This window comes from Bacillus sp. LNXM65, from assembly GCF_002998575.1.
Classification (GTDB): Bacteria; Bacillota; Bacilli; order Bacillales; family Bacillaceae; genus Bacillus.
The window spans coordinates 1-56,333 of record NZ_PVRB01000007.1 but is presented as its reverse complement, the minus strand read 5'-3'; the positions used below and the strand labels follow the sequence as shown (position 1 = coordinate 56,333).

Here is a 56,333-nt window from a genome sequence, read left to right as displayed (position 1 = left end):
TATTGAGGAAAGAATCTACAGCTTCTTACTTCAAACTGACGGAAAGCTGAACCCTCAGCTATCGCTGGCAGAGGATATTAAAGAATCTGATGACGGCAAGCAGTTTGATGTGACCATTAAAAAAGGCGTAAAGTTTCATGATGGTGAAGAACTGACGGCTGATGATGTTGTGTTTACATACAGCATTCCGATCAATAAGGACTACAATGGAGAGCGCGGATCAGGCTTTGAAGTATTAGATTCCGTTAAAAAGACAGGGGATTACTCAATCGAATTCAAGCTCAATAAAAAAGATCCCTATTTCTATAATGTCACATTAGGAAGCTATGGCATTTTGCCTAAGCATATTTTAGGTGATGTGCCTGTAAAGGATCTCGGTGAAAATGAATTTAACCGAAAAAATCCAATTGGTTCAGGTCCATTTAAATTTGCCGAGTGGAAAGAAGGAGACTACGTTAAACTAGAAGCCTTTGACGATTATTGGGATGGACGTCCATACCTTGATACCGTCACGATTAAAACCATTCCTGATCAGAATGCAGCGATTGCCCAGCTGTCAGCAGGCGATATTGATTTCTTTGCTGTACCGGGAGCAGAGCTGCAAACAGCTGAAAAAGTCAGCAACATTAAAATTGAATCTGATCTAGGGCTCAATTATTCATACATTGGCTGGAACCAGAAAAATGATCTCTTTAAAAGTAAAAAGGTCCGCCAAGCGCTGACACATGCCATTGATCGTCAAACGATTGTCGATCAAGTGTTAGATGGAGACGGCAAAGTAGCCAACATTCCAGAAAGTCCGCTGTCATGGAACTATCCGAAGAATGATCGTGTTCCAGTATTTGAGTTTGATCAAGAAAAAGCGAAAAAGATACTGAAAGAAGAGGGCTGGGAGGATACAGATGGAGATGGCTATCTTGATAAGAACGGCAAAAAATTCTCCTTTGTCATAAAGACCAACCAAGGAAACAAAGTCCGTGAAGACATCGCTGTCGTTGTCCAGCAGCAGCTCAAAGAAATTGGTGTTGAAGCGAAGCCGCAAATTGTGGAATTCAGTGCACTCATTGAGCAGACGACACCGCCTAAATGGGATTACGATGCGCTGCTGCTAGGCTGGAGCCTTGCCACATTCCCTGATCAATTCAGCATCTTCCACTCAAGCCAGTCAGAAAAAGGCTTGAATAACATCTGGTATAAAAATGAAGAGGTCGATAAGCTGTTAGTGGATGCTAAGAACTTAAGCGATCGAAAAGAATATTCAAAGGCATATGAAAAAATTTATGAACTGATCGCAGAAGATCAGCCATATACGTTCCTTTATTATGCCAACTCACATCGCGCGATGCCATCTAATCTCCAAGGCTACTCTTACCACCCGAAAGATGAGTATTACAAAATCGAGAAATGGTGGATTGAACAGTAGGCTGTTAGTGAAGAGGGGGGGGCTCCTCTTTCAGCGTGAAGACAAACCCTTCTATTCGGCGTCAGTCCGGCGAGCTGGTGCTCACGATGATTTCATTCACCAAGCACCAGTTAGATTTAAAGGGTTCTCATATCACGCTGCAAAGAAGACAGAGGGCTAAAATAAAGACTATTTTAGCCCTTTTTCATCACAGTATGGCGATCCGATGAAAAAGGAGTTGTGCATATGGTTACATATATCATTAGAAGGACACTGCTTTCCATTCCCATCTTATTTGGGATTACCATTTTGTCCTTCGCCATTATGAAAGCAGCACCAGGCGATCCAATGTCACTCATGATGGACCCGACCATTAGTGCCGCAGACCGGGAAGCCTTTATTGATAAGTACGGCTTGAACGATCCTGAATATGTGCAATATATGAAATGGCTTGGCAATATGCTTCAAGGTGACTTTGGGACCTCCATTGTTAAAAAGGGAACGCCCGTGGCTGATTTGATTTTTGCCCGGCTACCAAATACCCTCATCCTCATGATCTTTTCTACATTAGTCGCACTGATTATCGCCATCCCATTTGGTGTTCTTTCAGCAAAACGTCCATATACAAAGCTTGACTATGGCATTACGGTTACATCTTTTATCGGACTGGCTATTCCGAACTTTTGGTTTGGACTCATTCTGATTATGGTTTTATCTGTGAATCTAGGATGGTTCCCGACAGGCGGTGTTTCTACCTTAAATGCCGATTTTAATGTGTTTGACCGGCTCCATCACATCATTTTACCAGCCTTTGTTTTAGCAACTGCTGATATGGCAGGGCTCACCCGGTACACAAGGTCGAGTATGCTTGATGTCATGAGGCAGGATTATATTCGCACCGCAAGAGCGAAAGGCTTTCGAGAAAACAAAGTCATTTTCAAGCACGGGTTAAGAAACGGTCTTATGCCTGTCATTACGATTTTCGGATTGATGGTTCCATCCTTTATTGGCGGCGCAGTCGTGGTGGAACAAATTTTCACTTGGCCAGGGCTTGGAAAGCTGTTCATTGATTCTGCCTTTTCGAGAGATTATCCGGTCATTATGGCGATGACTGTTATTTCCGCAGTGCTCGTGGTGGTTGGAAATTTAATAGCGGATATTCTATATGCGATCGTTGATCCGCGTATTGAATATTAGAAGGGAGCTGAAGCACAATTGGCACAGCCTAATATGGGAACACCTCCTGTTGATCTCAAATTAAAAGAGGGTCTTCCGCCAAAGCCAGAGACGATGCTGCGTTTATTTTGTGAGAAATTTTTCAAAAATAAACTGGCGGTTGCCGGCTCCGTGATCTTATTGGTCATTATCTTTTCAGCCATTTTCGCTCCAGTGATTGCCCCTTATGCACCAGAGCAGCAAGATTTATTGAAGCGGCTCCAGCCGCCAAGTGCTGAGCATTTGATGGGAACTGACAAGTTTGGCCGAGATATTTTCTCAAGGGTGCTTTATGGAGCGAGGGTCTCTCTGCTAGTTGGCTTCGTCTCAGTGGTCGGGGCGATCACCATTGGCACCGTCGTTGGAGCGGTAGCAGGGTATTTCAAAGGATTTGTTGATTCTATCTTAATGAGATTTGTTGATGTGGTATTGTCGATTCCTGACATTTTTCTATTGATCACGCTTGTCACCATTTTCAAACCGGGCATTGATAAATTGATATTAATCTTTGCTTTGACCGGCTGGACCACAACCGCGAGACTGATCCGCAGTGAATTTTTATCACTACGAACAAGAGAATTCGTACTTGCGGCAAGAACCATTGGAACGAAAAACCATGTCATCATCTTTTCGCATATTTTACCGAACTGTATCGGTCCTATTATCGTGTCAGCTACACTTAAAGTAGGTTCCGTCATTTTAGCCGAATCAACGCTGAGCTATCTAGGGTTTGGCATACAGCCGCCAACAGCAAGCTGGGGCAACATGCTACAAGATGCACAAAACTTCTCGATTATGGTGCAAGCGTGGTGGTATCCGCTCTTCCCAGGTTTACTGATATTGCTGACCGTTTTATGCTTTAATTTCTTAGGAGATGGGCTGAGAGATGCGCTTGATCCTAAAAAGCTAAAGTAATGCCTCATTTTTTATGACAAGATGAAAGGGACTCTGCGACACGCACTTTGTTTTCTTTATAAAAATAAAAAAATGCACGCCATCATTCGCTCCGCTTGAAGTTTTGATAAAGTTGGAATAATTTCTCTATCCCTTGCCCATACTGTGGACAACAGTTTTTAAAAAGTGAGGGATTGGTTATGTTATTTCTTCATGACGTATGGGTGAATTGGTTTGAAGGGGAAGAAAATGGCTACAATGTGTGTCATTTTCATGAGTGGCGCAAGGAGGACAGCGTTGAGCTGTTAGATCAAGTGCCTTTACTCAAGGTGCAGAGTCCTTTGTTTGATTACATAGAGAATGATCTTTCAGAGCTGCCGAAGACGCTGCTAGAATCTGTATTTGAGAAATCATATATTCGAAAAAATCATGAACGGCGTAAATTAGAGTATTGCTTTGTGGTCACGGACGGCATTCGAATCATTGCTGTGGATACGATTGGGTATTCCATTCCTGTGAGGAAAAGCCGCTTAATCCCAAGGCAGGAGCAATTGGTGTATGAAATGGTGAAAGATGTGAAGGCTGAGGAATATGAATTCTCTAAGGGCAGCCTTGAGTCGGCGAAGGAGTATCATATTTTGTCATTGCCGCCGCAGCACATCAGTGGATTAACGAGAAAAGAAAGACAGCTGAAGCAGCTAATGTTTATGGCGCTCGATCAATTAAAAGGTCTTCAAAACAGGGCGGAGATTGCGTATTGGTATACGGAATGGAACCCGCGCATGTACAACCAAATCAAACGAATGTCATTCGAAGAGATTTGGAACATGCTTTACAATGAAACCATTGATGGGTGGTCAGAGAATCATTTAGCATTCTGTGAAAAAATGATTAAAGGACAGCCGTTTTTTGAAAAGCTTTGGGAAATGGAAAACGAATCAAAAGTGAATTAGAAAAAGCTTGCAGCGTGATGTGCTGCAAGCTTTTTTTATTTGCGTTTTCTGCCAAGACCCATCGCATTCTCCATTTTTTTCAGCATTTTGTTTGCTGCGCGGTTTGCTTTTTCAGCACCTTCGTCAAGAATGCGGTCAAGCTCGTCTGACTCAATGAGTTCATAGTACCGATCTTGTATTGGTTTTAAAGCATCAACGACTACGTTCGCAAGATCTCCTTTAAACTCACCATACCCTTTGCCTTCGTACTTTTGTTCCAGCTCTGAAATCGATACGTTACCTAATACAGAATAAATCGTCAGCAAGTTGGCAATACCAGGCTTGTTCTCTTTGTCATACTTGACGATGCCTTCAGAATCCGTCACAGCACTTTTAATTTTCTTTTCAAGCTGCTTTGGTTCATCTAATAAGGTAATGAAGGATTTTTGGTTCGGATCGGATTTGCTCATCTTTTTCGTTGGATCTGTTAAAGACATAATCCGAGCGCCTTCTTTTGGAATTTTCACTTCAGGTACAGTGAAGATGTCATTGTATTTTCGATTAAAACGTTCAGCAAGCGTTCTAGTCAATTCAAGATGCTGCTTTTGGTCTTCTCCGACAGGGACTAAATCAGTACCGTATAATAAGATATCGCCAGCCATTAATGGGGGATACGTTAATAGGCCTGAAACAACCGCTTCCTTACCAGCGGATTTGTCCTTAAATTGGGTCATTCTTTCTAATTCCCCAATATAAGCAACACATTGCAGCATCCATCCTGCCTGGGCGTGAGCAGGTACCTCTGATTGGATAAACAATGTTGCCTTCTCTGGATCAAGTCCAACTGCTAAATAAAGAGCTGCTAAGCTTCTAATATTTTGGCGAAGAGCTAGCCGGTCCTGACTCACCGTAATCGCATGTTGATCGACTACACAAAAATAGCCATGATAATCATGCTGCAAATCGACAAATTGCTTCATTGCTCCAATATAGTTCCCTAAAGTCACAGAACCGCTCGGCTGAATGCCAGAAAAAATTGTCTTCTTTGTCATACTAAAACCTCTTTTCTTCAATATAAAAAGGCCCACCCGTCACTTTTCAACAGAAAAGGGACGAATGAACCGTGGTACCACCCTTGTTATTTCACAAAGAAATCACTCAAGACGTTGATATCGGAGACTGCTCCGTCTAAGCCTACTAACTTTCAAAAGTGTTCGGTTAGCTGCTCCAAAGCCCATTCCATACATGCCATTATCTGCTCGCACCAGCCGCAGACTCTCTGTAAATGGTGAATATATGTACTCTTCTTTTTCATCGCAACAGTATGTCTATCTATTATAAAGGATGACCATAAAAAAGTCACGAAGCCCTCATGTGACCTTCTCATCATGCCGTTTGACACTTAAAATTTTAGATAAAAAATCAACTATCTGTCAGAATTTTTTAAAAAAGGATGATTAATTATATGTATAAAACATTATTCCTGCTGAATTTGTTAAATTATTTTAATCAATTTATGCTTTAATTTGTTGAAGTGATTGAGACTTTAGTTTATAAAAATCCCTCTTTATCCCCATTTACGTTTTTTTAAAATATATGAAATTGATATTGCAATAAATTATTCTATTCATTATAATTAATTTGTTCACACGTTTGTGCTAGGCTCTTTACATAGTGAAAATTCAGAAAAAACAAAAGAAATAGAAAGTAAGCTATTTAGGGACTTTTTTACGCTATTTCTTAAATCTGAATCTCATCTTCTATCGAGACCTTTGAACTAAAACATATTATAAGGGGGAATACAGTTGAAAAAGCGTTGGTCTGTTGTTACTTTAATGCTTATTTTCACACTTGTATTAAGCGCTTGTGGTTTCAGCGGAAACAAATCAGGCGACAGCACGAGCAGTTCTGGAGAGGCTAAAACAACATTAAATGTGAATATCTCCACTGAGCCTTTTTCTCTACATCCGGGATTGGCAAATGATTCAACTTCAGGAAGTGTCATCCGTCAGACTTTTGAGGGATTAACAAGAATTAACGCTGAAGGTAAGCCAGAAAATGCAATGGCTTCTGATATCAAAACAAGTGCTGATGGTAAAACATACACATTCACACTTCGTGATGCAAAATGGTCTAATGGTGACCCTGTCACAGCTAAAGATTTCGAATATGCTTGGAAATGGGCATTAGATCCTAAAAATGAATCTCAATATGCTTACCAGCTTTATTATATTAAAGGTGCTGAAGCAGCGAACAAAGGGAAAGCGAAAGTTGCTGATGTTGGCATTAAAGCTAAAGACGACAAAACGCTTGTAGTTGAGCTGGAGAACCCAACACCGTTCTTTACTGAACTAACTGCATTCTATACGTATATGCCAGTCAACAAAAAAGTGGCTGAAAAGAATAAAAACTGGTTCACAAATGCTGGTGAAAACTACGTATCTAACGGACCATTCGTTCTTTCTAAATGGAAACATGGCGGTTCTATCACGCTTGAAAAGAACAATGAATACTGGGATAAAGATACTGTGAAATTGAAAAAGATCAACATGTCTATGATCAAAGATACAAACACTGAGCTTAGCATGTTCAAAAAAGGCGAGCTTGACTGGGCTGGTTCACCAACTGGAAGCCTTCCAACTGAGTCTTTAAAAACATTGAAAAAAGAAGGCGGTCTTAAAATCCAAACGATCGCAGGTATCTATAACTACAAATTCAACACAGAAGTAAAACCTTTAAACAATGCAAACATCCGTAAGGCCCTTGCATACTCAATCAACCGTCAAGCGATCGTTGACAAAATTACGCAAGGTGAGCAAGTGCCAGCTATGGCAATCGTTCCTCCAACAATGGAAGGATTCACTGATAACAAAACTGGCTACTTCAAAGATCACGATGTAGCAACTGCGAAAGAATTTCTTGAAAAAGGTGTGAAAGAATTAGGTTATAAGTCAGTTTCTGATCTTCCAGCATTGAAACTTTCTTACAACACAGATGAAGGCCACCAAAAGATTGCACAAGCAATTCAAGAAATGTGGAAGAAAGACTTAGGCGTGAAAGTTGAACTTGATAACTCTGAGTGGAACGTATACATCGACAAGATCCACAGCGGAGATTACCAAATCGGACGTATGGGCTGGTTAGGTGACTTCAACGATCCAGTGAACTTCCTTGAGCTTTACAAAGATAAAGACGGTGGAAACAACGACACTGGATGGGAAAGCAAAGAGTACAAACAATTGTTGAATGATTCTGCGAAAGAAACAGATAAAACGAAACGTGAAGAAATGCTGAAAAAAGCAGAAGAAATCATCATCAACGATATGCCTATAGCACCAATTTACTTCTACACTCAGCTTTGGGTACAAGATCCAAAACTAAAAGGTGTGGTTGTATCTGGACTAGGTGATGTTCAATACAAATGGGCACATTTCGAAAAGTAAGAATTATAGTGTAAGAGATCTACGGCAAGGATCTTAAGGTATATGGAGGATGTCTCTCCATATACCTTTCTTGCTGATTAGAGAAAATGTTGTAAAATCATGGAGGTGCAATTCCGTTGCTTAAATATATCGGTAAGCGATTAATATATATTTTAATCACACTGTTTGTTATTGTAACTGCAACTTTCTTTCTCATGCAGGCAGCACCGGGTGGTCCATTCTCTGGTGAGAAGAAACTTCCTGCTGAAATTGAAGCAAACCTAAACGAGCACTACGGGTTGGACAAGCCCTTATTTGTTCAATATGTAAACTACTTAGGTTCAGTTGCAAAATTAGATTTTGGTCCCTCATTTAAATATAAAGGACAAACTGTAAATGACTTAATCAGTTCTGGATTCCCCGTTTCCTTTACCCTCGGAATTGAGGCAATTCTCCTCGCATTAGCATTTGGTGTATTGTTTGGGGTCCTTGCAGCGCTCTATCATAACAAGTGGCAGGACTATACGATTGCCATTTTAACGATCTTTGGAATTTCAGTTCCAAGTTTCATTTTAGCTGCGCTGCTACAATATGTATTTGCATCTGAGGCAAGCGTTTTAGCGATTTTCCCAGTTGCAGGATGGGAGTCTTGGGCCAGCACCGTACTACCTTCTATTGCACTTTCCTTCATGCCTATGGCATTTATCGCTAGACTTGCACGGTCAAGTATGCTTGAAGTTCTAAACAGTGATTACATTAGAACGGCTAGAGCGAAAGGATTAACGAAATCAGCTGTGACGATTAAACACGCAATTCGAAACGCATTGTTACCTGTCATTACATATATGGGACCAATGGCTGCTTCAGTGTTAACAGGTAGTTTTGTCGTGGAGAAGATTTTCGGTATTCCTGGATTAGGCTCTCACTTTGTCACAAGTATTACAAACCGTGATTACACCGTCATCATGGGTGTCACAGTCTTCTACAGTATTATTCTATTAATCAGTATTCTAGTCGTTGACGTCCTCTACGGTATTATCGATCCTAGAATTAAACTGACGAAGGCGAAGAAAGGGGTCTAACACATGGAAGAGATGAGAAAAGATTTATTTGTTCCTGCGACAGCTGACGCAGCAGAATCTGAAAAAATTTCTAAACCTAGTCTATCTTTATGGAAGGATGCTATGCTTCGCTTCCGTGCAAATAAACTTGCAATGGTTGGTCTTTCAATCATTTTTATTATTGTGATGCTGGCCATCTTTGTTCCGATTTTTTCTAAATATGATTACTCGACGACCGATTTACTGAATGCAGACCAGCCACCTTCAAAAGAGCACTGGTTCGGTACAGATGATTTAGGACGTGACATGTTTGTCCGTACATGGGTCGGGGCAAGAATTTCGATCTTCATCGGTCTTGCTGCAGCGGTCCTTGACGTGATCATCGGTATTATCTGGGGAAGTATTGCTGCGTTCAAAGGCGGCCGTACAGATGAAGTCATGATGCGTATCGCAGACGTTTTATGGGCAATTCCAACACTATTAATGGTTATCTTAATGATGGTTGTTCTGCCAAAAGGATTATTAACAATTATCCTCGCCATGACAGTCGTAGGCTGGATAAACATGGCACGTATCGTTCGGGGACAGGTTCTACAATTAAAGAGTCAAGAGTACGTTCTTGCTGCACAAACATTAGGTGCGAAAACATCTAGACTTTTATTTAAACACTTAATTCCAAACTCAATGGGACCAATTCTTGTCACAATGACACTCACCATTCCTTCAGCTATTTTCACGGAGGCATTCTTAAGCTATCTAGGACTTGGTGTACCGGCTCCATTAGCGAGCTGGGGAACAATGGCGTCTGACGGAATTCCGGCCATGACGTACTATCCTTGGAGATTATGGTTCCCAGCCGCATTTATCTGTATAACAATGTTTGGTTTTAACGTGGTTGGAGACGGACTAAGAGACGCTTTAGATCCGAAGTTGCGTAAATAAGGAGTGATTAGGATGGAACGTGAACGTATTCTAGAGGTGAAAGACCTTGCAATCTCATTTAAAACATATGGTGGAGAGGTTCAAGCCATTCGTGGTGTGAACTTCCACTTAAATAAAGGCGAGACACTTGCTATTGTAGGTGAATCTGGCTCTGGTAAAAGTGTGACATCACAGGCCATCATGAGATTAATACCGATGCCGCCGGGTTATTTCAAGCGCGGACAGATCCTGTTTGATGGGCAAGATATCGTCAAGAAAACAGAAAAACAAATGCAAACCATTCGAGGAAAAGACATCTCAATGATCTTCCAGGATCCGATGACTTCTTTGAATCCAACGATGAAAGTCGGGAAGCAAATTACAGAAGTACTGTTCAAGCACGAACAAATTTCAAAAGAAGCGGCTGAAAAAAGAGCCATTGAATTACTGGAGCTTGTTGGAATTGCAATGCCTGAAAAAAGAATCAAGCAATACCCGCACGAATTTAGTGGCGGGATGAGACAAAGGGTTGTCATCGCGATGGCGCTCGCAGCAGATCCAAAGCTATTGATTGCCGATGAGCCGACGACAGCACTAGATGTAACGATTCAGGCGCAAATTTTAGAATTAATGAAAGAAATTCAGCAAAAGGTTGAAACATCTATTATCTTTATTACGCATGATCTAGGTGTTGTCGCCAACGTCGCTGATCGTGTAGCCGTTATGTATGCAGGACAGATTGTGGAGACAGGGACTGTTGATGAAATTTTCTACAATCCAAAACATCCATATACGTGGGGACTTTTAGCATCAATGCCGAGCCTTGACACAGATGGCGGAGATGAAGGAAAGCTGACTGCAATCCCAGGAACACCGCCAGATCTGACAAACCCGCCGAAAGGAGATGCATTTGCACTCCGAAGCGATTATGCAATGAAAATTGACTTTGAACAAGAACCGCCAATGTTCAAAGTATCAGATACGCATTATGTGAAATCATGGCTACTTCATCCAAATGCACCTAAAGTTGAACCGCCTGCTTCTGTAAAGGCGAGAATGCGTGAACTAGAAGGTAGCTACGAAAAACCTGTATTAGTAAAAGAGGGTGAATAGCATGGCAGAAAAACTGTTAGAAATCAAAAATTTGAAGCAACATTTCCATACAGCAAGAGGGACTGTGAAAGCAGTTGACGGAGTTTCATTTGATATTTATAAAGGTGAAACACTTGGCCTTGTAGGGGAGTCTGGTTGTGGTAAATCCACTACGGGCCGCTCCATCATTAGACTTTATGATGCGACAGATGGTGAGGTTCTTTATAAAGGGGAAAGTGTACACGGGAAGAAATCAAGACAAAAAATGCTTGAGTTCAACCGTCAAATGCAGATGATCTTCCAAGATCCATATGCCTCACTCAACCCTAGAATGACAGTGCTTGATATCATTGCAGAAGGCATCGACATTCATGGCCTTGCGAAAACAAAGCAAGCACGTAAAGAGCGTGTATACCAATTGCTTGAAACCGTTGGATTGAACAAAGAGCATGCAAACAGATACCCGCATGAATTCTCAGGTGGTCAAAGGCAGCGTATCGGAATTGCCCGTGCATTAGCAGTTGAACCAGATTTCATCATCGCCGATGAACCAATCTCTGCATTAGATGTGTCGATCCAAGCACAGGTCGTCAACTTAATGAAAGAACTTCAAGAAGAAAAAGGCTTAACGTACTTATTCATTGCCCATGACCTGTCTATGGTAAAATACATCAGCGATCGTATTGGTGTGATGTATTTCGGAAAATTGGTTGAGCTGGCACCAGCGAATGAATTATACGAAAATCCGCTTCATCCATATACAAAATCATTACTATCTGCGATTCCGCTCCCAGATCCAGATTATGAGCGTAACCGCAAACGAATCAAGTATGATCCATCTGTTCACAAAGGAACGAACACCGAGTTCCGTGAAGTGAAGCCAGGTCACTTTGTGAGCTGCACAGAGGAAGAATTCAAAGAGCTTCAAGCTAAACAATCATAAGAAGAAAGAAGCGCTGCTATGTCAGTGCTTCTTTTTTTATTTTACAAAAAAATAAGATGATGGTAATTTCTAGATAACAACAAGCAGGTTCTAGGAGGAAATCAGATGTCCATATGGAAGACGTTTCGCTACTCATTATTTCACTTTCTAATTGTATTCATGCTTTTTTCAACGTCTTTTTTGAGGAAACCAAATGGGGGACAGTGGATGCTCGTGTTTATGGTGCTCACTGGCATTGTGTCTTTTTCGGTGGAATATATGCTTAACCGAAAGACAAGCAATCAGAAGCAAGAAGCACGGCGCATGAAGTATCTTTATTTCATTATGTTTCAAATAGCGATGACACTTATCCTCTTTGTTTGTTTTCAACTACTCATGGACCGTTCGATATAAAACTTTTTTCTGTTGTTTGAAAAAAAGTGAAACTAGTGAAGACTTTGCTGCGTCTTACTAGTACAGGCGTTTAAATAATAGGAAATCGGGAATATCTAAGGAAGTGGTTCTTAACGATATCATAAGGAGCGGATCCATGAATTGGTATGAAAAGCTCAGTGAATACTTCCCGATAGAAGAAATGAAGTCAAAAGAGCATATGGAAGCTTTATTAAAGGAAAGAAGTGATGTTTATCATAAGGAGGAAGGACCTCATCATGTGATGATGTACGCCGAATTTGATTCTTTCATCTTTATTGATTATTTATTTGTTTCCAGAGATGCAAGAGGTGAAGGCCTCGGATCAAAGCTCATTCATAAGCTGAAGGAAAAAAAGAAACCGATCTTGCTTGAGGTCGAGCCTGTAGATGAAGATGATGCAGATACTGCAAAACGCCTAAAGTTTTACCAAAGAGAGCACTTCAAGCACGCAGAATCAATCGGTTATAAACGCAGGTCACTTGCAACAAATGAAGTGAACCGCATGGAAATCCTTTATTGGTCGCCTCTTACAGATAATGAGGAAGAAATGATGGAGGCTATGAGGAAGACCTATGAACGAATCCATACGTATAAAGATGAAGAATGGTATGGGCAGTCGTATGAGGATGTTGATGATGTATTGAAGGTCATTGAAAATAGAAAACAAAAAAATATTTTCGATCATCTCGACTAAATGAGAATGTTCAGACATCAAACGGCACCACAAAATGAATGAAATTGTCTAGTTTTTGTCACAAAAATTGCAAGAAAATCTGTTCACACTTACTTTTTTATAGTATAATCACTATAAAGATTACTTATTTAGAACAATTTTAATTTAAGAATACAGATCAATATTCATTCTACAAATTGAGGAGTGAAGATTTATGGTAACATTATACACATCACCAAGCTGTACATCATGTAGAAAAGCAAGAGCGTGGTTAGAAGAGCACAATATCCCGTATCAAGAGAGAAACATTTTTTCTGAGCCTCTTTCAATCGATGAAATCAAAGAAATTCTTCGAATGACTGAAGACGGTACAGATGAAATTATCTCAACACGTTCAAAAGTATTCCAAAAGCTAAATGTGAATGTTGAGACAATGCCGCTTCAACAATTGTATAAACTGATCAATGAGCATCCAGGTCTTTTAAGACGTCCAATCATCTTGGATGAAAAAAGACTACAAGTTGGCTACAATGAAGATGAAATTAGACGTTTCCTTCCAAGAACGGTTCGTACATTCCAACTAAGAGAAGCTCAGCGACTTGCTAACTAATAGAAAATTGAAAAGCTGCCGATCATTTGGCAGCTTTTTTTATTTGTTTTCAGCTGTTTGTTCGTAAAATAGGCTGGCTAAAATGACCATTACGACCGTTAAAAACGGAAGCATAAATTCGAGAGTCGCATGCTGAGCCATAAATTCATTCAATTTCACATCACGAACAATCATTTCACCGCCAGTAAAAGCCAAAAGAGCACTTCCTCCGTATAAAAGAAACGGGAATTTGGTTAAAGCGGCATGAATCAGTTTACTTCCCCAAATAATAATCGGTACTGAAATCATAAGGCCGAAAGCGGTCAGCAGCATGTTGCCTTTTGCCGCACCTGCAACTGCAATCACATTATCAAGTGACATAAAGAGATCTGCAATCACAATGGTCTGAACCGCACGCCAAAGGGAGCCGCTGCTTTTAATGCGAATCGATTCTTTCTTTTGTTCAATTAACAAATTGTATCCTATATAAAGGAGAAAAAGCCCGCCGATAAATTGCAAATAAGGGATGGTCAATAAATAAACTGCGGCACCCGTCATCATAATTCTCATCAGCACTGCCAAAAGTGTGCCGATCCATATGGCTTTATTGCGTTTGTCATTTGACAAGCTGCGGCTAGCCATCGCAATGATCAACGCGTTATCCCCGCCTAAAATCAGATCTATGCCAATAATCATTAGTAAGGATACGATCCACTCTGTTTCCATCCATTTCACCTCATGTCTAATAGAGCTCGTACAACCAATATATGAAGACAATTCAAATATATGTTTCTGCAAGTTTTCTCTGCAAAAAATGCGTTTTTATTTCTTTTATTCATGTTTTATCATAAAATAGATAGTACGAAGTAATACCTCAATTCTTTAAACGGTTAACATGTAGACGGAACGGGTAAAGTGTAGTAAAGTACTATTAATTGGGAGCTTGTATGTCCCTTCAACATCTTATATAGAAGGGAAGGTTGGCAAAATGGAAATTGAAAGAATTAATGAACATACAGTGAAATTTTATATTTCCTACGGTGATATTGAAGATCGCGGATTTGACCGTGAAGAGATTTGGTATAATCGTGAACGCAGTGAAGAGCTGTTTTGGGAAGTAATGGACGAAGTGCACGAAGAAGAAGAATTTGCAGTAGAGGGACCGCTTTGGATTCAAGTGCAGGCACTTGACAAAGGTCTTGAAATTGTCGTGACGAAAGCCCAACTTTCTAAAGATGGACAAAAGCTCGAATTGCCGATTCCAGAAGATAAAAAAGATCAAACAGATGAAGAAAGTCTAGACGCACTGCTCGATGATTTTCAAAAAGAAGAGCAGGATCAAGAAGACCATAATGAGAAAGACAAAAAACTTCAACTTCAATTTGTGTTGAAAATGGATGACTTTGAAGATTTGATTGCACTTTCTCAATTAAATATGCAGGATTTTACCACAAGTTTATATTCGTTTGAAAACCGTTATTATCTATATGTTGACTTCCACGAGGATTTGTCAGATGAGCAAGTGGAGAATAAGCTCAGCATTTTGCTTGAATATGCTCATGAATCAGTGGTCAGCATTTACAGACTGAAAGAATACGGTCAGCTGATTATCGAAGGAAACGCCCTTGAAACGATTCAACAGCACTTCTCGTAACCAACAAAAGTCGATTTCTATAGAGGAATCGGCTTTTTTATCTGAATGAATAGGTAAATAAAGAGATCGGCAAGGAGAAAATGAAATGAGAAATTTAGTCAAAGTTCTATTTTTTCTTATCATTACGATAGGTGCTTATTTAGTCATTCAAATAATTGCCGGTGATTTAGCGGTAAGTGTATTAAGCTCTGTCAGTGTTCTATTCACTTTATCGATTATCTTCATCGGGTTTGTCATATTCTTGGAGAACCGGAATCCATCTCAAACGATTACGTGGCTTGTCCTGCTTGGCAGCTTTCCGTTATTCGGCTTTTTGTTCTACATTTTCTTTGGACGCAATATCAAAAAGCGCCGGCTGTTTGAAAAGAAAGCCATCCTGGACGAACAGTTAATCCAGGAAGATGAACATATTCATAGAGAAGCGATTGAGAAAATGACGCATATGGGTGATCATCAGCAGCTCTTATTTAAGCTGGCCCACAGACTTGGACATACCCCTATTACGTATCGCACGTCCTCTAAAGTCCTGACCAATGGAGAAGAAACATTTTCTCATATTTTTGAAGAAATCAAAAAAGCGACACATCACATTCATCTAGAATATTATATTCTCCGCCACGATGACCTTGGGCAAGAATTAAAGGATATTCTAATTGATAAAGCGAAAAATGGCGTGATTGTCCGCTTTTTATATGACGATGTAGGAAGCTTAAAGCTCTCTCGTCAATATATTGCTGACCTCGAAAAGGCTGGCGTTCAGATCGTTCCGTTTTTACCAGTCAGGCTCCCCCTGTTAAATAATAAAATCAATTTCCGAAATCACCGAAAAATTGTCGTGATTGATGGAGAATCCGGATTTGTTGGCGGGCTGAACATTGGAGACGAATATATGGGCAGAAGCAGACAATATGGATTTTGGCGTGACACGCATTTGATGATTAAGGGGGAAGCTGTTCGTGACCTGCAGCAGATTTTCATGCAGGATTGGTACTATATGACGAATGAGAGATGCGCAGGTGTGGACTACTTCAAAGATTTCAGCCACCTTGAGAGCACAACAGAAGGCGTACAAATGATTGCTGGCGGTCCTGATAAACAGTGGGAGGTCATTAAAAATCTCTTTTTCTCCATGATTATCTCTGCCAAAAAGTCTATTTGGATCGCTTCACCGTATTTTGTGCCGGATGATGATATTTTGTCTGCATTGAAAATTGCTGCATTAAGCGGAGTAGACGTACGGATTATTGCTCCGAAGAATCCAGATAAACGGATCGTCTTCCATGCGTCCCGTTCATACTTCCCAGAGCTTTTAGAAGCAGGAGCAAAGGTGTATGAGTATGATCAAGGCTTTATGCATAGTAAATTTATCATTGTGGACAGCGAGCTGGCTTCGATAGGAACGGCCAACATGGATATGAGAAGCTTTCATTTGAATTTTGAAGTGAATGCCTTCCTATATAAAACGAAAAGCACAGAGAAGCTCGTGAACGACTTCTTAGGTGATTTAGAGCAGTCGCATGAAATTGTCCCAGAAGAATTTGCAAAGAGACCGTTAAGGGTAAGACTGTTTGAATCCACAGCAAGATTATTATCACCATTACTATAAAGATTGTATTTTCCCCCTTTTTATCAGGGGGTTTTTTTATTTTCCTCAGGAAAACATCAGTAAAATCATGTTTTGACATGATAAAAGTTCATTTTGCCTATTCGCTTCTTAATAGACGAACAAGCTATAATACGGTCATCAAAGAGTAAGGGGCGAGCTGAATGAATACAGCGATCATGGATAATGGAAAGCTTATTCGAATTACACATCATTTATCGAAAAACCGGCTGGAGCATGTAAGAACGACGTGCAAATTTTATTGTCCTGATTGCAGGGAGGAGGTGCAATTAAAGCTTGGTGAACAACGTGTGTATCATTTTGCACATAAACAGCTGACAGCATGTCCACTAGCCTCAGGCGAAACGGCTTATCATCAGGCGGGGAAAGAAGCCATCATGAATTGGCTTCAGCAGCTGGGACATAAACCGGTGCTTGAAAAGTATGTGTCAAAAGTTCATCAGCGTCCTGACGTGGCCGTCTCTATTGGAGGAACAAGCTATGCAATTGAATATCAATGTTCAAATATTTCCCGGCAAGAGCTGCGTAAAAGAACGGCAGGACTCCGTGAAGCGGGGCTCATCCCTATATGGGTAATAGGGGCAAATCGTTTTTAGCGAATATCTGCCCAGCTCTTTTCCTTCTCCTCCATTCATTGGGGAATGTTAAGGGAATCACAGAAAGGGAGTCTGATTTTTTACTGTCCGCTCCAGAATAGATTCATCCATCTTGCTCAACTTCTCGTATTTCAACCAACGAAAATATGTGCCGCCATGACTGTCAGACCGCCAACAGCATACCGCGAACTTTCGGCGCTCCTATCTCAGCCCTCAAGCAAGCGTCCAGTCTACAAGCAATGGCTTAGATGTATACAGCAATTTAGGCAGCGGCCTCCCCGCATTTTATCAAATGAAAGCAAACGGTTGAGAGACATTTTCTATGAGCATCATCAAATGGCTTTCCCTTTTCTGCCAACTGAATTATTTATCCCGCTGAAAGAAACGTATATTTTTACAAGTCCTGTTTATGTCTGGCAGGGGTGTCTGTATGATTGGATGATGAGGAAAAAAGGAAGCAGTCCAATAACGGTTCAACTGCTGATGAAAGAAATCAAGCGGTGTGTCCAGATGAAAGAAGTAAAGCTCCGATACAGTGATGTTTCAATAGAAGAAATACAAGAGGTCATCACTGCATATGTTAAGGCGCTTGTCAGACAAGGGTTTTTACACATGACGAAAGAGGGTAATTATGAAGTAGCGTCGAATCAAATGCCGATACGAACAGTAGATGAAGCGTTCAAACGAGATGCTTTCTTATTTCATTAGCATGTTTCATGCCCACTTTGATCATGATAAGAAAAAGGTGGTGCTGCGATTGAATAGAAAGAAACGCTTTTTTCTCATTTTTTTAGTCTGTTTGGTATTTATTTCTGCATATGATTTGACAAATATAGTTCAAAACAAAGAAGATAAATACAACACCAATTTCTTTCACTTTCCGAAAGGTTGGTTCAACACAACTTATGCAAGGGGGATTCATATGACTTCACAAAGCAAAAATAACCATTTACCAGACAGAAGCGAAGTAAAAGAAGAAAACAAATGGCGTCTTGAAGATATTTTCGAAAGCGTTGATGCATGGAACAAGGAATTCGAAGCTGTCAAAAAAGAAATTCCTAAGCTAGCCCAATTTAAAGGCAAGCTGGCCCATTCTGCTGATGTACTGTATGAAGCCCTAACCTTTCAGGATCAGCTTTCTGAAAAGCTTGGCAAGCTTTATACATATGCGCACATGAAATACGATGAGGATACAACTAACTCATCATTTCAAGCGCTGAATGATAAAGCATCGAATTTATTTACACAGCTCTCTAGTACTTCTGCTTATATTGTTCCAGAGATTTTATCGATTCAAGAAGATAAATTGCAGCAGTTTATTCTGGAAAAAGAAGAATTAAAACTGTATTCCCATGCTCTCGAAGAAATTAATAAAGAGCGTCCACATATTTTAAGTGAGGAGCAAGAAGCTTTATTAGCTGAGGCCTCTGAACCACTCTCAACTTCATCTACTACTTTTAGTATGTTTAACAATGCTGATATTTCGTTCCCTTCTGTAAAGGATGAAAATGGGGAAGAAAAGAAGATTACCCACGGCAACTTTATCACATTTTTAAACAGTGATGACCGTGAAGTGAGAAAGAATGCCTTTAAAGCTGTGTATAAAACGTATGATCAGTATAAAAACACGCTTGCTTCGACACTGAGCGGTTCGATTAAAAAGGATAATTTTTATGCAAAAGTACGAAATTATAAATCAGCAAGAGAAGCGGCACTATCTCGGAACAGTATTCCAGAAGAAGTATATGACAATCTGATTGATACAGTTCATCAATATTTACCGTTATTACACCGTTATATTGAATTGCGTAAAAAGGTATTAAAGCTTGATGAAGTGCACAATTATGACTTGTATACACCACTTGTAAAAGATGCTGGTATGAAGCTAACCTACGATGAAGCAAAAGATTATATGCTAAAAGGGTTAGCGCCATTAGGAGAAGAATATGTGTCCGTGTTAAAAGAGGGACTGAGCAATCGCTGGGTAGACGTTTATGAGAATAAAGGGAAACGCAGCGGTGCGTATTCATCTGGAAGCTATGGTACAAATCCATATATCCTCATGAACTGGCAAAATAATATTGATAATTTATTTACACTGGCTCATGAATTTGGGCACTCTGTCCACAGCTACTATACAAGAAAGCATCAGCCATATCCGTATGGAAACTATAGTATCTTTGTAGCTGAAGTGGCTTCTACGACAAACGAAGCGTTACTTGGCGAATACCTGCTGAATCATCTAGATGATAAAAAGCAGCGTTTGTATGTGTTAAATCACTTGTTAGAAGGATTCAGAGGAACGGTATTCAGACAGACGATGTTTGCTGAGTTTGAGCATCTTATTCATGTGAAAGCGCAAGAAGGAGAGGCTTTAACGCCGGAATTTATGACGAACCTTTATTACGACCTGAATAAGAAGTATTTTGGAGACGGCATGGTTGTGGATAAAGAAATCGGATTAGAATGGACGAGAATTCCTCACTTCTATTACAACTATTATGTCTATCAATATGCAACAGGCTATAGTGCTGCACAGGCATTAAGCAAGCAAATATTAGAAGAAGGAAAACCTGCGGTGGAGCGCTACACAGACTTCCTTAAAGCAGGAAGCTCTGATTATCCAATTAATGTGTTGAAAAAAGCAGGTGTTGATATGGCTTCCAAAGAACCAATCAAAGCAGCATGTCAATTGTTCGAAGAAAAGCTGAAAGAAATGGAAGAGCTCATCTCTAAAACGGGTGAGTGATGAAAAGACTTCTGTCAGACGTGTGAGTGCAAACTCATCTTTTGACAGGAGTTTTTTTCTCATAAAAAAAGACCTCTTCGCATGTAGAGGTCGTTCCTTATCATCAACCTTTAAATCCCTTAAAGGTCTTCCGGTGGTTCATTCGATAAAGTGTAAAAAGAATAGAAGCAAATAAGAGTGGGGATGTTAGATAAAGAGGAAGCATTTTCATTAAGCCTAATATATTTAAAAAGAAACATAAGCCAATGGAAACAAGTCCAATGGTTGTGCTGCGCATGCAGATCCCTCCATTTTTTCGTTATTTTCACTATATGAAAGTGACAACCCTCTTATGTTTTGTGACAAAAATATGAACATATAGTATATCTGTTGTCATAAGTCGACAAAATTTGATATACTACAGATGTGAAATTAATCACATACAAACATTACCCCTTTGTTTGACCGTGAAAAATTTCTCCCATCCCCTTTGTTGTCGTTAAGACATAGTGAAACCGCGCTTATCCCGGCGCGGTTTCTTCGTGCCTAAAAATAGAACGGGTGTTCCTTTTTAGGGTAAAGAAAAAACATGGGTCAGCACCCATGTTCATTCTCACAGCGGTAGAGATCAAGATCTGAATGATGATCATCTACTTTATAGCGCCAAAACATTTCTTGATGTACTTGTACACGTTCTACCTTTTTAGCGAAAGCCAGCTTTTTCATTTCTCGTTCAACTTCTTCAAGTGTCAGGTCATAAACGACAGCAATCTCTTTTGCAGATGCAAATTGAAAGTAAGCAATAAACCATTCAATTGGAGGCCGTTCTGAAGGTGTTGGTTTTTCACCAATCATTTCAAAAAGGATTTCCTCGTATACATCATAAGAGTACGCACCTGAAATTTTTAATCCTTCATCCCCGTTTACTGTATTAAAAAAGGCAAAGGTCGGAAGCTCAGATACGTCCATTTCAGCTGCAATTTTCATATCACATTGTAGTGCTTTAACAGCACTTTGAGAATGAATATCGCGCTGGAATTCCTCGATGTCCAGTCCAGCACTTTTTGCATTTTCTAGCAGCACATGTTCACTTGTTACATCTTGCTGATGGCAAAAAAGTGATTCTTGAATGAGACGCAGAAACTTCATTCCGCATTTTCTGCCTTGAAGCTCAGCCGCTTTTAATGCAAGCGAGGCGAGGTAGGGTGAAGTCACAATTTGTTCGGACAGCATTTGTTCTTTTTTGGTCTGAGTTTTGGTAGCAAATTTCCCCCATGCTTCGGTCAGTAAATGCTTTTTTCGTTTTCGATTCAATGCATTAATACTAGAACTTGTCACCGTTCGTAAAGTGAAAAAACGGCCGTACTTCATTTTCAATTTTTTAATGGATGGCTCTAATAACCAGCAGTCTGGACTTAGAGGGTCAATGAATACATAGATTTCAATCGGCTTTTGAGGATGTCCGTGACAGTGTGAGAAATATTGATCGTGCGTATTGCAGCTCAAGATCGTCCATCCTTTTCAGGTGTTTGATTGACCATATGACGAGCCGTTAGAGAAAGCCGCTCAAATAAAAAGTCACGAATATCGCCGGTTAATCCTACTTGATCCATCGCATCCTCCATGCATTCAAGCCATGCGTCAGCCCGCTCCTCAGTAATCGGAAAAGGGAGATGTCTCGCCCGTAGCATAGGGTGACCATGCTCCTCTGTATAAAGCGGGGGTCCGCCTAAATATTGAGTTAAAAACTGTTTTTGTTTTCTTGCTGTTTCTTTTAAGTCATCCGGGAAAATAGGATGAAGCAAAGGATGACACTTTACATTTTCATAAAAAGTATCAACAAGTTGCGATAGAAGTTCCTCTCCAACCGCTTCGTAAGGTGCGTTAAACGATTGTACCATGTTGACTACTCCTTTTACTCGTAGTTAATAGGATGAAGCGCCCTATTGTGAATTCATTTATTTCAAAAGTGATATTCAGTTTGTTCTATTTTATTGTTTCTATTCTTGTATACTTATTTTAACAACCTCAACTCAATTCCACAAACAAACCGCTTTGGTCTATTGGAAATAAGGGGAGAGGCGGGTTCCGTGATCAATTGACCATATCATAACACATTCAGTCAAAAAAGGGTGAAAAGCGACATACAAAAAACCGAAGAGGTTATTCTCTTCGGTTTAAGCGAAATATTGTGCTGTGATTTTCTTTACATAATTTTGTGTTTCTTTAAATGGTGGAATGCCACCGTATTTATCAACATTTCCTGAGCCTGCATTATAAGCAGCTAAGGCAAGTGAGATATTTCCATTATATTTCTGAAGCATTTGTTTTATATACTTCGTGCCGCCTTCGATGTTTTGGGCCGCATCAAAGGCATTATTCACACCAAGTGACTTAGCAGTAGATGGCATAAGCTGCATGAGGCCAAGTGCTCCTGCATGACTGACCGCATTCGTACGATAGCCGGATTCTTGCTTGATGACCGCATGAATCAGCTTCTCTGGAACGCCATGCTTTTGAGCCATTTGTGACACGATTTGATTAATTTCTTTTGATGATGAACCGTTTGAAACAGCCTTTTGAAGCGGCGGCGTGTAGCTGTTGTTTAAGACATTCCCAATGCCGTTCGCTGTATTCAATTGAGCGTCATTCGCATATGAAGATGGAGATTGAAGCTGCTCACTGCCAGCGATAGCAGACAAGTATGGGTTTGTACGCGCGTATTGCGTGTTCGGAGCCGTTGATGGGTCCGTTCCCATAAACGCAGAAATAGAAAGCGGCAGGCGTGATAATTCTGATCCGCCTAAAAAATCTTGCAGCAGCGACTGAAATGAAGCTTGTGCATTCGATTCTTGGCCGGCCGGTATTTGTGTTTGTCCAGGGTCTGATTGTAACGTTTTAAGCGCTTGAAGCTGCATAAAGGATTGAAGTTGATTGACGTTCATCATGTTCCTCCTTCAAGGAATTCATCTATTCTGTGTTTTCATTTTCTCTTCATAAAAACGTACGACTTTGTTTTTCGTGTTTCGTACAGGGATTTGGAATTTTTGGAGCAATGCGGAGAATGCGGCTTGTCCGATTTCCAGGTCGCTCACTTCAAATTCAAGTTCATAGTCCTCTACTGTTAAATATCGGCTGTGATCCAAAACAATTAAGCCTTCTTTGATCTTTTTTTCAGCTCTTGATGTTTCAAGTGAACCAAAATACACAATTTGATCCTTTTGAATGTTCAGATGGTCTAACCTGTCAGCTACTTCACCTTCTGGCAGCTGAAAATCGTCAAGGCTTGAAGGAGGAGCGATCGTTTGGTGGGTTTCGAGCAAGCCTATTTCGTGTGGTTCCTTTAACGTGAGAACCCACTGACCGTCTTTTTCTCTCATTCTTAGTGCAGCGAATTGAGATTTTATATCAAATTGAGGTGTATCAAAGTAATAGTTGGTTTGTGTGTGAAAATCCGAATCCTTCAATTGAAAATGTTGTTTCAGCTGTTCAAATTCTTTTTTCATTAACAATTGCTTTAGCTCTATTTCAATTTCCTGTGCCATTTTGACATCAACCTTTCATTTAGAGGAAATATGATTATTGTACATGAAGTGTGTTCATCATGTAAAAGACTGTTTTTATCTCTTATTTCTCTTTCCACATGTGCCAAAATAAATGGAGAATCATGTGAAAGGATCATTTATAAGAAGAAAATAGGATTTTCTCAAAAAGTTCGGTTTATCAATATTGAACTTGATATGATAAAATAAAGCTGTACTTTGTTGTAAAGGAGATCATGATGCAAAACCGAATTGAAATCACAGAAGCAACTTTAAAAGAAGACAGGCTAATTTTGACGACCACGTCAGAAGAGCAAATCCAAAAAGCAAAAGCATCAGGACAAATGCTTGTTGATTCTGATCACTTTGCGTTCGTTTACATACTTGAAAACGAGGAGTCCTTTTCGTATCTTATCTTAGGGGAACATACATGGGCTCCATTAAAAGAAGCAATGAATCTTGACATCCCTGTCTATTTGGCAGCGGGAGAACATTCGTTAGAACTCATTCAGCTTCATCAAGAATTACATTATTTAATCGACAATATTAAAGACAATGCCAATTACGGAGATATGGAAGAGAAAGTGAAGAGCACATTCCTCTGAAATAATTAGGTATATGGAATTGGGGGAAGTTTCATGGACAAAAAACAATGGGATCAATTCCTCGCACCGTATAAACAAGCAGTCGAAGAATTAAAAGTGAAACTAAAGGGCATTCGAAAGCTGTATGAATTTGAGGATGACCATTCACCAGTAGAATTTGTCACAGGCCGAGTGAAACCTGTTGCCAGCATATTAGAAAAGGCAAAGCGTAAAAACATCCCGATGCATGAAATCGAAACGATGCAGGATATTGCTGGGCTTCGCATTATGTGCCAGTTTGTAGAAGACATACAAGTCGTGAAAAAAATGCTCCAGTCACGAAAAGACTTTGTGGTTGTTGATAAACGCGACTATATTGCAGAACATAAAGAAAGCGGATACCGTTCATACCACCTTGTTGTGTTATATCCGCTGCAAACGATCAACGGAGAGAAGCAGCTCCTCGTCGAAATCCAAATTCGTACACTTGCGATGAACTTTTGGGCGACCATTGAGCATTCTCTGAATTATAAATATAGCGGGAATATCCCGGAGAAAGTCAAGCTGCGCCTTCAAAGAGCTTCTGAGGCAGCATCTCTGCTTGATGATGAGATGTCTGAAATTAGAGGGGAAATTCAAGAAGCACAAGTGGCATTTTCCCGGAAAAAGAAAAACGATAGCTGAGCCTGAGCTTGATCAAATATGATGCTGCCCTCTCATAGCAGCAAGGTGGAAAAGGAGAAGAATTCATGAAATTTGCAGTTTCTTCGAAAGGGAATTCTGTATCTGACACACTCAAAAATAAAATTCAGACCTACTTATTGGATTTCGGGATGGAACTCAACGAAGAGGAACCGGATCTTGTCATTACGGTTGGTGGAGACGGCACCCTTCTTTATGCGTTTCACCGTTATAGCGACCGTCTGAATGAAACAGCTTTTGTCGGTGTTCATACAGGTCATCTTGGTTTTTATGCTGACTGGGTGCCAAGTGAAATTGAAAAACTCGTCTTAGCTATTGCGAAAACGCCTTATCACATTGTGGAATATCCGATCTTAGAAGTCATTGTCAGATACAACGACGGCGGCAGAGAAGAGAAATATTTAGCGATGAATGAATGTACCATTAAAAGTATGGAAGGGACGCTTGTGGCAGATGTTGAAATTAGGGGTCAGCTGTTTGAAACATTCAGAGGTGACGGTCTTTGTCTGTCTACACCGTCTGGCAGTACAGCCTATAATAAAGCACTTGGAGGCGCCATTATTCATCCTTCCATTAGAGCCATTCAGCTGGCAGAAATGGCTTCAATCAACAACAGAGTGTTTCGAACGGTCGGTTCACCGCTTATTTTGCCAGACCACCATACTTGTGTCATTAAACCGATGAATGATGTTGATTTTCAAGTAACCATTGATCATTTGACGCTGCTTCATAAGGACGTCAAATCCATTCAATGCCGGGTAGCCGACGAGAATGTCCGTTTTGCCCGATTTAGACCATTTCCGTTTTGGAAAAGGGTGCAAGATTCCTTTATCGGAAAAGGAGAATAAGAAAGAGGTCGTTCTCGCTGGAATACTTTACGCTAAATAAAACCATGACAGCCAAAGAAGAAGGGCTGCTTTTAAAGAATTATTTAATAGATCTTGGCATTTCAAAAAGAATGCTGGCGGATATTAAATTTGATGGCGGTGATCTCCTCATTAATGGAGAGCATGTGACTGTGAGATACAAGCTGCATAACGGAGACAGGCTCACCGTTTTATTCCCAGAGGAAAAAGTGAGTGAAGGGCTGAAGCCTGCTCCGATTCCGCTTGATATTTTATTTGAGGATGAGCATGTCCTTGTGCTGAATAAAAAGCCATATATCCCGTCCATTCCTTCTCGGGAACACCCAGAGCACAGTATTGCGAATGGATTGCTGCACCATTATGCAGAGCAGTCTGTTCGGCTGACGGTTCATTTGGTGAACCGCCTTGATCGTGATACATCGGGCGTCATGCTCGTGGCCAAGCATCGCTTTGCCCACAGCCTTTTATCAAAAGCGCAAAAAAGTGGAGCGGTCAAACGAACATACAGAGCGTTTACACATGGCATGATCTCGGAAAAGTATGGAACCATTCGTGCAAAAATTGCCCGAAAAGGAGATAGTATCATCGAGCGAATGGTCGATGATACTGGACAGGAAGCAGTGACGCATTTTAAAGTGCGAGCGGTGGACGCTGAGTTGAACATGTCAGATGTGGCTCTATCACTTGAAACTGGGAGAACACATCAAATTCGTGTTCATATGAAGTATCTTGGTCACCCGCTCATCGGAGATACGCTATATAGCGGAACGAGTGAGCGGATGGACCGTCAGGCACTGCATAGTGAGACTCTTGTCTTTCCTCATCCGATGACTGGGGAGGAATTGACATTCTCGGCTCCGCTTCCTGAAGACATGAAATCATTGCTGCTTTAAATAGAGAAACCCGGCTACCTGCAAGCGCAGGACCGGGTTTTTTTATGATGTGAAATGCTGAAACCTTGAATCGTCATAAGGCATAGAGGAAGGAACAGAGACCGTTTCAAGCTCAGGATATGTGAGGGCAGACAGCCGGTGGCCAAATACGCAGCCTGTATCAATATTGACGGTTCTGCCAACGAAGCGGGGTTCTTTCACTGGTGTATGTCCGTATACAATCCACGGTTTTCCGCGATATTCCTTTGCCCAATCCTTCCGCACAGGTCGTCCATCTGGCCATGTTTCTCCTGTGACCGCGCCAAATAATAGATAGGATCGCATCTGTTTGTTCGGTTTTCTTCCAATGTCCTTTTCCTTCATCGCTGCGTGAGCAATAATCAGTTCATCAGGAATGAGTACATCGTAAAGCGGAGCCTTCTCAAATAGCTGCTTAAATTCATGTGACAATTTGGTTTGTTCATGAAGGGGCAGCTTTTTTATTTCGTTCACTGTGGTTTCGATGCCATGAAGTAATTTCACGGGATTTCCTTTCAAATAGCGATAAAGCTTAAAGCAATGGTTGCCAGGTACGTAGCGGATCGCGCCGTGTGCGTAGGCATGAATGACAAATCGCATCACATCTACTGACTGAGGGCCTCGATCTGTTAAATCACCGACAAGGGCTAGCGTTCTCTTATCAGGATGGACGGGTAATCCATGTTTGAGTTCGTATCCTAGTTTGTGTATGAGGGTAAGCAGCTCTTCGTAGCAGCCGTGGATATCTCCAATGATATCAAATTTCATAAGATTTCCTCCTGATCTTTCTCATCCATTCATCGGGGTTAAAGAAGTTTGAATTTTAGAACATATAACGAATGGCTTTCTTTTCATTTAGGCAATTGTTAGAATCAATGCTTTAACGTAAAACTTAAAAGATTAAACATCAATGTTAGGAGGCTTTAGCCAATGGAGCATACATCTGTTTCATCACTCGTTGTCGTTATTATTGTCGCCTTTTTCACCCCACTTTTATTGCACCGATTTAAGCTGACCATTCCGGTCGTTGTTGCTGAAATCATCATGGGGCTCATCATTGGAAAAAGCGGTCTTCAACTGGTAGTTGAACATGATGCATGGTTAGACACGTTATCCATGCTCGGTTTTATTTTTCTGATGTTTTTAAGTGGACTTGAAATAGATTTTTCTTCTTTTGAGTCAAAGAAGAAAGCACGAGAACTGCCAAATGGTCTAAAAGAACCAAATACGTTTAAGGCAGCCACGATTATTTTTGTTGGCGTATTTAGTATTTCTTTTATCCTGTCCTATGCGTTTGTCCTTGCAGGGTTTATCCAAAATGCCTTTTTAATGACGCTCATTATATCGACCATCTCATTAGGGGTAGTGGTTCCCACCTTAAAAGAGGAAAAGTTAATGCAGACGAATATCGGTCAAATCATCTTGCTTGTCGCCGTCATTGCTGATTTGGTGACGATGATTTTACTTGCTGTGTTTTCCTCCATTTATGGCGATGGTACAGGGAATATGTGGCTTCTGCTCTTATTATTTGCTGCGGGCATTCTGCTTTATTTATTTGGCCGCGTATTTAAGACAAAGTCGATTTTTCAGTCCATGTCAAAAGGGACCGTGCAAATTGGGACAAGGGCGATCTTTACTCTCATTATAGTCTTAGTTGCCTTATCTGAATCACTCGGTGCTGAAAATATTCTTGGGGCGTTTTTAGCGGGCGTACTTGTGTCCCTTCTTTCGCCGAATAAAGAGCTTGTCCAGCAGCTGGATTCATTTGGCTACGGATTTTTGATCCCCATCTTCTTTGTGATGGTCGGAGTGGATTTAAATATATGGGCACTGTTCAAGGACCCAACCATTATGATCATGATCCCGCTGCTGTTTATTGCATTACTGGTTAGTAAGCTCATCCCGATTCTTTATTTGAAAAAATGGTATGACATGAAAAAAGTGATCGGTTCTGGCTTTTTATTAACATCGACGTTATCACTCGTCATTGCAGCTGCGACGATAGGGGAGCGGCTCGGAGTCATTGACCATAAAATGTCTGGAGCGCTGATTCTAGTCGCGGTACTCACGAGTATTTTAACGCCTGTTTGGTTTAAAGCGCTGTTTAAAAAAGAACAAGCTGCGAGCCATAAAAAACGTGTGACCTTTATTGGTGCAAATCAGCTGACCTTACCTGTCACACTTGATTTACATCAGGATGAATATGATATTCGGATTTTACATGTCTTTCAAGAAAATAAAGAAGCGCTGCTTGCTGACTCCATCTTTGAAGTCGAATCGATTGAAGAGTACGACGATGAGACGCTGCGAAAGGCAGGCGTTGGCCAGGAGGATGTCCTCGTCGTCGCAACAGGCAGTGAGACGAAAAATAAGGAAATTGCTTTATTTGCAAAGGAAGAAGGAGCGAAACAAGTCATTGCTAGTGTCAACAAAGCTGAGACAGAGCTGACATTGAAGGAAGCAGGCATTGATACGTTTTCTAATTTCCTATCATCTAAAACGGTGCTAAGAGCCTTGATTGAAGCACCGGATGCGATTCGATTATTAACAAATGAGGATACTTCTTTGTATCAAATTCAAATGAACAATCATCGTTATCACAATGTCATGCTGAGGGAATTTCCGTTTACCGGTGATTTGGTCTTTGTCCGTATTTTCAGAGGGGTAGACAGCTTAGTACCACATGGAGATACCACGCTTAGAAGCGGCGACCGTGTGCTTGTGTCAGGCTCTCGTGAGTATGTGGCAGGACTAAGAGCCCAATTAGAGTAAGAATGAACCCTTGACCAATGAACAATTCCTGATTAAGATAGAAGTACAACATCATATATTTGATCCACTAGGGGAGTCCTTTAAAAGGGCTGAGATAAAAGTGTCGACTTTTAGACCCTCATTACCTGAACAGGTTCATACCTGCGTAGGGAAGTGGTGCGGTTTTTGACTATGCTTTTTACAAATTCCAAGCCACTTTCCACGCGGAAAGTGGCTTTTTTATATGGAAAAACAGGAGGAGAGAAACATGACGTTTTCAACTGAATGTAAAGAAGCAGCAGCAACATGGTGGAATGGAAGCTTCACACACCCATTTGTCAAAGGGATTGGAGATGGCACGCTTTCACTCGATCGTTTCACGTATTATGTGATGCAGGATTCATATTATTTAACTCATTTTGCAAAGGTGCAAGCATATGGCGCAGCGATTAGTGAGGACTTACATACGACGGGCAGAATGGCGTATCATGCGCAGGGTACGTATGAAGCAGAGCTGTCGCTGCATAGAAAGTTCACAGAGCTTTTGCAGATTTCAGATGAAGCCATCGAGAACTTTAAGCCTTCTCCGACTGCTTATGCGTATACCTCTCATATGTATCGATCTGTGAAAAGCGGGCGATTTGAAGAGATTTTAGCCGCATTATTGCCGTGCTACTGGCTATATTATGAGGTGGGTGAAAAGCTGAAACAAACCACACCTGACCATCCGATTTATCAGGAATGGATTTTGACATATGGAGGGGATTGGTTTAAGGAGCTCGTCTTTGAACAGGTCAACCGCTTTGATGAACTAGCCGAAAAAGCGTCAGAACAAGTACGGGCCAATATGAAAGAAAATTTTGTGATTTCAAGCTATTACGAGTACCATTTCTGGGAAATGGCGTATCAAAAAGAAACATGGCAAACAGCATGCTTAGATGGGGTTGGTGCAAATGGAACTCCACGCAGTGACAAATGATTCGCTTCCTGTGGATGAACTGATCAAACAAATAAAAGCCATCGCACCTGAAGTGGATTTTATTCATATCCGGGAACGGTCTAAAACAGCAAGTGAGCTTGTTGATCTCGTGAAAAGACTCTTTTTAGAAGGTGTACCGAAAGAGAAGCTCATCATCAACGACAGAGTAGACGTTGCACTGCTCACCAATATTCACCGGGTACATCTCCCAGGCCATAGCTTTTCGCCAAAAGAGCTGCGGCAAAAATTCCCTCACCTTCATGCGGGTGTCTCTGTTCATTCGATAGAAGAAGCGAAAGCAGCGGAGAAAAATGGAGCAGAGTATGTCATGTTTGGGCACGTATATGACACCACTTGTAAACCAGGACTTCAGGCAAGAGGCGTACAGCTTGTGAAAGAACTGACATCTTCACTGTCTATTCCAGTGGTGGCGATCGGTGGATTGACACCTGACCGCATTCCAGAATTGAAACACGCGAATGTGAAAGGGATTGCTGTCATGTCTGGGATTTTTACTCATCATCAGCCGCGCATGATGGCACAAGCATTTTCTAAACAGGTAAAGGGGCATCCTTATGAAGAAGCATTATGACGTTGCAATCATTGGTGGTGGAATCATAGGAATGTCCATTGCCTATCACCTTGCAAAAGCAGGAAAGCAGGTCGTCTTACTTGAGGCGAATGAGGTAGGGAAGCAAACGACAAGTGCGGCTGCTGGGATGCTCGGTGCACATGCTGAAGGAGAGGGGCATGAGAATATTTTTTTCCAAGCAGGCAGAGCAAGCCAGGCATTGTACGAGAAGTTAAAAGTCGATCTACAGCATGAATCTGGCATTGATATTCGGACATCAGCGGGTGGTATCATGAAGGTAGCCTTTACAGAAGAAGAGAAACAAGCACTTTGCCGGATGCAGTATTTGTCTACATTTGATTGGCTGGACGCAAGCAGCGTAAAAAAATGCATGCCTCAAATGGCAGATAACATCTTAGGAGCAGGTTTGATTAAAGAGGATGTTCATGTCGAACCTTATGCGGTATGCCGGGCATTTTGGCAGGCGGCGGTAAGGTTCGGGGCAGATGTGAAAGAATGTACACCCGTGATCGAAGTGAAGCGGGAGAAAGAAGCGTTAGCGATTAGAACAACGAAGGGAACATTCACATGTGATGATCTGACTGTAGCGAGTGGTGTATGGTCTGGCCGTTTTTTTGAAGAGCTTGGATTAACTCATTCTCTTTATCCAGTAAAGGGGGAGTGTGTGTCTGTATGGAATAATGGTCCAGCACTCGCGCACACCATTTACCATGATCATTGTTACATCGTTCAACGAGATAGCGGCAAACTGATCGTTGGCGCAACGATGAAGCCAAACGAGTGGCAAACTGTTCCAACGCTTGGCGGCATCGAAGCTGTGATTCAAAAGGCGTCTCAGCTTATGCCTTCGATCAAGGAGATGCCGATTGATCAGTGCTGGGCTGGCCTTCGTCCGGCGACAAGCGACCGGCATCCCTACATTGGTAGACATCCAGAAGATCAGCGTATCCTTTTTGCTGCAGGGCATTACAGAAATGGCATTTTACTTGCCCCGATTACTGGAGAGATCATTCGCGACCTGATATTGGGTGAACCGGTCAAAAAGGAATGGCTTCACGCGTTTCGTATTGGCCGAAAGGAGGCACTGTTTGTATGAAAATTCAATTGAATGGCAGAATCGTTGATTTCGATCAAGAGAATGGAACGATCTATGATCTGCTATCAGCGTATCAGCTTGAAAATAGAGTAGTGATCGTGGAAAAGAACCAAGAAATTATTGACAAAGAAGCGTTTCAACAAGTAAAAATTCAATCTAATGACACGATTGAAATCGTTCACTTTGTAGGAGGAGGATGACAACATGCTGCACATTGGCGGAAAAACATTCACATCAAGATTATTACTTGGTACAGGGAAGTATCCATCATTTGAAGTTCAAAAAGAAGCCGTGAACGTATCAGAAGCAGAAATTTTAACCTTTGCTGTGAGAAGAATGAACATATTCGAAGCATCTCAGCCTAATTTTTTGGAGCAGCTTGATTTATCAAAATATACGCTGCTTCCGAATACAGCTGGTGCAAGTACTGCGGAAGAGGCAGTTCGTATTGCTCGTTTAGCGAAGGCTTCTGGACTGTGTGACATGATCAAGGTAGAAGTCATTGGCTGCTCAAGGTCTCTTCTGCCAGATCCAGTCGAAACGTTAAAAGCATCTGAAAGGCTATTGGAAGAAGGGTTTATCGTGCTGCCATATACATCTGATGATGTGGTGCTGGCGAGAAAATTAGAAGAGCTCGGTGTCCATGCCATCATGCCGGGTGCTTCTCCGATTGGTTCAGGGCAAGGCTTACTAAACCCTCTGAATCTCTCATTTATTATTGAGCAGGCGAAGGTGCCGGTGATTATTGATGCTGGTGTAGGCTCTCCAAAGGATGCAGCTTATGCGATGGAGCTAGGGGCTGACGCTGTATTACTGAACACAGCTGTGTCTGGTGCAAAGGACCCTGTGAAAATGGCAAAAGCCATGAAGCTGGCGATTGAATCAGGAAGACTAGGCTTCGAGGCAGGACGGATTCCTTTGAAAAACTATGGGACAGCAAGCAGTCCGCAGGAAGGAATGCCGGCATTTTGAGCACACGTTATTCGCGCCAAGAGCTCTTTCAGCCAATCGGCACAGAGGGGCAAAAGCGGTTAAAAGACTCAAAGGCTGTCATTATTGGTGCAGGGGCACTTGGAACAGCTAGTGCTGAAATGCTCGTTCGTGCTGGCGTTGGATCTGTCACCATTTTGGATCGAGATTATATTGAATGGAGCAACCTTCAGCGACAGCAGCTTTACACGGAGCAAGATGTGCATGATCGGCTGCCAAAGGCTGTGGCGGCTGAAAAAAGACTCAAGCAGGTGAACAGTGACATACATGTCAAAGGAATTGTCATCGATGTGACCGCTCAACATATTGATGAACTTGTCAGCGGGGCTTCGATTATCGTGGATGCAGCGGATAATTTTGAGGTGAGGATGATTGCAAATGATGCTGCTGTCAAACATCAAATTCCGTTCCTTTACGGAGCCTGTGTAGCCAGCTATGGTATTCAATTTACTGTGATTCCTAGTGAGACGCCATGTTTACACTGCCTGCTTGAACATTTACCCGCACAAGGCATGACCTGTGATACAGCCGGTATCATTAGTCCAGTGGTGCAGCAGGTGGCGGCATATCAAGTGGCAGATGCACTAAAATATTTAACAGGACATCAAGTGACGCCAATATTAAAATCGTTCGATTTATGGAAAAACGAACGGTCCGACATTCGGTCGGCCGTGTCTTTAAAGAAAAAGCAATGTCCAAGCTGTGGACTGAAGACTTATCCATTTCTCTCATATGACCGCAGGGCGAAGGCAGATGTACTATGCGGCCGCAATACGGTACAAATCCGCAGTGCTGCTGAAATCCCGCCGCCATTACACGAAGTGGCTATTCGCTTAAAGAAAGCAGGAATGGATGTGCTTGAAAATCCGTATTTACTTTCTTGTCAAAAGGATGAATATAAGCTTGTTTTATTTAAAGATGGCAGAGCACTTGTACATGGTACAAATGATATGGCCAAAGCAAGAACCATTTATCATCAATGGATTGGCTAATGAGAGGTGTGGTGAAATGACGATCAAAAAAGCATTCACAATCGCGGGTTCTGATTCGGGCGGTGGAGCAGGCATTCAAGCTGATTTGAAAACCTTTCAGGAGCTCGGTGTGTACGGAATGTCTGCGATCACAGCGATTACAGCACAAAACACACTTGGCGTTCACGGTATATACCCTCTTTCAATCGAGGCGTTAAAAAGTCAAATAGATGCAGTCGCAGAAGACTTGCTGCCAGATGCCGTCAAAACAGGGATGCTGTGGAGTGCAGACATGATCAATACGGTTGCTGAAAAAACGGTTCAATATGAGATGAAGCTGATTGTCGATCCAGTTATGATCGCAAAGGGAGGGGCTTCTTTATTAAATGAAGATGCGGTCTCTGCGTTGAAAACACACTTGCTGCCTGTCAGCTATGCCGTAACGCCGAATCTTCCTGAGGCAGAAGTGCTGACAGACATGCGCATTCAGACAAAAGAGGATCGCTATCTAGCAGCGGAACGTCTATATGAGCTTGGTACGAAACATGTCGTGATCAAAGGGGGACACGGCCCCTCTGGCGGTATGATAACAGACCTGTTGTATGATGGAAAAGGCTTTATAGAAGTCACAAACGAACATATTGATACCCCGCATACACATGGCACAGGCTGCACGTTTGCAGCGGCATTAACAGCTGAAATTGCGAAAGGGTACTCCATGAGAGAGGCCTTTGAAACAGCAGAAACCTTTGTCCATGAAGCCATCAAATTCCCTTTGAATATTGGAGCTGGACATGGACCTACCAACCATTTTGCTTATCAGCAAAACAGGCTCAAACGATAAGAGAATCGAACCGTCTTCACTTGCGAGGACGGTTTTTTGATGAAAAAGAAACTTTCTTTCAGCGGAAATTGTCATTCACTCATGATCTGTGATAATATTATGATCAGGTACTAATACTATGTCTTGAAAAAATAGGAGGCTTTATTACATATGAACTTTTCTTTAGAAGGCCGTAATATCGTGGTGATGGGTGTTGCCAATAAACGAAGCATCGCTTGGGGAATTGCCCGCTCACTTCACGAAGCTGGAGCTCGTTTGATTTTTACTTATGTTGGAGATCGTCTTGCTGAATCTGTAAAAGAACTTGCAAGCACACTTGAGCGTGATGATTCAATCATTCTTCCATGTGACGTGACAAGTGACGAAGAAATCGAAAAATGTTTCGCTACAATTAAAGAAAAAGTACAAGTCATTCATGGCGTTGCGCATGCGATTGCATTTGCAAACAAGGAAGAACTTGTCGGTGAATACTTAAACACGAACCGTGAAGGTTTCCTTTTGGCGCACAACATTAGTGCATACTCATTAACAGCTGTAGCAAAAGCAGCACGTCCATTGATGACAGAAGGTGGAAGCATCGTCACGCTTACATACTTAGGCGGAGAGCGTGTGGTATCTAACTACAACGTAATGGGTGTAGCGAAAGCAGCACTTGAAGCAAGTGTGAAATATTTAGCAGCTGATTTAGGCGCAGAAGGTATCCGTGTGAACAGTATTTCTGCTGGTCCAATTCGTACGCTGTCTGCAAAAGGCATCAGCGGCTTTAATACAATCCTGAAGGATATTGAAGAGCGTGCACCGCTTCGCCGTACAACGACTCCTGAAGAAGTTGGCGATACAGCTCTATTCTTATTCAGTGATCTATCACGCGGCATGACAGGTGAGAATCTGCATGTTGATTCTGGCTTCCATATCATTGCCCGCTAAACGAATCATTGAATTGCAGCATACCAAAGATGGGTATGCTGTTTTTTTATTTTTCTTCTGATTTGAGACATCCGCTCATATATATAAGGAATGAATCATTCGGGAGGGATTAGTATGTCAAATAAAGGTGATGAGAACCAGAAGCCGCTTATGTATATTGTTCAGCCGAGCTATGATGAATCAATGCCGGCCATGCAAAATATCGTGAGAAAGCGAAAGAAATCAGAAAAACCGCAAGAAAGTCATCAGAGTGCAAAAGACGTGATCGAAGAAAGTACGCACGAGGAACCCGTGGCTCAAGAAATAGAGAAGAAAAAAGAAGTCGGGTCGCCTGAACTTCAGCAAGAACAAGACATCACACAAGAAGCAGAACTTGCACAAGAACAAGACATCACACAAGAAGCAGAACTTGCACAAGAACAAGACATCACACAAGAAGCAGAATTTACACAAGAACAAGACATCACGCAAGAAGCAGAGCTTACACAAGAACAAGACATCACACAAGAAGCAGAGCTTACACAAGAACAAGACATCACACAAGAACCAGAACTTATACAAGAACGAAAACCCCAGCGAGAAGAGGAAAAGCCGCCAGAAGGTGTATTTCATGAAACAAAAGAAGAACCTAGAAGAAAACGAGTGAAAAAGCCTTTAAGTCAGATGAGTATTGACGAAAAAGTCGATTTTCTCACAAGCCTGCCTCATAATATGCCAAGAGCCCTTTGCCTGATTGAAGCTGATGGTAAAACATATAGAGGAATTATCATGGATCGAAAAGAAGATCTAGTGGTCATTCGAACAGCGGGCGGGGGAAATCCAGTTGAATTAGCAATAGATGAAATTTCCTCGATTCATCCGCTTGGCTTTTAACGAATAAAAAAAGTCCCATAGAGGGACTTTTTTTGTTAGCAGTTACGGTTGATGAGTCGTGGATTTAAGCACTCGATTGCGCAGAAGCAGTCAAGATCTACTTCAATGCAATACTTCGATTTTTCTAATCGGAACACATCACATAAGGAATCTTTATCTGTAAAATCTAAAATATGACGGTCTTTGTCAAATGCAATAAGCAAGCTGAGTGTTGCGCAGTGATCACAGATGTGTTCGACTCTGAAAAATGCAGTGCTGAAGCAAGGACCTGCATCTACTTCTCCGACGTTTCCGAATGCGACGAATGGTTTTGATTTGGATGTAAAGAGAACAAACGGGACAGTGTCACCTAATGAATGGGATGTAGAAAGGAGATTGCTGTAACAGCTGGTCGGGCAATCTTCTTCGACGGCACTTTGTAAGTCGTTAATATTTTCAACAGCCTCTGCTACACAGCTCCATGAATGTTTGCGGCTCATATTCAACCCTCCTATACTAGGAAATTTGTTTGAGTGTTTGAGCACTGTCATCATCTACAAGCTTTTTTGTTTTGCCAGTTGATACATCTACTTTCAATCAATGCGGAAGCGGCAGCTCTTATGCTGACTGCTCCGCATGATTGGCTGTCATTCGTAAGGAAGGGGATGCTTTGACTCATGACAAGTTAGGTCAACGGACGATTGGTTTAGCCGTGGTGATGATGCTTTTTATCTTTCGATGGCATGACTCTGTCGACAAGCTCTGGGTTTAAACATTGGATCGCGCAGAAGCAGTTTAGATCAACCTCAATACAAAAGTCCGTTTTTTCTAGACCAAAGAAGTCAGGGTCACAAGGGTGACACACGCTTAGCGTATGTCCGTGTACATCAACAGGTCTTAATACAGATAACGTAGCACAGCAGTCGTGTAATTTTTCAACCCGGAAGAAAATGGATTCGAAGCATTGGCAATCGTCAACAAATCCTCCAATGTTTCCGAAAGTAGAAAACAATCCGCCCTTTTTATCAAAAATTAAAAACGGAATTGTATCTTTTCCAGAAACTGTCGGGCTTAATAAATTACTGTAGCAGCTCGTAGGACATTTATCTTCTACAGCTTCCTGCTCTGCTAAAATCTTTTCAACCGCATCGCATACACAGTTTTCATCATGTCGGCCATGGTGTTTTCCGCAGCTCATGGATTTCAGCTCCTTTAACAAGGTATTTGACTTTAGTCCTTAACAACATATGTATGCGCCCTCTAGTTGGTGTGGGTAAATGACTATTTATATTTGTTGTATTTTTATAAAAGGAAAAGCAGAGCTTTTCGCTCTGCTTTTGGACATTAGAGGATACCAATTGCAACGATTGTCGCAACAAGTGTTTGAGTAAGTGTTTGAATCGCGATCGAGATATCCGCATCGATTGTCGATACTGTAACGTTTCTTGAATTTTCGATGACAAGTTTCTGGCGGTTTGTTTGTTTGTGAGTAGCGGCTTGTAAGAGATCTTGTGTGACGCGGTCAGCTAAATCACCGTCAGCGATTGAGATATTTGTAATGGTGATAATCGCTGTTTGAACAGCTACTTGGATAGAAGCTGCAACCTGTGCATCAACAGAAGAGACGTTAATGTCACAAGAGTCTCTGACGATAATGACTTCCTCAGATGTCTGCTTTGTGAAGCTTAATTGATCAAATTCTTGTAAGACATCTTCATCATCATAATAGTGGCCATCACAAACTGCTTTTCTTTCATAGTTGTAATCGTCGTGGTGTCCGTGGTGTCCGTGGTGTGTACAGTTACGATCTAGAGCGACCCAAGAATATGGTTTAGAATCCATTTCTATTCCTCCTTCCGTTTACTTTATTAAATGCTGGAATGCGTGGTTTTGTCTCGGGCATTTACCCTAGCAGGCAACCCATTTTTATTTAATCGTTATTACGCTGCGCATCACGGCGCTGCTGAATACGATCTCGAAGTGAATTTCGTTTTGGACGTACTTTTGGTTCAGACTGTACTTCTTCCGCATGTTTTGCTGCCTCAGCCTGCCTTTTTTTCTCCTGCTGCTGTTCTACGAAATCATTTGCTTTCTTTTGTAAGTCCTCGACTAATTTCAAAATCATTCTTCTTTGATCATCTGAGATATTTGCTTTCTGATCATCTGTGATATTGTTTTTGTTTAACACATCACTTACAAGAAGACTCGTTAATGGATCAACATCAGTATTGATTTGAAACTCCTTTTTTTCGTTCTCTTCAGCCACGATGATTTCACCTCTTTCATACGTCATGTTAGAAAAGAAAGGGTCAAAGAATGCCGGCTTCAACTAAGAGTACATTCAATGTTTGAGTGAGAATTTGGACGGAGTTCATAATGGATGCATCTGATAATGTAATCGTAATGTTATAGCAGTTGATGATTTGAATCACAGTTTTCTTTTGGACTGTCACTTGTTGTGTGGATAAAAGCTGATCTGTGATGTCTGCAGCCAATTCATCGTCTGGTACAAGAAGTTGAATTAAAAGAGTAATGATTGTCGTTACGGTCGCTTGAAGGGAGAGTGCAGCTGTTACATCTGTTTTATGAATTGTGACATTTTCGGAATCTTTGATCTCAATGAAATCATCATAATTGCTGATTAATTCGTTTAACAGTTGTGTGTATAATAAATCAGCACTTTCTTCAATAGACAATACTTTCACTCCTTTCTTATCTATACATTATTTAATGCAGCAGAGGCTCAAGGTGGAATCGGAAAGCGTGAAAAAGTACAACCCAATTTTATTTCCGCTCGATTCATCATGGCGGTCTTTCTTTTTGCATATATAAAGAAAGGACGCAAAAAAGAAGAAAAAAGGAGGTGGAGGCTCCTGAGTGGTGCTTTGTCATTTGTCGTGTTTGCCCTCGCATCCTTTAGACTGACGAGGCTGATTGTGTTTGATACCATTACTGCTCCTTTCCGCCGTTTATTTCATGAAGAACAGGAAGAGGTCAATGAACAAGGTGAAGTGGAGACATATATCATCATTAAAGGTAAAGGGCTGCGGTCTTGGATAGGAGAGCTGTTAAGCTGTTATTGGTGTACTGGCATGTGGTGCACTGCTGCTTTACTTCTGATATACATACTATTTCCTGTCATCAGCATGTGGCTTAATTTACTATTAGCAATTGCCGCGGCAGCAGGCATTATTGAAGCGATCGTCTCAAAGCTGGTGAAATAAACAGGCATACTGATCAGACACGCTTTCAAAAAATGCATATACTATCATGGAATAGGAAAGGAAGGGTTGCGATGAAACCAACTGAAACACCGTCACATATGCTTCAAGGTTATCCAGCGCAGTCAAATCAACAATCTGTTTATACGAAGAAAATCAAAAAAGCAGATTGCGGCTGTGGAAAGAAAAAGAAACCTCAATAGAACAAAAAACAAAAGCCGGATTTATCCGGTTTTTTTGTTGCCCTTTTTCTGAGTGATGCATATGTAAGAGAGAAGGGGTGACCAGAATGGATGCATTCGAACAATTAATCGGCTCCTTGTTCACTAAACCTCATGATGGAAAAGAACAAGCGCACGAAAAGGGTGAAATGGATCTAGCGGATAAAGCGAATGATCTTGAGCAGCACTTAAAGGTATTTGGCGAGAAGATGGATGCTTTTGCGAAAGAAACAGAAGCATTCATGATGCGTCATGGAGAGGCAGATTACGTCTTTAAACAGCAGAAATAAAAATTCCGCACTTTTTTATGTGATCGTCCAAACCATTTGTAGTATTTTTCATATTTTGTAAGGGAGAAGAGGAGGTGCTTATATATGAGTTGTTACGGTTACGGTGGCGGTTCTTGCGGCGGCTACGGCGGAGGTTATGGCGGCGGATATGGATCAACATTTGTTCTTGTCGTCGTGTTGTTCATCCTTCTAATCATCGTTGGTGCTTCTTTCTTTAACTAAACAGTAAGAAGGTGAGGGAAGCAATGGGGGAGCCTTTTGCTTTCCTTTCTCTTTGGGCAAACAAGGCTTTAGGATAGGCACATATCTCGCCTATTTTCATATAGTAAGGTGATTACTCCACAAAGAGGAGGCAAATGAATGGATAATAAATTCTTTAAAAGCGTTGAAAATAAAACGGGTGTGAATATGAATGATGTTTTTAAGCTTGCAGGTTCTTTGCAAAATGCCAACTTTAAAGATGAAGCAACGGTTCGAGGCGTCATTAAAAAAGTAGCGCAGCTTGCGAATAAGCGTGTACCTAAAGAAATGGAAGACAAAATCGTTCAATCGATTACAAGTGGAAAAGAAAAGCTTGATTTCAATACAATCGCTAAAATGATGAACAACAAAAAATAAACAACAGGCTCTCCGCTTAAAGGGGGGCCTGTTGTTTTTCTGTGAATAATTCTCGGTTTTTCTTTAGTAGGGGATACAAAAAGCGCGAGCGATGAGCGGTTTTTCCTCGCCTAAATGATGGAACAGATAGATAAAGAGATTGTTCAGCTCTTGTCATGGCCACGTATAATAAACGGCGTTCTTCTTCTAGGGCTTCTTCATCACCGTTTCTTAGTTCATCGAGTGAGAAATCATGAGGCAGTGCTCCGTCGACCACGCAAGTGATGTACACCGTTTGGAATTCAAGTCCCTTTGCGCGGTGAATCGTCATGAGCTGAACACCTGGTTCGTCTGTTTTTTCCTTTTCGGCAGATTTCATATGTTCGGCATGTGCGAGAAAGGCTTCAATCGTTTCAAAGCGTTTGGCGGCGGTTTTTACATCTCGTACATCATCCGCCCCTTTTTCAAGCACATTCGTATCGTTCACTCGTTTTTTTAAGTAATCACCAAGTCCCATCTTTTGTTCAATAAACGTCACAGCGTCAGACGGCTTTAACGTTCGTAACGTGCGGAACAGAGGAACAATGGATTTCAGCTTTTTCCGTTGAAACGGCTGAATATCTGTTAGTTTTCCGAGTGCGTCTACCATTGAACAATCTTCCGTGATGGTCAGTGCCTTCATCGTGTTCAAGGTCTGCTGCTTTAAAAAGAAAACCGGAAGCAGCTGTTTCATAGCAGCCACATCATCGGCATCCTGACTTAAAGAGAGAAAGGCGAGAAGAACCCGAACAATTCGTCTGCTGTAGAAGGCTTTGACACCAGCCTCCGTCTCATACGGAATCGCGGATTGATGCAGACGCTCATAAATCGCGCGGCCTCCTGTATTGGTGCGAAAGAGTACGCAGATATCATTCGGCTTTGCGCCGTTTTTAATTTTCTCCTGAATATCTGCCACGATCATGGTCGCTTCCTCTTCCTCGTCATATGGATAAAAGAGCGTAGGCGGGATTGTCTCCGCACGGACAGCTTTTAACGTTTTTTCATAACGATGTTGATTTTTCTTAATAATGGCATCCGCACTTGCGACAATCGTATGATGCGACCGGTAATTCGCATGTAAATGGACGATTTGAGCCGAAGGATAGTCCCGTTTGAATTCAAGAATGAAAGCAGGATTGCTGCCCCTAAAGGCATAAATGGCTTGATCATCATCACCTACACAAAATAGCTGCTCAGATTCTCCAGCTAAAAGCTGAATCAATTGATATTGAACTGGATTAATATCCTGAAATTCATCCACTAAAATATACTTGAACCGTTCTTGATATCGTTTCAGCAGTTCAGGCTGTTCTGTCAGCATGTGCAAGCAGGCGATTGCCATGTCATCAAAGTCAAATTGCTGATTGTCTCGTTTTTGCTGTTCATAAGATTGATAGATCGTCCACATGTGTTTTTCCTTTTCATCCTTCAAATCAGGAAGCTCGCCTGGTAAAAAAGCATTTTTCCAAAAGCCGATCGATTGCAGTACTTGATCGGTAGGGTAGTCTTTTTCATCAAGTCCTTCATTTATGATGGCTTTCCGAATGTACTGTTCCTTCTGCCAGTCAAACTTGATCAGGTGCTGGCCGTTCCATTTGCTTGCATCGTCATGAAGCAGCATTTTATAAAAAAGACTGTGGAAGGTGCCTGTCACCACTTGACTTGCTTGTGATGGGTGAAGCTGGTATTGCTTGCGCAGTCTTTCTTTCATTTCACTGCTGGCTTTTGTGGTGAAAGTCACGAGTAAGATATGGTGAGCAGGAATATGATGATGTGACATGAGATATGCCGCTCTTGCTGTCAGGACTCTTGTTTTTCCGCTGCCAGCGCCAGCCAGCACCAGCATTGGACCGTCTTTATGTGTGACAGCTTGAAGCTGCGGTGTGCTAAAGGTAATATGCGGAAAGAGCTCGATGGTATGTGCTTGTTCATTCTCTTCTAAATGTAACGCATCGCTAAATTGAATCGACCTTGGTTCCTGCCAGTCATATGATTCATTCGTTTGCGAGATGATCTGTTTACCTGTTGGAAAACGGAAGCCCCCAAGTTCTTTATAGGAAGCACTTTCCTCTTGCTCTGCATTTTTTTTCTGATCTTCTTGTTCTTCTGCTTGTTCACACATCTCTTGCTGCGTCATATGTTTATGAATAAAGGCAGGTTCTTCATGTATATTTAATCTGAAAAAGACTGGTTGTCCGCAATATGGGCAGGATAAGTGCCCTTTTTTTCCCTCGTCATGGAGGAATTGATAATGTTCTCTCGAATACGTATGTAATGAGATCGTTCGATCATGTCGTCGTGCGCATTTCAAAGCTAGTCCTCCAATAGTTAATCAATCTTAAAAAGAAACACATCTAATCATATCAAATGAGACGTGTTTCAAACAGTCATAATTAGGGAATAGTAGAGTAGAAGAGAAGCAAAGGAGGCGTTCTTGATGGGATATATAGCCCCGATTCAGCCGGATCTGTATTTTCAATATATCAATCGTCCTGCTCCTCAGGATAAAGAAGACTACGCGAAAGTAACAAAGGTTACTCGCACCTTTCATGACAAGGTATACAGAGAGCTGGAGAAAAAAGAGGACTTAGTGACAGAAGCAGAAACGAAAGTACAGCAAAAAAAGCGGGAACGTTTTGTACGAGATATGTTTATGGAAGAAGGCAAAGGCGTTCATATTAATGCGTATATATAAATGATTACGCTTTCTTCCCTTGACGAACGATGATAAAGAAAAGCCAGGGCATCATGGATGCTCTGGCTTTTTCTTTTGGTCAAACAGATAGTGTTTTTGTCATTTTGACATGTGTGATCCCTGCTTCTTCAAACGGTTCAGAAACGGCTTTGTAGCCTTTCTTTTCGTAGAAAGGAAGAGCTTGGACTTGTGCGTGCATAACCGCTTCCTTCGCTCCATTAGCAATGGCTTCTGTTTCCAGCGCTTCTAATAGTTTGTGGCCAAGGCCGAAAGCGCGCGCCTCTTTTAACACACAAATTCGTTCCAGCTTTGCCTTTGGCCCTTCAATGATCCGCAGTCTAGCGGCTGCTTGAGGCTTCATTTCATCATTATAAATGACAAAATGAATGGCCTCGTCCTCTAGTTCATCTATTTCAATCTCTAACGGGACTTCTTGTTCTTTGACGAACACTTCTTTTCGAACGTAGTATGCATCTTCTCGTTGTGTTTGTGCTGTTGCGATGACTGTTTTCAAATGTCTTTAACCCTCTTCTCCTAAAATAAATGTTTCATAGACGGTCCAAGATCCGTTCTCTAACTGATATAAAAGGTGGAAGCGATCCACGGTTTCTTCATGGTCAATCTTTCTCAGCTTTAATGTACCAAGTACGTCTGAATGCTCATCATCTGATAGTTTTTGAGCTACTGTCACATGCGGAACAAAAGCATATTCAGGTGTGCCAGCAAGTGGATCTGCGTACAACCTTTCATTGAGCGCCATGATTTCCTCGTTCGGTTCTACTTTCATATAAATGACGTTGTTTACAGGAGCGAATGAACTGAATTTTTTAATACGTAACGTAATAGGAGAAGCATTTTTTGCATACTCTCTTAACGTTGAGACGACCTCAGCCGCTTCTAGATCCGTTAATTCAAAAGGTGTTCTTAATGTTAAATGAGGCGGTATAAGTGCATAGTTCGGATCATAACGCTTCCGGTAAGAGTTCGCAATATCTTGCAATTTTTTTGATGGAAATATAACAACTCCGTATTTCATCATGTTCCCTCCTGAATAAGAAAGTATTTATTATTGTTTATTATAACAAAATTCAGTTGATTAACGAATATGGGAGCATTTTTTTTAACGAAGGCGCAATGAGTGGCTGCCAAAACGTCCATTTATGATCCCCTTCGAATGTCTCAAATAAATAATCCGCACCTGACTGTTCAAGAAGCGCCTTTAAATCTTCATTCGGCTGAATAAAATCAAGCACTTGGCCATCTGTCGTTTTCACAGCCGTTTCTTCCAGCCCAATTTGATGGATAATGGCATAAGGGGAAAGGGCTGTCGACTGTTTAACGGCTTCTAGGACTGAATCATCAACGTAAGGAGACTGCAAAATCAGCCCGCCAAATAAAGAAGGATAATCAATCGCTGTCATAAGGGAAATCGTAGCACCTAGCGAATCACCAATAAACGTGCGTCCTGAGCCAATTTGATAGGTTGGATAATGCGTATCAATATAAGGGACAAGTTCATTTGCTAAAAAGCGTTTATACGCTTCAAACTTTGTGCCATCTGGATGATACGTATTCCGTCTTTCCGAGACATTTTCATAAGGGACACCAATGATAATCGAGCGTTCCATTTCTTTGTTTTGCATCAATTCTTCCGCCTGTCTGCCTATTTTGCCTAAGCGGAAATAATCATGACCATCTTGGGCAATGATGACATGATATGTATAAAGGGGGGAGTAATTGACTGGCAAATAGATCAAAAGGGTCATATCCGCCCCAAGTTCTTTTGAATGTAAGGTTTCTTCTTGAATAATGCCTGTTTTCTTCACCATAATCCATTCCTCCAGCTAACCAATTTCATCACAAAGTGAAACGTTTCCATTCATTGTAACATGAAAAACAGCGTTGTTCCTATATGCTAACATGCAATCAATTCAGTTAACACCGAATCTATTGTAAAATACAGAAAATTTCAATTAATTGTTCCGATTCCTCTTGAAAAATAAGATTTAATGCGTTACAGTATTAAGAATTAGAACAGACAGACAATACATTCTTATCATGAGAGGTGGAGGGACTGGCCCTTTGAAACCTCAGCAACCGGTATGCATCACTTCATGTGATGTACCAAGGTGCTAAATCCAGCAAGCAGCTTTTTTGCTTGGAAGATAAGAGGAAGCGATTAAACCCCTTCTTCTTATGAAGAAGGGGTTTTCTGTTTTGAAATCAGATTTTACTTAGGATGGTGTCAAATGACAGAACATGTGGAAACGACATTAGCGCAAATTGGAAACCGCAGCGAAGAGGCGACTGGCACGGTCAGTCCCCCCGTTTATCTTTCAACAGCATACAGACATAGAGGCATAGGGGAATCAACCGGATTTGATTACATTCGAACGAAAAACCCAACAAGGCAGCTTGTAGAGGATGCGATTGCTTCACTCGAAGAAGGGACGGCCGGCTTTGCCTTCAGTTCGGGAATGGCTGCGATCCAAACGATCATGGCATTATTTGAAAGCGGAGATGAACTCATCGTCTCATCAGACCTATATGGCGGTACATACCGTTTGTTTGAAAACGAATGGAAAAAGTACGGCTTACGGTTTCTTTACGATGATTTTTCAGATGAAGACTGTTTACGTTCTAAAATCACGCCAAACACAAAAGCGGTCTTTATTGAAACGCCGACAAATCCACTTATGCAGGAAGCAGATATTCAAAAAATAGCAAAGATTGCAAAAGAATATGGCGCTTTGGTCATTGTCGATAACACCTTTTACACACCCGTTTTGCAAAAGCCGATTACACTTGGAGCGGACATTGTCATCCATAGCGCAACCAAATATTTAGGCGGACACAATGACGTCCTTGCCGGTCTTGTGGTGACAAAAGGAGAGCAGCTGTCTGAAGACATGTTCCAGCATCAAAACGCAATTGGAGCCGTTTTATCTCCGTTTGACTCATGGCTTTTAATGAGAGGAATGAAAACACTGGCTCTTAGAATGCGCCAGCACGAGGCAAATGCGAAGGAGCTGGCAGAGTTTTTAAAGAAACAGCCAGAAATTCAAGATGTCCTTTACCCAGGCAAGGGAGGAATGCTGTCATTCCGTGTAGCCAAGGAGGACTGGGTCAATCCATTTTTGAAGCAGCTGAAAACGATCTGTTTTGCTGAAAGTCTTGGCGGAATCGAAAGCTTTATTACGTATCCTGCAACGCAAACGCATATGGATATCCCAGAGGAGATTCGCATTGCAAATGGCGTTTGTAACAAACTGCTCCGTTTTTCCGTTGGAATTGAGCACGTAGATGACCTGAAAGCAGACCTGAAACAGGCACTATCACAAGTGAAAGAGGAGGTACACGCCAAATGACCACACACGATTGGACACTCGAAACCCAACTCGTTCATAATGCGTTTAAAACAGATCGTTCAACAGGTGCAGTCAGTGTGCCAATTCAGCATGCATCCACATTCCATCAGAGCAGCTTCGATGAATTTGGTCAATATGACTACTCAAGATCGGGGACTCCTACACGTCAAGCATTAGAGGATACGATTGCGGCGCTAGAAGGAGGAACAAGAGGGCTTGCTTTTGCATCAGGCATGGCAGCCATCTCAACTGCTTTTCTTCTATTATCAAAGGGAGATCATGTCCTTGTCACAAGAGATGTGTACGGTGGTACATTTCGAATGATCACCCAAGTTCTTTCGCGATTTGGCATCGAGCATACCTTTGTGGACATGACCGATTTGAATGAAGTCAAAAGAGGCATTCAATCGAATACAAAAGTCATTTACATGGAAACACCGTCCAACCCGACTCTAGGTATTACGGATATTGGGAGCGTCGTCCAGCTTGCCAAAGAACATGACTGTCTGACATTCTTAGATAATACATTTTTAACGCCTGCTCTTCAGCGTCCGCTGGATCTTGGCGTTGACGTAGTCCTGCACAGCGCAACGAAATTTTTGAGCGGTCACAGTGATGTACTGTCAGGCTTAGCTGTCGTGAAAGACGAGAAGCTGGGAGAAGAACTCTATTCGCTGCAAAACTCCTTCGGTGCGGTGCTTGGCGTGCAGGATTGCTGGCTTGTGTTAAGAGGGTTAAAAACCCTTCAGGTCAGATTAGAAAAAGCAAGCCAAACGGCCTTCGAACTGGCCTCATTTCTCAAAGAGCATCCTGCGGTGAAAAAAGTGTACTATCCAGGCTTAGATGACCATCCAGGGGCGGACATTCAGCGAAAGCAAGCAAGCGGAGCAGGAGCTGTTCTTTCATTTGAATTAGAAAACCAAGCAGCTGTCAAAGAATTGGTGGATGCTGTCACATTACCAGTATTCGCCGTCAGCCTTGGCGCCGTCGAATCCATTCTGTCATACCCAGCCAAAATGTCACATGCCGCTATGCCAAAAGAAGAAAGAGAAAAAAGAGGGATTACAGATGGCCTGCTTCGATTAAGTGTAGGGGTCGAAAACGGAGAAGACCTCAAACGCGACTTCAAACAAGCACTCGATCAACTTAAGCCAGTTCTTGTGAACCAATCATAAAGGAGAGAAAAAAGCCGGTCCGGTTACCGGCTTTTTGACCTTTTTTGAACAAAACCATTGACGTCTTATCGTTATGGTTATATAATAGAGACTGTCAGTAACAGAAAGCCCAGAACTGATACATAACCCGATTCCGTAGCTCAGCTGGGAGAGCGCTACCTTGACAGGGTAGAGGTCGCTGGTTCGAGCCCAGTCGGAATCATATAAAAAGACGTTGATACAGAGCCATTCTTGAGATAATCGAGAGTGGCTTTTGTCTATTTAAAATGAAAATTTCTAAAAATTACAACGATAACAATGCGATAAATGAGGATAGGATACCACTGTGCTTCCCTATTTGCACATGTATCTGAAAGGCGAAAGCTGCCATTAAGTGCTGAACGAAGGATGGGTGTATCGTTTCTGACGATGCAGGACAAGCCACAAGTAGGAGAACTCATATTTAATGGATCTAAAACTGTTAGGGACACTTGACACATTAAATATCAGAATTTGAAATTCAAATAAGGGGATGTTGTTTACTTTAATTTCCCACAAGAATAAGATCCTTAGCATACAATACGAGGCAGACATCCATTATCAATACTTAATTGTAATTTACTACTAATAAATACAGTTATAATTTCACCTCTAACTTCCCTAGTTGGAAGTAATGGCAATGAGAAAGAATTGAAGTCTTATCATTTGAAATTGTTAGAATCTGATTAACCGTGGTTAAAAAATGATTCTTATGTGAAGTTGGATCAGATTATGACTTTTTCTATTTAGGTTAACAAATGAAGACACTTCGTTATCACACCTTTATCCAAATTAATTCAGCTATTAGTAATATACTTATTAAGGAAAAGGCTGATTGATTTTAAACGTATGTGCTCTAGCAACTAAGATATTACATACGAACCTAGCCCCTTAGAAAATATGTTTTTTTATTTAACAATATCTCCCTTCTGTCGATATAATCGATGAGGTGATTTAGGATGAATAAACCAAAACTAGGAGATCAGATGGCTAAACTCAATTCTACGAAATTTATCGAGTATTTAAAATCAGATTTCTTTAATGATGCTAAAGAACGAGAAGAAATAAGGAGTGATATGCAAGAAATAGAAAGTTTGGATGAAAAAGACTTAAATTATGGTATTGCATTTATGCTTGAAATAGAGAGTCAAATCCTAACAGCGAAATTCTTTTTCTTTATAGGAGCTTTTATTAGTGCTTTAAGTTCTATTAATGTAATTGATATTCCTAGCCCTTGGAAGACGTACTTGATAATAGCACTGCTGATCATTATATTTACTATTTTGCTGAGATTTCATAAAGATGTTACTGAGGATATCTATAGTCGATCTGTAGCAAAGAGATTTAGAAAATTATTGGAGTTGGCTAAAGAAGCAAAAACCAATAAAGACAACTAATCTTTTTGTCTGTTCTTTTTATTCATATTGGGTTTACTCATCGTAAATTGTAGCTTTAAACCGGTAGTGGAGATTTACTTTAACATGACCGTAACACTATGAAGATCATGTCGAAAGAAATGAAATTAGAGGAGTTAACAGTGAAAATACTAAGCTTTGAATATGAGGATAACAGATTTGAATTACATTCAATGTTTATGGATGATATTAAAAGTATGAAAGATGATGATCTTCAAAGAGATATGCTATTTAAGAGTAAAAATATAGTTAAAGCTGCTTTGGGCTTTGAAGGTTTTTTGCAAGTGGAAAATTTTTCAACTTATGAAGATACCAATTCTGTGTATTGCTCATATACGTTTGGCAAGGATGAGGAAACATCATCACAGCAGAAATAAACTCTTATAAGCAAGTTGCTGGCCAAGCCATATTTGAGATTGGAAGACGATTAAAACATGTGAAAGAGAATGATTTGGCTCATAGTGAGTGGATAAAGTGGTTGGAGAGTGTTGAAATCGAAAGAACGTTAGCGAAAAGGTTAATGCAAGTGTATGATCAATTCGGTAAATGGTGCGACGTCGCACCATTTGCCAACTGGAAAACTTTTCGAAATGCTTTCTCTACCCACATCAATGACAGACAAGAATTCATCGACTCATCTACAGGTGAAACAAAAACTGTAGATGAAATGACTGTGCGTGAAGTGAAGAAGGCTTTGAAGGAAGCTGAACAAGAATAGAATCGATTAGAATGTGAGTTAGATGAGGCTAGGAATATTGATCATGATGAATTGATTGAGGATTTGAGTCATAGTGGTGTCACAATAATTGTTTTTATTATTAAGAATCACTCAGTATAGGTTAGTAAACTAAATCGAATGACCCTTTATGTATCAAGGGTTAGGGCGAATATTTAGAAGAGATTAGAATTAGTCAAAAAACGTGTCTCGTCCTTGACAGGGGAGAGGTCGCTGATTCGAGCCCAGTCGGAATCATATAAAAAAACGTTGATACAGAGCCATTCTTGAGATAATCGAGAGTGGCTTTTGTATTTCTAAAAACGAAAAGGTAACATTTCTATTTTTATTTTGGGTTGTCCCCTTCTTTTATCAATGCACAATATTGACACATCCGAAGCGAAAAATGTAAAATTAAAGCAACTCCAATTAACTCCTTTTGTGCTGCTGGTTGGCGTTGGCAAGTAATTGTCGGGTATGGAGATAGAGGCTCAGTGTGACTAGGGTTTCTAATAAACGTTGCGCTAACAACGTTAGAAATTTCGCCTGTGCTACTGTGCCTCAACAACCAGTTCGTTAATATCATTTCTTTGCGAAGGTCGTTCTGAAGGCTTAAAAATATTCAAAAATTATTAGGTATAGATTTAACAGCTAAATTGTTAGAGAGAAGCGGTATGGTTTACCATACAAAAGAATTATATGAAGAAATAGGTGAGTTGACTACAGATGAGATTAGGATCGTAGCGAGAAGATTTGGCTCAAATTCGCATGGCAATCTAAGGGGATTTCTAACATAAGAGAATATTGAGAGAACATATCCTCATAAATAAGGAGGAGGCTATAGATATTGGCAAAAAAACCATATAACATTCATAAAATAAATATAATTATCAATAATGAGAAGCTTGTGGATATAATGGAAGGGAGATCAATGGATTACACTATTCTGCATGACCGAATAGTAGGAAAATATGGTCTTGATCTCTCTTATAAAGGCTTTATGAACCTTGTGCACAATCGCTCTACATGGAAATTGATCTACGCATGGGCAATTAGTGACATCATTGGTTGTGATATGAAAGAAATATTTGAAAAGGTAGAGTTGGATAGAGAAGAAGAAATTGAGAAGAGAAAAAGGATGAATAAAACATATGTAGATAAAGAGAGGTAAGATTTTCGACCTCTTTTTTTCTTACATTTTACATAAAATACGGGAAAAAAAGTTATAGGCATAATCTGAAATGATTTCAGACAATAGATTGGTTAATTACAACAGATTACTAGAGAATCGCGAAGAGGTTTTCAACCTTACAAACATTTACAGTGTCCCGTTAAACTCAATCGGAGAAGATCGCGTCGTAGATTAAGAACGTATTCGCCAACAGTACTCAGAAGAATAAAGAACAATTTGAACAACTACCTAAGAAACATAATAGGGGCCAAAGGAGGCGATATTCTTTGGACCACCTTAATAGAAAAACAAATGGCACTAAGAGGTGCGATGAAGTAAATGGATTATTTGTTATGGAAATTGAACGGTATAATAATTATGAAAAAACATGAATAACAAAGAATTTAAATAACAAGGATTAAAAATAAAAAGGTAACATTTTTTGTTCTTAAAAAACGAAGGAATACCAGAGGATAAAAAGCTTCTGTAGTAACGATAGAAGTGAATAGAGGGTATCGCTGATAATTACAGAATTCTAAACCTCTACCTTGACTTGGTAGAGGTAGATGGTTCGACCCTTGAGCAACAAGGGTTTCTTTTGTTTTTCTGAACCCGAATGATTGTTCGCCACCAGCTGAATTAGAGACCATCGTAAAGAATCCTTCTTTTTAAAGATTAGAAAGCAATAATTAAAAGAAAAATAAAACTAGTCTATTTCCTCATCCATCACTTTCTTATATTTTTCAAACTCAGAATCTTTCATTTCTCCGTTCATTTGTAACAGGAAGTTCCCTTTTGAATATGTGTGAGAAAAGAACATAGATCCAGCATTACCCAACTCATCATAATAAGATTTGGCCTGTTTAAGATCAGTTTCATTTCCAAATTTAAAAATCCTCCCACCAGCATTTTCACCTAAAGAGGGAATGAGAATCCTTTTTCCTTCTTCTCTTATATTGCCAAACTCTTTTTGTTTAAGATCAGTTGGTTTTTCTGCTTCAAGCCCAGCACTTTTGAAAGCTTCAATAAGATTGTTTGTGGTGAGCTGTTTTTTAGTAGATGCTGCACTGCTGCAAGCTGTTAACAATAATAAACAAGTAAAAAATAATATAAAATATTTTTTCATAATAGATCCTCCTGATTTCTAGATGCATAAGGATCTTACAATAAGTAATTCCTTTTTACTATCCTTTCGACAAAAATAGACATTTAAAAGAGTGTTTAAATTTAAGAAAAAACAGTTGAAGGGTAAAATGATAACGTTCAAGCGAATACACATTTGATAAAATATTCAGTGGAGGGGAGAAAGATATGAAGTCACTTTTACTAATTGGACAATCAAATATGGCGGGGCGCGGCTTCAAGCATGAAGTGCCTCCGATTTATAATGAAAGAATCATGATGTTGCGAAATGGTAGATGGCAAATGATGACTGAACCCATTCATTTTGATAGGCCGGTAGCTGGCGTAGGACTGGCGGCTTCCTTTGCGGAGGCTTGGTGCAAGGATCATGAGGGAGAGAAGATTGGTCTTATTCCATGTGCAGAAGGTGGCAGTTCCATTGATGAGTGGTCGCTAGATGGAGCATTATTTCGTCATGCAATAAATGAAGCTAAATTTGCAAAGGAAAATAGCGAATTGGTCGGGATATTATGGCATCAAGGAGAAAGTGACAGCCAAGATGGGAAATACAAAGAATACTATGAAAAAATACAAAGATTATTTCATGAACTAAGAACTGAATTATCTGTACCTAACATTCCGCTTTTAATAGGAGGTTTGGGCGATTACTTGGGGAAGTTGGCATTTGGCGCAGGGTGTGTGGAATATCAACGTATTAATGAGGAACTACAAAAATATGCACATCATAATGAAAATTGCTATTATGTTACTGCGAAAGGTCTTATATCTAACCCGGACGGAATTCATATCAATGCGATGTCCCAGAGAATATTTGGTATAAGATACTATGAAGCATTTCGAAAAGAAGAACATATACATGAACCATTACCAAATGAAAATGAGTTAGTCAATGAATGTCATAATAGAATGAATACCTCAGCGGAGAAAAAATACATAGCACTAGAAAAGTTCACGTTGGGCAAGATTACTTACGAAGAGTTGCTGGAGGCTTTATCGTAGGTTAAGCTTATGGTAGCCTTTGAATGAAAACGTTATAACTCACAGTAGTGATAGACAGAAACATGACATATCTCTTGAAAGGATGATTGTGGTGGTGAAAACAGATAAAGTCTCCTCCTGAATACATGAAATCACATTCAGGAGGAGATAAAAAATGTTTAAACAAATAGACAAAAATTATCCAAGAAAAGAGCACTTTCATCATTATATGACGTTAACCCAATGCTCATATAGCCTGGTGATCGATCTAGACATCACGAATTTGCATTCCATATTGAAAGAAAAAAAGCTAAAAGTATATCCTGTGCAAATTTATTTGTTAGCAAGAGCTGTGCAAAAAATACCGGAGTTTCGAATGGATCAAGTGAACGATGAACTTGGCTACTGGGAACTTCTCCATCCTAGTTATACGATTTTAAATAAAGAAACGAAGACATTTTCAAGTATTTGGACGCCTTATGACGAAAACTTTGCTCAGTTTTATAAAAGCTGTGCAGCGGACATTGAAACATTTAGCGAAAGCAGCAAACTATTTCCAAAACCTCATATGCCAAAAAACATGTTCAATATTTCAAGTCTGCCGTGGATTGATTTCACTTCTTTTCATCTTAATGTATCTACAGATGAAACTTATTTACTGCCAATATTTACGTTAGGTCAATTTAAGATGAAAGAAGAAAAAATCATCTTACCAGTCGCCATTCAAGTACATCATGCTGTTTGTGATGGCTATCACGTCGGTCAATATGTGGAATATTTGAGGTGGCTTATAAAACATTGTGAAGAGTGGTTAAATGATTCATTGCATATTACCTGAAGACAAAAGATGTTCCCATGGAAATCTAGAAGATGAAGGCAGACTGAAATGAGTCTGCCTTTTTGTTTTGTGAAGATAATATAATGTAAATGTGCTAAAGATTTATTGGTGTGCAACAAGGCAATCATGTTAAGTTTCTCAATAGTTCTTTTTGCGGTTTCTTTTCGGTGCTTTGTAAATTATTGTATGTGATAATAAATGTAATATAAGGGAGTTTAGTGGAAGGGGAATAAGGGATGGAGAAAGTTCTTTCTTCACATGTAGGTGTGAAAATAAATGAATGGTATAAAATGATTCGGCAATTCAGTGTACCTGATGCAGAGATTTTGAAAGCTGAGGTAGAACAAGAAATTGAACGAATGGAAGAGGATCAAGATTTACTCATTTATTATCAATTGATGTGCTTTCGACATCAGCTTATGCTTGATTATATCAAACCTTCAGAGCAACGGTCTTTATCCATTGCAGACCTAGTGGATAAAATCGAAAATTCAAATCATAAATTATCCGGCATGCTGCATTATTATAACGCATTTTTTCGTGGCATGTATGAGTTCAGTATAAAAGAATATGTACAGGCCATTCAATATTACAAGATCGCTGAGAGGCAGCTCGCACTGGTTGTAGATGATATTGAGCAAGCGGAGTTTCACTTCAAGGTGGCTGAAGCCTACTATATTATGAAACAAACCCATGTTTCCATGCATCACATTATTAAGGCACTTGAAATTTACGATCAGTATGAGTTATACAAGATTAGAACAGTTCAATGTTTATTTGTAATAGCAGGAAATTATGATGATTTTAAGCAGTATGAAAAATCATTAATACACCTGAATAAAGCCTGTTCCATCGCTGAAAAAATAGCGGATAAAAGGTTGATTGCCAAGGTACTTTTAAATATAGGAAACAATTATGAAAAAAAACAAGATTATGCAAAGGCTATCCAATATTATCAAGAGTCCCTTGAAATATCAGAAGATGGTATGGACGATGTAAAATCGGTCATATATGTTAACCTTTGTTGGGCGCTATATAAGACAGGAAAAACTGATGAAGCATCCAAATTAGTGGATAAAGCTTTGAAACTGATCTCTCATAAAGAGAACCCGCACGAAATTCTATTAATACGTTCTATAAGAACTACATATGAAAGTAATGATGAGGATAAGATTCAAGCTATGCTTCAGACATTTGAAGAAAAGCAGTTGTTTGTTTTCGTAGAAGAATTCACTAAAAATCTTGCAGTTATTCATGAAAAAAGAGGAAAGTTTGAGAAAGCAACAGAATATTACAGGATGGCATTTCAAGCCCAACAAAATATTCAAAAAGGAGAGTGTCTTTATGAGTATTAAAAAAATGATTATTATAAGCTCTATAATCTTTCTAGGTGCAGGTGTATATGAAGCATCTAGTACGATAAAACCAGCATCAAATCGAAATACAACAATGGAAGATTCGAATAGAAATACAACTTTCATTCCACAAAAAATCGATCGAAACACAGCATCTCAAAACGTTTAGATGAAAAGAAAACAGACCTTAAGAAGGTCTGTCAGATTGTAGAGAAACTCATGTTTTTCTACAATCTTTTTTATTTTCATCGTAATTATGATGGATGGGATTTAATGAAAAAGGCCTCCCACACACCTAGCCTAGCTTCGCTAGGTGTGTGGCAATCT

Annotated in this window: 64 protein-coding genes, 1 tRNA gene, 2 pseudogenes, 2 riboswitches and 1 other annotated feature (1 of these 70 running past the window's edge); of the genes and pseudogenes, 49 read left to right on the top strand and 18 right to left on the bottom strand. The window is 40.5% G+C overall.

The annotated features are described in order from the left end of the window. The 4 genes from C6Y03_RS14310 to C6Y03_RS14295 form a co-directional block, all read left to right on the top strand. On the top strand, positions 1-1,423 hold the 3' portion of the coding sequence (locus C6Y03_RS14310) for a peptide-binding protein (RefSeq protein WP_060595998.1). Its footprint begins 212 nt before the window's first position; the window shows 1,423 of its 1,635 coding nt (coding positions 213-1,635); its start codon lies off the left edge, out of view; its stop codon occupies positions 1,421-1,423. Between the two features lie 225 nt (positions 1,424-1,648). Next, entirely contained in the window at positions 1,649-2,599 is a 951-nt protein-coding gene (locus C6Y03_RS14305; RefSeq protein WP_060595999.1) for an ABC transporter permease, read from the top strand. Between the two features lie 33 nt (positions 2,600-2,632). Beyond that, positions 2,633-3,532 carry an oligopeptide ABC transporter permease gene (opp4C, locus tag C6Y03_RS14300; RefSeq protein WP_081311422.1) on the top strand — a complete coding sequence of 300 codons (900 nt, stop codon included), beginning with the start codon at positions 2,633-2,635 and terminating at the stop codon, positions 3,530-3,532. Between the two features lie 179 nt (positions 3,533-3,711). Continuing rightward, positions 3,712-4,464, top strand: coding sequence for a YjbA family protein (locus C6Y03_RS14295; RefSeq protein WP_106039526.1), 753 nt, complete (start codon positions 3,712-3,714; stop codon positions 4,462-4,464). A 35-nt stretch (positions 4,465-4,499) separates the two neighbouring features. Here C6Y03_RS14295 and trpS read toward each other — a convergent pair whose 3' ends face one another. Then, on the bottom strand, positions 4,500-5,495 hold the full coding sequence (trpS, locus tag C6Y03_RS14290) for a tryptophan--tRNA ligase (protein ID WP_034663275.1): 996 nt from the start codon (positions 5,493-5,495) through the stop codon (positions 4,500-4,502). Between the two features lie 53 nt (positions 5,496-5,548). Continuing rightward, positions 5,549-5,767 (bottom strand) — a binding site (T-box leader). Between the two features lie 481 nt (positions 5,768-6,248). Between trpS and C6Y03_RS14285 the strand changes: the two genes are divergently transcribed. From C6Y03_RS14285 to spxA, 8 genes are all read left to right on the top strand, one after another. After that, positions 6,249-7,886, top strand: a complete 1,638-nt coding sequence (locus C6Y03_RS14285; protein ID WP_034666712.1) for a peptide ABC transporter substrate-binding protein — start codon at positions 6,249-6,251, stop codon at positions 7,884-7,886. Between the two features lie 116 nt (positions 7,887-8,002). Further along, entirely contained in the window at positions 8,003-8,947 is a 945-nt protein-coding gene (locus tag C6Y03_RS14280; RefSeq protein ID WP_060596003.1) for an ABC transporter permease, read from the top strand. Between the two features lie 3 nt (positions 8,948-8,950). Then, positions 8,951-9,868, top strand: coding sequence for an ABC transporter permease (locus tag C6Y03_RS14275; RefSeq protein WP_034663265.1), 918 nt, complete (start codon positions 8,951-8,953; stop codon positions 9,866-9,868). A 12-nt stretch (positions 9,869-9,880) separates the two neighbouring features. Continuing rightward, positions 9,881-10,960 (top strand): ABC transporter ATP-binding protein, encoded by a 1,080-nt coding sequence (locus C6Y03_RS14270; protein ID WP_034663262.1) that lies wholly within the window; start codon positions 9,881-9,883, stop codon positions 10,958-10,960. A 1-nt stretch (position 10,961) separates the two neighbouring features. Next, the gene (locus tag C6Y03_RS14265; protein WP_034663259.1) at positions 10,962-11,882 is read left to right on the top strand and encodes an ABC transporter ATP-binding protein; all 921 of its coding nucleotides are present in this window, start codon (positions 10,962-10,964) and stop codon (positions 11,880-11,882) included. Between the two features lie 105 nt (positions 11,883-11,987). After that, the gene (locus tag C6Y03_RS14260) at positions 11,988-12,275 is read left to right on the top strand and encodes a hypothetical protein (protein ID WP_106039525.1); all 288 of its coding nucleotides are present in this window, start codon (positions 11,988-11,990) and stop codon (positions 12,273-12,275) included. A gap of 136 nt (positions 12,276-12,411) precedes the next feature. After that, complete coding sequence (locus C6Y03_RS14255; RefSeq protein WP_060596005.1) at positions 12,412-12,990, top strand: GNAT family N-acetyltransferase; 579 nt, start codon at positions 12,412-12,414, stop codon at positions 12,988-12,990. A 193-nt stretch (positions 12,991-13,183) separates the two neighbouring features. Beyond that, positions 13,184-13,579 (top strand): transcriptional regulator SpxA, encoded by a 396-nt coding sequence (gene spxA / locus C6Y03_RS14250; RefSeq protein WP_003211421.1) that lies wholly within the window; start codon positions 13,184-13,186, stop codon positions 13,577-13,579. Between the two features lie 39 nt (positions 13,580-13,618). On the opposite strand, the gene C6Y03_RS14245 is transcribed toward spxA, so the two are convergent. Beyond that, positions 13,619-14,284 (bottom strand): TerC family protein, encoded by a 666-nt coding sequence (locus tag C6Y03_RS14245; RefSeq protein WP_034663251.1) that lies wholly within the window; start codon positions 14,282-14,284, stop codon positions 13,619-13,621. Positions 14,285-14,459: 175 nt separating this feature from the next. Between C6Y03_RS14245 and C6Y03_RS19655 the strand changes: the two are divergent. From C6Y03_RS19655 to pepF, 6 genes and pseudogenes are all read left to right on the top strand, one after another. After that, positions 14,460-14,580, top strand: a pseudogene (locus C6Y03_RS19655) (hypothetical protein); the annotation flags it as partial. Beyond that, positions 14,547-15,212, top strand: coding sequence for an adaptor protein MecA (gene mecA / locus C6Y03_RS14240; RefSeq protein ID WP_012009573.1), 666 nt, complete (start codon positions 14,547-14,549; stop codon positions 15,210-15,212). The pseudogene C6Y03_RS19655 and the gene mecA, both read left to right, overlap by 34 nt. 85 nt (positions 15,213-15,297) lie before the next feature. Next, positions 15,298-16,818 (top strand): cardiolipin synthase, encoded by a 1,521-nt coding sequence (cls, locus tag C6Y03_RS14235; protein ID WP_106039524.1) that lies wholly within the window; start codon positions 15,298-15,300, stop codon positions 16,816-16,818. Between the two features lie 161 nt (positions 16,819-16,979). Beyond that, positions 16,980-17,597, top strand: a pseudogene (locus C6Y03_RS19705) (competence protein CoiA); the annotation flags it as partial. Beyond that, positions 17,589-18,140 (top strand): hypothetical protein, encoded by a 552-nt coding sequence (locus C6Y03_RS19700; RefSeq protein ID WP_486187518.1) that lies wholly within the window; start codon positions 17,589-17,591, stop codon positions 18,138-18,140. The pseudogene C6Y03_RS19705 and the gene C6Y03_RS19700, both read left to right, overlap by 9 nt. A gap of 214 nt (positions 18,141-18,354) precedes the next feature. Further along, the gene (gene pepF / locus C6Y03_RS14225) at positions 18,355-20,181 is read left to right on the top strand and encodes an oligoendopeptidase F (protein ID WP_282067363.1); all 1,827 of its coding nucleotides are present in this window, start codon (positions 18,355-18,357) and stop codon (positions 20,179-20,181) included. 103 nt (positions 20,182-20,284) lie between these two features. Here the strand turns inward: pepF and C6Y03_RS19390 are convergent, their stop codons facing one another. The 5 genes from C6Y03_RS19390 to C6Y03_RS14205 form a co-directional block, all read right to left on the bottom strand. Further along, complete coding sequence (locus tag C6Y03_RS19390; protein ID WP_034663238.1) at positions 20,285-20,458, bottom strand: hypothetical protein; 174 nt, start codon at positions 20,456-20,458, stop codon at positions 20,285-20,287. A gap of 296 nt (positions 20,459-20,754) precedes the next feature. Continuing rightward, the gene (locus C6Y03_RS14220; RefSeq protein ID WP_034663234.1) at positions 20,755-21,666 is read right to left on the bottom strand and encodes a ClpXP adapter SpxH family protein; all 912 of its coding nucleotides are present in this window, start codon (positions 21,664-21,666) and stop codon (positions 20,755-20,757) included. Next, entirely contained in the window at positions 21,663-22,061 is a 399-nt protein-coding gene (locus C6Y03_RS14215) for a globin domain-containing protein (RefSeq protein ID WP_008355333.1), read from the bottom strand. Before C6Y03_RS14215 ends, C6Y03_RS14220 begins: the two co-directional genes overlap by 4 nt. A 276-nt stretch (positions 22,062-22,337) precedes the next feature. Further along, positions 22,338-23,105: a lytic transglycosylase domain-containing protein gene (locus tag C6Y03_RS14210; RefSeq protein WP_106039523.1), complete on the bottom strand. Its 768-nt coding sequence runs from the start codon at positions 23,103-23,105 to the stop codon at positions 22,338-22,340. A gap of 21 nt (positions 23,106-23,126) precedes the next feature. After that, a complete protein-coding gene (locus C6Y03_RS14205) occupies positions 23,127-23,705 on the bottom strand; it encodes a CYTH domain-containing protein (RefSeq protein ID WP_060596011.1) in 579 nt (192 codons plus the stop codon). 236 nt (positions 23,706-23,941) lie between these two features. On the opposite strand from C6Y03_RS14205, the gene C6Y03_RS14200 reads away from it, so the two are divergent. From C6Y03_RS14200 to C6Y03_RS14185, 4 genes are all read left to right on the top strand, one after another. Beyond that, complete coding sequence (locus tag C6Y03_RS14200) at positions 23,942-24,307, top strand: UPF0738 family protein (RefSeq protein WP_034663228.1); 366 nt, start codon at positions 23,942-23,944, stop codon at positions 24,305-24,307. Between the two features lie 33 nt (positions 24,308-24,340). Further along, on the top strand, positions 24,341-24,970 hold the full coding sequence (gene yjbM, locus C6Y03_RS14195; protein ID WP_003211990.1) for a GTP diphosphokinase: 630 nt from the start codon (positions 24,341-24,343) through the stop codon (positions 24,968-24,970). 65 nt (positions 24,971-25,035) lie between these two features. Beyond that, the gene (locus C6Y03_RS14190; RefSeq protein WP_060596013.1) at positions 25,036-25,836 is read left to right on the top strand and encodes an NAD kinase; all 801 of its coding nucleotides are present in this window, start codon (positions 25,036-25,038) and stop codon (positions 25,834-25,836) included. A 44-nt stretch (positions 25,837-25,880) separates the two neighbouring features. Then, positions 25,881-26,747 (top strand): RluA family pseudouridine synthase, encoded by an 867-nt coding sequence (locus tag C6Y03_RS14185; RefSeq protein ID WP_106039522.1) that lies wholly within the window; start codon positions 25,881-25,883, stop codon positions 26,745-26,747. A 42-nt stretch (positions 26,748-26,789) separates the two neighbouring features. Here the strand turns inward: C6Y03_RS14185 and prpE are convergent, their stop codons facing one another. After that, complete coding sequence (gene prpE, locus C6Y03_RS14180; RefSeq protein WP_034663218.1) at positions 26,790-27,533, bottom strand: bis(5'-nucleosyl)-tetraphosphatase PrpE; 744 nt, start codon at positions 27,531-27,533, stop codon at positions 26,790-26,792. Between the two features lie 162 nt (positions 27,534-27,695). Between prpE and C6Y03_RS14175 the strand changes: the two genes are divergently transcribed. The 10 genes from C6Y03_RS14175 (at position 27,696) to C6Y03_RS14130 (ending at position 36,788) form a co-directional block, all read left to right on the top strand. Further along, a complete protein-coding gene (locus C6Y03_RS14175) occupies positions 27,696-29,537 on the top strand; it encodes a monovalent cation:proton antiporter family protein (RefSeq protein WP_066031033.1) in 1,842 nt (613 codons plus the stop codon). A gap of 59 nt (positions 29,538-29,596) precedes the next feature. Then, positions 29,597-29,706, top strand: a riboswitch (TPP riboswitch). Positions 29,707-29,784: 78 nt separating this feature from the next. Further along, on the top strand, positions 29,785-30,495 hold the full coding sequence (tenA, locus tag C6Y03_RS14170) for a thiaminase II (protein ID WP_066031032.1): 711 nt from the start codon (positions 29,785-29,787) through the stop codon (positions 30,493-30,495). Further along, on the top strand, positions 30,470-31,087 hold the full coding sequence (tenI, locus tag C6Y03_RS14165) for a thiazole tautomerase TenI (protein WP_060596016.1): 618 nt from the start codon (positions 30,470-30,472) through the stop codon (positions 31,085-31,087). Before tenA ends, tenI begins: the two co-directional genes overlap by 26 nt. Further along, positions 31,071-32,183 (top strand): glycine oxidase ThiO, encoded by a 1,113-nt coding sequence (gene thiO, locus C6Y03_RS14160; RefSeq protein WP_106039521.1) that lies wholly within the window; start codon positions 31,071-31,073, stop codon positions 32,181-32,183. Before tenI ends, thiO begins: the two co-directional genes overlap by 17 nt. Continuing rightward, the gene (gene thiS / locus C6Y03_RS14155; protein WP_034663206.1) at positions 32,180-32,383 is read left to right on the top strand and encodes a sulfur carrier protein ThiS; all 204 of its coding nucleotides are present in this window, start codon (positions 32,180-32,182) and stop codon (positions 32,381-32,383) included. The genes thiO and thiS overlap by 4 nt, the downstream gene beginning before the upstream one ends. A gap of 4 nt (positions 32,384-32,387) precedes the next feature. After that, complete coding sequence (locus tag C6Y03_RS14150) at positions 32,388-33,155, top strand: thiazole synthase (protein WP_066031031.1); 768 nt, start codon at positions 32,388-32,390, stop codon at positions 33,153-33,155. Further along, the gene (locus C6Y03_RS14145; RefSeq protein ID WP_106039520.1) at positions 33,152-34,165 is read left to right on the top strand and encodes a thiazole biosynthesis adenylyltransferase ThiF; all 1,014 of its coding nucleotides are present in this window, start codon (positions 33,152-33,154) and stop codon (positions 34,163-34,165) included. Before C6Y03_RS14150 ends, C6Y03_RS14145 begins: the two co-directional genes overlap by 4 nt. Before the next feature lie 16 nt (positions 34,166-34,181). After that, the gene (gene thiD, locus C6Y03_RS14140; protein WP_106039519.1) at positions 34,182-34,988 is read left to right on the top strand and encodes a bifunctional hydroxymethylpyrimidine kinase/phosphomethylpyrimidine kinase; all 807 of its coding nucleotides are present in this window, start codon (positions 34,182-34,184) and stop codon (positions 34,986-34,988) included. A 150-nt stretch (positions 34,989-35,138) separates the two neighbouring features. Then, on the top strand, positions 35,139-35,915 hold the full coding sequence (fabI, locus tag C6Y03_RS14135; RefSeq protein WP_003211867.1) for an enoyl-ACP reductase FabI: 777 nt from the start codon (positions 35,139-35,141) through the stop codon (positions 35,913-35,915). Positions 35,916-36,029: 114 nt separating this feature from the next. Continuing rightward, positions 36,030-36,788 (top strand): CotO family spore coat protein, encoded by a 759-nt coding sequence (locus C6Y03_RS14130; protein ID WP_106039518.1) that lies wholly within the window; start codon positions 36,030-36,032, stop codon positions 36,786-36,788. Positions 36,789-36,823: 35 nt separating this feature from the next. Here the strand turns inward: C6Y03_RS14130 and C6Y03_RS14125 are convergent, their stop codons facing one another. From C6Y03_RS14125 to C6Y03_RS14105, 5 genes are all read right to left on the bottom strand, one after another. Then, positions 36,824-37,267 (bottom strand): CotY/CotZ family spore coat protein, encoded by a 444-nt coding sequence (locus tag C6Y03_RS14125; protein WP_034663193.1) that lies wholly within the window; start codon positions 37,265-37,267, stop codon positions 36,824-36,826. A 206-nt stretch (positions 37,268-37,473) separates the two neighbouring features. After that, the gene (locus C6Y03_RS14120) at positions 37,474-37,965 is read right to left on the bottom strand and encodes a CotY/CotZ family spore coat protein (protein ID WP_060596022.1); all 492 of its coding nucleotides are present in this window, start codon (positions 37,963-37,965) and stop codon (positions 37,474-37,476) included. Between the two features lie 146 nt (positions 37,966-38,111). Continuing rightward, positions 38,112-38,609 carry a spore coat protein gene (locus C6Y03_RS14115; protein ID WP_106039517.1) on the bottom strand — a complete coding sequence of 166 codons (498 nt, stop codon included), beginning with the start codon at positions 38,607-38,609 and terminating at the stop codon, positions 38,112-38,114. An 88-nt stretch (positions 38,610-38,697) separates the two neighbouring features. Beyond that, the gene (locus tag C6Y03_RS14110) at positions 38,698-39,033 is read right to left on the bottom strand and encodes a spore coat protein (protein WP_106039516.1); all 336 of its coding nucleotides are present in this window, start codon (positions 39,031-39,033) and stop codon (positions 38,698-38,700) included. Between the two features lie 43 nt (positions 39,034-39,076). Further along, positions 39,077-39,463 (bottom strand): spore coat protein, encoded by a 387-nt coding sequence (locus tag C6Y03_RS14105; RefSeq protein WP_034663185.1) that lies wholly within the window; start codon positions 39,461-39,463, stop codon positions 39,077-39,079. A gap of 177 nt (positions 39,464-39,640) precedes the next feature. On the opposite strand from C6Y03_RS14105, the gene C6Y03_RS14100 reads away from it, so the two are divergent. The 5 genes from C6Y03_RS14100 to spoVIF all read left to right on the top strand — a co-directional run bounded on the left by C6Y03_RS14100 (position 39,641) and on the right by spoVIF (position 41,117). Next, positions 39,641-39,991 (top strand): DUF1360 domain-containing protein, encoded by a 351-nt coding sequence (locus C6Y03_RS14100; protein ID WP_060596043.1) that lies wholly within the window; start codon positions 39,641-39,643, stop codon positions 39,989-39,991. A 71-nt stretch (positions 39,992-40,062) separates the two neighbouring features. Continuing rightward, positions 40,063-40,191, top strand: a complete 129-nt coding sequence (locus tag C6Y03_RS19510) for a hypothetical protein (protein WP_258182060.1) — start codon at positions 40,063-40,065, stop codon at positions 40,189-40,191. Positions 40,192-40,277: 86 nt separating this feature from the next. Then, the gene (locus C6Y03_RS14095; protein ID WP_060596024.1) at positions 40,278-40,499 is read left to right on the top strand and encodes a hypothetical protein; all 222 of its coding nucleotides are present in this window, start codon (positions 40,278-40,280) and stop codon (positions 40,497-40,499) included. Between the two features lie 84 nt (positions 40,500-40,583). Next, on the top strand, positions 40,584-40,721 hold the full coding sequence (locus C6Y03_RS14090; RefSeq protein ID WP_003212017.1) for a YjcZ family sporulation protein: 138 nt from the start codon (positions 40,584-40,586) through the stop codon (positions 40,719-40,721). A gap of 138 nt (positions 40,722-40,859) precedes the next feature. Then, complete coding sequence (gene spoVIF, locus C6Y03_RS14085) at positions 40,860-41,117, top strand: sporulation-specific transcription regulator SpoVIF (RefSeq protein WP_003212292.1); 258 nt, start codon at positions 40,860-40,862, stop codon at positions 41,115-41,117. A gap of 16 nt (positions 41,118-41,133) precedes the next feature. Here the strand turns inward: spoVIF and C6Y03_RS14080 are convergent, their stop codons facing one another. Next, complete coding sequence (locus C6Y03_RS14080) at positions 41,134-43,446, bottom strand: UvrD-helicase domain-containing protein (RefSeq protein WP_106039515.1); 2,313 nt, start codon at positions 43,444-43,446, stop codon at positions 41,134-41,136. Positions 43,447-43,572: 126 nt separating this feature from the next. On the opposite strand from C6Y03_RS14080, the gene C6Y03_RS14075 reads away from it, so the two are divergent. Further along, complete coding sequence (locus C6Y03_RS14075; RefSeq protein WP_034663177.1) at positions 43,573-43,830, top strand: hypothetical protein; 258 nt, start codon at positions 43,573-43,575, stop codon at positions 43,828-43,830. Positions 43,831-43,909: 79 nt separating this feature from the next. On the opposite strand, the gene C6Y03_RS14070 is transcribed toward C6Y03_RS14075, so the two are convergent. From C6Y03_RS14070 to C6Y03_RS14060, 3 genes are read right to left on the bottom strand one after another with little or no spacing between them, the layout of a single operon-like run. Next, on the bottom strand, positions 43,910-44,344 hold the full coding sequence (locus C6Y03_RS14070; protein ID WP_058014269.1) for a GNAT family N-acetyltransferase: 435 nt from the start codon (positions 44,342-44,344) through the stop codon (positions 43,910-43,912). Positions 44,345-44,350: 6 nt separating this feature from the next. Then, positions 44,351-44,866 (bottom strand): YjcG family protein, encoded by a 516-nt coding sequence (locus tag C6Y03_RS14065; RefSeq protein WP_034663172.1) that lies wholly within the window; start codon positions 44,864-44,866, stop codon positions 44,351-44,353. A gap of 52 nt (positions 44,867-44,918) precedes the next feature. Continuing rightward, positions 44,919-45,659, bottom strand: coding sequence for an alpha/beta hydrolase (locus C6Y03_RS14060; RefSeq protein ID WP_066031027.1), 741 nt, complete (start codon positions 45,657-45,659; stop codon positions 44,919-44,921). Positions 45,660-45,880: 221 nt separating this feature from the next. After that, positions 45,881-46,002, top strand: a riboswitch (SAM riboswitch). A 77-nt stretch (positions 46,003-46,079) separates the two neighbouring features. Here C6Y03_RS14060 and C6Y03_RS14055 point away from each other — a divergent pair. The 7 genes from C6Y03_RS14055 (at position 46,080) to C6Y03_RS14025 (ending at position 51,692) form a co-directional block, all read left to right on the top strand. After that, positions 46,080-47,198: a methionine biosynthesis PLP-dependent protein gene (locus C6Y03_RS14055; RefSeq protein ID WP_066031026.1), complete on the top strand. Its 1,119-nt coding sequence runs from the start codon at positions 46,080-46,082 to the stop codon at positions 47,196-47,198. Then, positions 47,195-48,373, top strand: a complete 1,179-nt coding sequence (metC, locus tag C6Y03_RS14050; protein WP_066031025.1) for a cystathionine beta-lyase — start codon at positions 47,195-47,197, stop codon at positions 48,371-48,373. The genes C6Y03_RS14055 and metC overlap by 4 nt, the downstream gene beginning before the upstream one ends. Before the next feature lie 129 nt (positions 48,374-48,502). Further along, positions 48,503-48,575, top strand: a tRNA-Val gene (locus C6Y03_RS14045). A gap of 775 nt (positions 48,576-49,350) precedes the next feature. Continuing rightward, a complete protein-coding gene (locus C6Y03_RS14040) occupies positions 49,351-49,788 on the top strand; it encodes a hypothetical protein (RefSeq protein ID WP_106039514.1) in 438 nt (145 codons plus the stop codon). 140 nt (positions 49,789-49,928) lie between these two features. Beyond that, positions 49,929-50,183: a hypothetical protein gene (locus C6Y03_RS14035; RefSeq protein ID WP_142393304.1), complete on the top strand. Its 255-nt coding sequence runs from the start codon at positions 49,929-49,931 to the stop codon at positions 50,181-50,183. Then, positions 50,165-50,524 (top strand): DUF3102 domain-containing protein, encoded by a 360-nt coding sequence (locus tag C6Y03_RS14030; RefSeq protein WP_106039512.1) that lies wholly within the window; start codon positions 50,165-50,167, stop codon positions 50,522-50,524. The genes C6Y03_RS14035 and C6Y03_RS14030 overlap by 19 nt, the downstream gene beginning before the upstream one ends. An 844-nt stretch (positions 50,525-51,368) precedes the next feature. After that, positions 51,369-51,692 (top strand): hypothetical protein, encoded by a 324-nt coding sequence (locus C6Y03_RS14025; RefSeq protein ID WP_106039511.1) that lies wholly within the window; start codon positions 51,369-51,371, stop codon positions 51,690-51,692. Between the two features lie 706 nt (positions 51,693-52,398). Here C6Y03_RS14025 and C6Y03_RS14015 read toward each other — a convergent pair. Next, positions 52,399-52,818 (bottom strand): stress protein, encoded by a 420-nt coding sequence (locus tag C6Y03_RS14015; protein WP_106039509.1) that lies wholly within the window; start codon positions 52,816-52,818, stop codon positions 52,399-52,401. Between the two features lie 185 nt (positions 52,819-53,003). On the opposite strand from C6Y03_RS14015, the gene C6Y03_RS14010 reads away from it, so the two are divergent. From C6Y03_RS14010 to C6Y03_RS13995, 4 genes are all read left to right on the top strand, one after another. Then, the gene (locus tag C6Y03_RS14010; protein WP_106039508.1) at positions 53,004-53,834 is read left to right on the top strand and encodes a sialate O-acetylesterase; all 831 of its coding nucleotides are present in this window, start codon (positions 53,004-53,006) and stop codon (positions 53,832-53,834) included. A 154-nt stretch (positions 53,835-53,988) separates the two neighbouring features. Further along, positions 53,989-54,651, top strand: a complete 663-nt coding sequence (gene catA, locus C6Y03_RS14005) for a type A chloramphenicol O-acetyltransferase (RefSeq protein ID WP_106039507.1) — start codon at positions 53,989-53,991, stop codon at positions 54,649-54,651. A gap of 236 nt (positions 54,652-54,887) precedes the next feature. Beyond that, a complete protein-coding gene (locus C6Y03_RS14000; protein ID WP_106039506.1) occupies positions 54,888-56,006 on the top strand; it encodes a response regulator aspartate phosphatase in 1,119 nt (372 codons plus the stop codon). After that, on the top strand, positions 55,996-56,175 hold the full coding sequence (locus C6Y03_RS13995) for a RapH phosphatase inhibitor (RefSeq protein WP_099727532.1): 180 nt from the start codon (positions 55,996-55,998) through the stop codon (positions 56,173-56,175). The genes C6Y03_RS14000 and C6Y03_RS13995 overlap by 11 nt, the downstream gene beginning before the upstream one ends. Positions 56,176-56,333 lie beyond the last annotated feature (158 nt).

Excerpts from the sequence above, each read along its gene's own strand:
- C6Y03_RS14305 (WP_060595999.1), top strand. The coding sequence starts at position 1,649 with ATGGTTACATATATCATTAGAAGGACACTGCTTTCCATTCCCATCTTA.
- opp4C (WP_081311422.1), top strand. The coding sequence starts at position 2,633 with ATGGGAACACCTCCTGTTGATCTCAAATTAAAAGAGGGTCTTCCGCCA.
- C6Y03_RS14295 (WP_106039526.1), top strand. The coding sequence starts at position 3,712 with ATGTTATTTCTTCATGACGTATGGGTGAATTGGTTTGAAGGGGAAGAA.
- trpS (WP_034663275.1), bottom strand. The coding sequence starts at position 5,495 with ATGACAAAGAAGACAATTTTTTCTGGCATTCAGCCGAGCGGTTCTGTG.
- C6Y03_RS14275 (WP_034663265.1), top strand. The coding sequence starts at position 8,951 with ATGGAAGAGATGAGAAAAGATTTATTTGTTCCTGCGACAGCTGACGCA.
- C6Y03_RS14270 (WP_034663262.1), top strand. The coding sequence starts at position 9,881 with ATGGAACGTGAACGTATTCTAGAGGTGAAAGACCTTGCAATCTCATTT.
- C6Y03_RS14265 (WP_034663259.1), top strand. The coding sequence starts at position 10,962 with ATGGCAGAAAAACTGTTAGAAATCAAAAATTTGAAGCAACATTTCCAT.
- C6Y03_RS14260 (WP_106039525.1), top strand. The coding sequence starts at position 11,988 with ATGTCCATATGGAAGACGTTTCGCTACTCATTATTTCACTTTCTAATT.
- C6Y03_RS14255 (WP_060596005.1), top strand. The coding sequence starts at position 12,412 with ATGAATTGGTATGAAAAGCTCAGTGAATACTTCCCGATAGAAGAAATG.
- spxA (WP_003211421.1), top strand. The coding sequence starts at position 13,184 with ATGGTAACATTATACACATCACCAAGCTGTACATCATGTAGAAAAGCA.
- C6Y03_RS14245 (WP_034663251.1), bottom strand. The coding sequence starts at position 14,284 with ATGGAAACAGAGTGGATCGTATCCTTACTAATGATTATTGGCATAGAT.
- mecA (WP_012009573.1), top strand. The coding sequence starts at position 14,547 with ATGGAAATTGAAAGAATTAATGAACATACAGTGAAATTTTATATTTCC.
- cls (WP_106039524.1), top strand. The coding sequence starts at position 15,298 with ATGAGAAATTTAGTCAAAGTTCTATTTTTTCTTATCATTACGATAGGT.
- C6Y03_RS19700 (WP_486187518.1), top strand. The coding sequence starts at position 17,589 with ATGACTGTCAGACCGCCAACAGCATACCGCGAACTTTCGGCGCTCCTA.
- pepF (WP_282067363.1), top strand. The coding sequence starts at position 18,355 with ATGACTTCACAAAGCAAAAATAACCATTTACCAGACAGAAGCGAAGTA.
- C6Y03_RS19390 (WP_034663238.1), bottom strand. The coding sequence starts at position 20,458 with ATGCGCAGCACAACCATTGGACTTGTTTCCATTGGCTTATGTTTCTTT.
- C6Y03_RS14215 (WP_008355333.1), bottom strand. The coding sequence starts at position 22,061 with ATGGTACAATCGTTTAACGCACCTTACGAAGCGGTTGGAGAGGAACTT.
- C6Y03_RS14210 (WP_106039523.1), bottom strand. The coding sequence starts at position 23,105 with ATGAACGTCAATCAACTTCAATCCTTTATGCAGCTTCAAGCGCTTAAA.
- C6Y03_RS14205 (WP_060596011.1), bottom strand. The coding sequence starts at position 23,705 with ATGGCACAGGAAATTGAAATAGAGCTAAAGCAATTGTTAATGAAAAAA.
- C6Y03_RS14200 (WP_034663228.1), top strand. The coding sequence starts at position 23,942 with ATGCAAAACCGAATTGAAATCACAGAAGCAACTTTAAAAGAAGACAGG.
- yjbM (WP_003211990.1), top strand. The coding sequence starts at position 24,341 with ATGGACAAAAAACAATGGGATCAATTCCTCGCACCGTATAAACAAGCA.
- C6Y03_RS14190 (WP_060596013.1), top strand. The coding sequence starts at position 25,036 with ATGAAATTTGCAGTTTCTTCGAAAGGGAATTCTGTATCTGACACACTC.
- C6Y03_RS14185 (WP_106039522.1), top strand. The coding sequence starts at position 25,881 with ATGACAGCCAAAGAAGAAGGGCTGCTTTTAAAGAATTATTTAATAGAT.
- prpE (WP_034663218.1), bottom strand. The coding sequence starts at position 27,533 with ATGAAATTTGATATCATTGGAGATATCCACGGCTGCTACGAAGAGCTG.
- C6Y03_RS14175 (WP_066031033.1), top strand. The coding sequence starts at position 27,696 with ATGGAGCATACATCTGTTTCATCACTCGTTGTCGTTATTATTGTCGCC.
- tenA (WP_066031032.1), top strand. The coding sequence starts at position 29,785 with ATGACGTTTTCAACTGAATGTAAAGAAGCAGCAGCAACATGGTGGAAT.
- tenI (WP_060596016.1), top strand. The coding sequence starts at position 30,470 with ATGGAACTCCACGCAGTGACAAATGATTCGCTTCCTGTGGATGAACTG.
- thiO (WP_106039521.1), top strand. The coding sequence starts at position 31,071 with ATGAAGAAGCATTATGACGTTGCAATCATTGGTGGTGGAATCATAGGA.
- thiS (WP_034663206.1), top strand. The coding sequence starts at position 32,180 with ATGAAAATTCAATTGAATGGCAGAATCGTTGATTTCGATCAAGAGAAT.
- C6Y03_RS14150 (WP_066031031.1), top strand. The coding sequence starts at position 32,388 with ATGCTGCACATTGGCGGAAAAACATTCACATCAAGATTATTACTTGGT.
- thiD (WP_106039519.1), top strand. The coding sequence starts at position 34,182 with ATGACGATCAAAAAAGCATTCACAATCGCGGGTTCTGATTCGGGCGGT.
- fabI (WP_003211867.1), top strand. The coding sequence starts at position 35,139 with ATGAACTTTTCTTTAGAAGGCCGTAATATCGTGGTGATGGGTGTTGCC.
- C6Y03_RS14130 (WP_106039518.1), top strand. The coding sequence starts at position 36,030 with ATGTCAAATAAAGGTGATGAGAACCAGAAGCCGCTTATGTATATTGTT.
- C6Y03_RS14125 (WP_034663193.1), bottom strand. The coding sequence starts at position 37,267 with ATGAGCCGCAAACATTCATGGAGCTGTGTAGCAGAGGCTGTTGAAAAT.
- C6Y03_RS14120 (WP_060596022.1), bottom strand. The coding sequence starts at position 37,965 with ATGAGCTGCGGAAAACACCATGGCCGACATGATGAAAACTGTGTATGC.
- C6Y03_RS14115 (WP_106039517.1), bottom strand. The coding sequence starts at position 38,609 with ATGGATTCTAAACCATATTCTTGGGTCGCTCTAGATCGTAACTGTACA.
- C6Y03_RS19510 (WP_258182060.1), top strand. The coding sequence starts at position 40,063 with ATGAAACCAACTGAAACACCGTCACATATGCTTCAAGGTTATCCAGCG.
- C6Y03_RS14095 (WP_060596024.1), top strand. The coding sequence starts at position 40,278 with ATGGATGCATTCGAACAATTAATCGGCTCCTTGTTCACTAAACCTCAT.
- C6Y03_RS14090 (WP_003212017.1), top strand. The coding sequence starts at position 40,584 with ATGAGTTGTTACGGTTACGGTGGCGGTTCTTGCGGCGGCTACGGCGGA.
- spoVIF (WP_003212292.1), top strand. The coding sequence starts at position 40,860 with ATGGATAATAAATTCTTTAAAAGCGTTGAAAATAAAACGGGTGTGAAT.
- C6Y03_RS14075 (WP_034663177.1), top strand. The coding sequence starts at position 43,573 with ATGGGATATATAGCCCCGATTCAGCCGGATCTGTATTTTCAATATATC.
- C6Y03_RS14065 (WP_034663172.1), bottom strand. The coding sequence starts at position 44,866 with ATGAAATACGGAGTTGTTATATTTCCATCAAAAAAATTGCAAGATATT.
- C6Y03_RS14060 (WP_066031027.1), bottom strand. The coding sequence starts at position 45,659 with ATGGTGAAGAAAACAGGCATTATTCAAGAAGAAACCTTACATTCAAAA.
- C6Y03_RS14055 (WP_066031026.1), top strand. The coding sequence starts at position 46,080 with ATGACAGAACATGTGGAAACGACATTAGCGCAAATTGGAAACCGCAGC.
- metC (WP_066031025.1), top strand. The coding sequence starts at position 47,195 with ATGACCACACACGATTGGACACTCGAAACCCAACTCGTTCATAATGCG.
- C6Y03_RS14040 (WP_106039514.1), top strand. The coding sequence starts at position 49,351 with ATGAATAAACCAAAACTAGGAGATCAGATGGCTAAACTCAATTCTACG.
- C6Y03_RS14015 (WP_106039509.1), bottom strand. The coding sequence starts at position 52,818 with ATGAAAAAATATTTTATATTATTTTTTACTTGTTTATTATTGTTAACA.
- C6Y03_RS14010 (WP_106039508.1), top strand. The coding sequence starts at position 53,004 with ATGAAGTCACTTTTACTAATTGGACAATCAAATATGGCGGGGCGCGGC.
- catA (WP_106039507.1), top strand. The coding sequence starts at position 53,989 with ATGTTTAAACAAATAGACAAAAATTATCCAAGAAAAGAGCACTTTCAT.
- C6Y03_RS14000 (WP_106039506.1), top strand. The coding sequence starts at position 54,888 with ATGGAGAAAGTTCTTTCTTCACATGTAGGTGTGAAAATAAATGAATGG.
- C6Y03_RS13995 (WP_099727532.1), top strand. The coding sequence starts at position 55,996 with ATGAGTATTAAAAAAATGATTATTATAAGCTCTATAATCTTTCTAGGT.